The organism is Aliidiomarina maris, from assembly GCF_003987335.1.
GTDB classification, from domain to species: domain Bacteria; phylum Pseudomonadota; class Gammaproteobacteria; order Enterobacterales; family Alteromonadaceae; genus Aliidiomarina; species Aliidiomarina maris.
Genome location: NZ_PIPK01000001.1, coordinates 343,841 through 401,511, shown reverse-complemented (window position 1 = coordinate 401,511; position 57,671 = coordinate 343,841). Strand labels below are relative to the sequence as shown.

General features: G+C 50.8%; 55 protein-coding genes and 3 tRNA genes (2 of these 58 running past the window's edge). 36 read left to right on the top strand and 22 right to left on the bottom strand.

The genetic code is table 11. The features are described from left to right. A protein-coding gene (locus CWE07_RS01945; RefSeq protein ID WP_111568246.1) for an arylesterase crosses the window boundary here: on the bottom strand, positions 1–33 show its beginning. Its footprint begins 600 nt before the window's first position; the window shows 33 of its 633 coding nt (coding positions 1–33); it begins with the start codon at positions 31–33; its stop codon lies off the left edge, out of view. Here CWE07_RS01945 and CWE07_RS01940 point away from each other — a divergent pair, their 5' ends adjacent. After that, positions 34–714, top strand: a complete 681-nt coding sequence (locus CWE07_RS01940; protein WP_111568245.1) for an ABC transporter ATP-binding protein — start codon at positions 34–36, stop codon at positions 712–714. After that, positions 704–3,208 carry an ABC transporter permease gene (locus CWE07_RS01935; RefSeq protein ID WP_111568244.1) on the top strand — a complete coding sequence of 835 codons (2,505 nt, stop codon included), beginning with the start codon at positions 704–706 and terminating at the stop codon, positions 3,206–3,208. Before CWE07_RS01940 ends, CWE07_RS01935 begins: the two co-directional genes overlap by 11 nt. A 58-nt stretch (positions 3,209–3,266) precedes the next feature. On the opposite strand, the gene CWE07_RS01930 is transcribed toward CWE07_RS01935, so the two are convergent. Then, a complete protein-coding gene (locus tag CWE07_RS01930) occupies positions 3,267–4,172 on the bottom strand; it encodes a TIGR01777 family oxidoreductase (RefSeq protein WP_111568243.1) in 906 nt (301 codons plus the stop codon). A gap of 92 nt (positions 4,173–4,264) precedes the next feature. Between CWE07_RS01930 and CWE07_RS01925 the strand changes: the two genes are divergently transcribed. Beyond that, positions 4,265–5,419, top strand: coding sequence for an AI-2E family transporter (locus CWE07_RS01925; protein ID WP_111568242.1), 1,155 nt, complete (start codon positions 4,265–4,267; stop codon positions 5,417–5,419). After that, a complete protein-coding gene (locus CWE07_RS01920; protein WP_111568241.1) occupies positions 5,409–5,708 on the top strand; it encodes a hypothetical protein in 300 nt (99 codons plus the stop codon). The genes CWE07_RS01925 and CWE07_RS01920 overlap by 11 nt, the downstream gene beginning before the upstream one ends. Here CWE07_RS01920 and trpA read toward each other — a convergent pair. Genes trpA through CWE07_RS01890 form a run of 6 tightly spaced genes read right to left on the bottom strand, consistent with a single transcriptional unit; the run spans position 5,705 to position 12,448 of the window. Continuing rightward, positions 5,705–6,517: a tryptophan synthase subunit alpha gene (trpA, locus tag CWE07_RS01915; protein ID WP_111568240.1), complete on the bottom strand. Its 813-nt coding sequence runs from the start codon at positions 6,515–6,517 to the stop codon at positions 5,705–5,707. The two genes, CWE07_RS01920 and trpA, sit on opposite strands and share 4 nt — an antisense overlap. 2 nt (positions 6,518–6,519) lie before the next feature. Continuing rightward, entirely contained in the window at positions 6,520–7,737 is a 1,218-nt protein-coding gene (gene trpB / locus CWE07_RS01910; protein ID WP_111568239.1) for a tryptophan synthase subunit beta, read from the bottom strand. Further along, positions 7,734–9,248, bottom strand: coding sequence for a bifunctional indole-3-glycerol-phosphate synthase TrpC/phosphoribosylanthranilate isomerase TrpF (gene trpCF, locus CWE07_RS01905; RefSeq protein WP_111568238.1), 1,515 nt, complete (start codon positions 9,246–9,248; stop codon positions 7,734–7,736). The genes trpB and trpCF overlap by 4 nt, the downstream gene beginning before the upstream one ends. Further along, entirely contained in the window at positions 9,245–10,249 is a 1,005-nt protein-coding gene (gene trpD / locus CWE07_RS01900) for an anthranilate phosphoribosyltransferase (protein ID WP_111568237.1), read from the bottom strand. Before trpD ends, trpCF begins: the two co-directional genes overlap by 4 nt. Continuing rightward, the gene (locus tag CWE07_RS01895; RefSeq protein ID WP_111568236.1) at positions 10,237–10,875 is read right to left on the bottom strand and encodes a glutamine amidotransferase-related protein; all 639 of its coding nucleotides are present in this window, start codon (positions 10,873–10,875) and stop codon (positions 10,237–10,239) included. The genes trpD and CWE07_RS01895 overlap by 13 nt, the downstream gene beginning before the upstream one ends. Continuing rightward, positions 10,868–12,448, bottom strand: coding sequence for an anthranilate synthase component 1 (locus CWE07_RS01890; protein WP_111568235.1), 1,581 nt, complete (start codon positions 12,446–12,448; stop codon positions 10,868–10,870). The genes CWE07_RS01895 and CWE07_RS01890 overlap by 8 nt, the downstream gene beginning before the upstream one ends. A 416-nt stretch (positions 12,449–12,864) precedes the next feature. Between CWE07_RS01890 and CWE07_RS01885 the strand changes: the two genes are divergently transcribed. The 6 genes from CWE07_RS01885 to CWE07_RS01860 are packed head-to-tail and all read left to right on the top strand — an operon-like array spanning position 12,865 to position 17,952. Next, entirely contained in the window at positions 12,865–13,731 is an 867-nt protein-coding gene (locus CWE07_RS01885) for a PHP domain-containing protein (RefSeq protein ID WP_111568234.1), read from the top strand. A gap of 20 nt (positions 13,732–13,751) precedes the next feature. Further along, positions 13,752–14,375, top strand: a complete 624-nt coding sequence (locus tag CWE07_RS01880) for an L-threonylcarbamoyladenylate synthase (protein WP_111568233.1) — start codon at positions 13,752–13,754, stop codon at positions 14,373–14,375. A gap of 27 nt (positions 14,376–14,402) precedes the next feature. Continuing rightward, on the top strand, positions 14,403–15,245 hold the full coding sequence (locus tag CWE07_RS01875) for a segregation and condensation protein A (RefSeq protein WP_111568232.1): 843 nt from the start codon (positions 14,403–14,405) through the stop codon (positions 15,243–15,245). Then, positions 15,238–15,861: an SMC-Scp complex subunit ScpB gene (scpB, locus tag CWE07_RS01870; protein ID WP_111568231.1), complete on the top strand. Its 624-nt coding sequence runs from the start codon at positions 15,238–15,240 to the stop codon at positions 15,859–15,861. Before CWE07_RS01875 ends, scpB begins: the two co-directional genes overlap by 8 nt. A 2-nt stretch (positions 15,862–15,863) precedes the next feature. Next, on the top strand, positions 15,864–16,925 hold the full coding sequence (gene rluB / locus CWE07_RS01865) for a 23S rRNA pseudouridine(2605) synthase RluB (protein ID WP_111568230.1): 1,062 nt from the start codon (positions 15,864–15,866) through the stop codon (positions 16,923–16,925). Then, positions 16,906–17,952, top strand: a complete 1,047-nt coding sequence (locus CWE07_RS01860) for an agmatine deiminase family protein (protein WP_111568229.1) — start codon at positions 16,906–16,908, stop codon at positions 17,950–17,952. The genes rluB and CWE07_RS01860 overlap by 20 nt, the downstream gene beginning before the upstream one ends. 7 nt (positions 17,953–17,959) lie before the next feature. Here CWE07_RS01860 and CWE07_RS01855 read toward each other — a convergent pair whose 3' ends face one another. Continuing rightward, positions 17,960–18,652 carry an SIMPL domain-containing protein gene (locus tag CWE07_RS01855; protein WP_111568228.1) on the bottom strand — a complete coding sequence of 231 codons (693 nt, stop codon included), beginning with the start codon at positions 18,650–18,652 and terminating at the stop codon, positions 17,960–17,962. A gap of 122 nt (positions 18,653–18,774) precedes the next feature. Between CWE07_RS01855 and CWE07_RS01850 the strand changes: the two genes are divergently transcribed. The 9 genes from CWE07_RS01850 (at position 18,775) to CWE07_RS01810 (ending at position 26,477) form a co-directional block, all read left to right on the top strand. Continuing rightward, complete coding sequence (locus CWE07_RS01850) at positions 18,775–19,263, top strand: regulatory protein RecX (RefSeq protein ID WP_111568227.1); 489 nt, start codon at positions 18,775–18,777, stop codon at positions 19,261–19,263. Between the two features lie 82 nt (positions 19,264–19,345). After that, positions 19,346–21,946 (top strand): alanine--tRNA ligase, encoded by a 2,601-nt coding sequence (gene alaS, locus CWE07_RS01845; RefSeq protein ID WP_111568226.1) that lies wholly within the window; start codon positions 19,346–19,348, stop codon positions 21,944–21,946. 272 nt (positions 21,947–22,218) lie between these two features. Next, positions 22,219–22,413 (top strand): carbon storage regulator CsrA, encoded by a 195-nt coding sequence (gene csrA / locus CWE07_RS01840; protein WP_111568225.1) that lies wholly within the window; start codon positions 22,219–22,221, stop codon positions 22,411–22,413. 151 nt (positions 22,414–22,564) lie between these two features. Further along, a tRNA-Ser gene (locus CWE07_RS01835) sits at positions 22,565–22,657 on the top strand. 32 nt (positions 22,658–22,689) lie between these two features. After that, positions 22,690–22,766: transfer RNA gene (locus CWE07_RS01830), tRNA-Arg, on the top strand. A 50-nt stretch (positions 22,767–22,816) separates the two neighbouring features. Then, a tRNA-Arg gene (locus CWE07_RS01825) sits at positions 22,817–22,893 on the top strand. 325 nt (positions 22,894–23,218) lie between these two features. After that, on the top strand, positions 23,219–23,491 hold the full coding sequence (locus tag CWE07_RS01820; protein WP_111568224.1) for an OadG family transporter subunit: 273 nt from the start codon (positions 23,219–23,221) through the stop codon (positions 23,489–23,491). Between the two features lie 27 nt (positions 23,492–23,518). Next, positions 23,519–25,345: a sodium-extruding oxaloacetate decarboxylase subunit alpha gene (gene oadA / locus CWE07_RS01815; RefSeq protein WP_111568223.1), complete on the top strand. Its 1,827-nt coding sequence runs from the start codon at positions 23,519–23,521 to the stop codon at positions 25,343–25,345. 1 nt (position 25,346) lies between these two features. After that, positions 25,347–26,477: a sodium ion-translocating decarboxylase subunit beta gene (locus CWE07_RS01810; RefSeq protein WP_111568222.1), complete on the top strand. Its 1,131-nt coding sequence runs from the start codon at positions 25,347–25,349 to the stop codon at positions 26,475–26,477. A gap of 32 nt (positions 26,478–26,509) precedes the next feature. On the opposite strand, the gene CWE07_RS14365 is transcribed toward CWE07_RS01810, so the two are convergent. Beyond that, on the bottom strand, positions 26,510–26,677 hold the full coding sequence (locus CWE07_RS14365) for a hypothetical protein (RefSeq protein ID WP_181452244.1): 168 nt from the start codon (positions 26,675–26,677) through the stop codon (positions 26,510–26,512). Beyond that, a complete protein-coding gene (locus CWE07_RS01805) occupies positions 26,674–29,316 on the bottom strand; it encodes a response regulator (protein WP_241973988.1) in 2,643 nt (880 codons plus the stop codon). The genes CWE07_RS14365 and CWE07_RS01805 overlap by 4 nt, the downstream gene beginning before the upstream one ends. Positions 29,317–29,401: 85 nt before the next feature. Here CWE07_RS01805 and gshA point away from each other — a divergent pair, with 85 nt between their 5' ends. Both gshA and CWE07_RS01795 read left to right on the top strand, forming a co-directional pair. Further along, a complete protein-coding gene (gene gshA, locus CWE07_RS01800; RefSeq protein ID WP_111568220.1) occupies positions 29,402–30,994 on the top strand; it encodes a glutamate--cysteine ligase in 1,593 nt (530 codons plus the stop codon). A 37-nt stretch (positions 30,995–31,031) separates the two neighbouring features. Then, entirely contained in the window at positions 31,032–31,718 is a 687-nt protein-coding gene (locus CWE07_RS01795) for a transglycosylase SLT domain-containing protein (RefSeq protein ID WP_220084684.1), read from the top strand. Between the two features lie 43 nt (positions 31,719–31,761). Here CWE07_RS01795 and ffh read toward each other — a convergent pair whose 3' ends face one another. Beyond that, positions 31,762–33,132: a signal recognition particle protein gene (gene ffh / locus CWE07_RS01790; protein WP_111568219.1), complete on the bottom strand. Its 1,371-nt coding sequence runs from the start codon at positions 33,130–33,132 to the stop codon at positions 31,762–31,764. 171 nt (positions 33,133–33,303) lie between these two features. Here ffh and CWE07_RS01785 point away from each other — a divergent pair, with 171 nt between their 5' ends. From CWE07_RS01785 to tyrA, 8 genes are all read left to right on the top strand, one after another. Further along, a complete protein-coding gene (locus CWE07_RS01785; protein ID WP_111568218.1) occupies positions 33,304–34,098 on the top strand; it encodes a cytochrome C assembly family protein in 795 nt (264 codons plus the stop codon). 62 nt (positions 34,099–34,160) lie between these two features. Then, complete coding sequence (locus tag CWE07_RS01780; RefSeq protein ID WP_111568217.1) at positions 34,161–35,447, top strand: HlyC/CorC family transporter; 1,287 nt, start codon at positions 34,161–34,163, stop codon at positions 35,445–35,447. A 149-nt stretch (positions 35,448–35,596) separates the two neighbouring features. Next, complete coding sequence (gene rpsP, locus CWE07_RS01775; RefSeq protein WP_111568216.1) at positions 35,597–35,845, top strand: 30S ribosomal protein S16; 249 nt, start codon at positions 35,597–35,599, stop codon at positions 35,843–35,845. Between the two features lie 30 nt (positions 35,846–35,875). Next, positions 35,876–36,403 carry a ribosome maturation factor RimM gene (gene rimM, locus CWE07_RS01770; protein ID WP_111568215.1) on the top strand — a complete coding sequence of 176 codons (528 nt, stop codon included), beginning with the start codon at positions 35,876–35,878 and terminating at the stop codon, positions 36,401–36,403. Next, positions 36,403–37,164 carry a tRNA (guanosine(37)-N1)-methyltransferase TrmD gene (trmD, locus tag CWE07_RS01765; protein ID WP_111568214.1) on the top strand — a complete coding sequence of 254 codons (762 nt, stop codon included), beginning with the start codon at positions 36,403–36,405 and terminating at the stop codon, positions 37,162–37,164. The genes rimM and trmD overlap by 1 nt, the downstream gene beginning before the upstream one ends. Positions 37,165–37,195: 31 nt before the next feature. Further along, complete coding sequence (gene rplS / locus CWE07_RS01760) at positions 37,196–37,561, top strand: 50S ribosomal protein L19 (RefSeq protein ID WP_111568213.1); 366 nt, start codon at positions 37,196–37,198, stop codon at positions 37,559–37,561. A 69-nt stretch (positions 37,562–37,630) separates the two neighbouring features. Further along, positions 37,631–38,266, top strand: a complete 636-nt coding sequence (locus CWE07_RS01755) for a DNA-J related domain-containing protein (RefSeq protein WP_111568212.1) — start codon at positions 37,631–37,633, stop codon at positions 38,264–38,266. 89 nt (positions 38,267–38,355) lie between these two features. Next, positions 38,356–39,489: a bifunctional chorismate mutase/prephenate dehydrogenase gene (tyrA, locus tag CWE07_RS01750; RefSeq protein WP_111568211.1), complete on the top strand. Its 1,134-nt coding sequence runs from the start codon at positions 38,356–38,358 to the stop codon at positions 39,487–39,489. Between the two features lie 22 nt (positions 39,490–39,511). Here the strand turns inward: tyrA and CWE07_RS01745 are convergent, their stop codons facing one another. From CWE07_RS01745 to CWE07_RS01735, 3 genes are read right to left on the bottom strand one after another with little or no spacing between them, the layout of a single operon-like run. Continuing rightward, positions 39,512–39,877 (bottom strand): response regulator, encoded by a 366-nt coding sequence (locus tag CWE07_RS01745; protein WP_111568210.1) that lies wholly within the window; start codon positions 39,875–39,877, stop codon positions 39,512–39,514. A 42-nt stretch (positions 39,878–39,919) separates the two neighbouring features. Beyond that, positions 39,920–40,588, bottom strand: coding sequence for a cytochrome b/b6 domain-containing protein (locus CWE07_RS01740; protein WP_111568209.1), 669 nt, complete (start codon positions 40,586–40,588; stop codon positions 39,920–39,922). Positions 40,589–40,619: 31 nt separating this feature from the next. Continuing rightward, positions 40,620–41,102, bottom strand: a complete 483-nt coding sequence (locus tag CWE07_RS01735) for a c-type cytochrome (RefSeq protein ID WP_111568208.1) — start codon at positions 41,100–41,102, stop codon at positions 40,620–40,622. 295 nt (positions 41,103–41,397) lie between these two features. Here CWE07_RS01735 and CWE07_RS01730 point away from each other — a divergent pair, with 295 nt between their 5' ends. Then, complete coding sequence (locus CWE07_RS01730; protein ID WP_111568207.1) at positions 41,398–44,526, top strand: amidohydrolase family protein; 3,129 nt, start codon at positions 41,398–41,400, stop codon at positions 44,524–44,526. Further along, entirely contained in the window at positions 44,526–45,815 is a 1,290-nt protein-coding gene (locus CWE07_RS01725; protein ID WP_111568206.1) for an amidohydrolase family protein, read from the top strand. The genes CWE07_RS01730 and CWE07_RS01725 overlap by 1 nt, the downstream gene beginning before the upstream one ends. A 44-nt stretch (positions 45,816–45,859) precedes the next feature. Here CWE07_RS01725 and CWE07_RS01720 read toward each other — a convergent pair whose 3' ends face one another. Further along, entirely contained in the window at positions 45,860–46,672 is an 813-nt protein-coding gene (locus tag CWE07_RS01720) for a response regulator (RefSeq protein ID WP_111568205.1), read from the bottom strand. Positions 46,673–46,775: 103 nt separating this feature from the next. On the opposite strand from CWE07_RS01720, the gene CWE07_RS01715 reads away from it, so the two are divergent. Both CWE07_RS01715 and CWE07_RS01710 read left to right on the top strand, forming a co-directional pair. Continuing rightward, positions 46,776–47,081, top strand: a complete 306-nt coding sequence (locus CWE07_RS01715; protein ID WP_111568204.1) for an STAS domain-containing protein — start codon at positions 46,776–46,778, stop codon at positions 47,079–47,081. A gap of 3 nt (positions 47,082–47,084) precedes the next feature. Then, on the top strand, positions 47,085–48,761 hold the full coding sequence (locus tag CWE07_RS01710) for a fused response regulator/phosphatase (RefSeq protein WP_111568203.1): 1,677 nt from the start codon (positions 47,085–47,087) through the stop codon (positions 48,759–48,761). Positions 48,762–48,768: 7 nt separating this feature from the next. Here CWE07_RS01710 and yciH read toward each other — a convergent pair whose 3' ends face one another. The 3 genes from yciH to CWE07_RS01695 form a co-directional block, all read right to left on the bottom strand. Next, positions 48,769–49,101, bottom strand: a complete 333-nt coding sequence (yciH, locus tag CWE07_RS01705) for a stress response translation initiation inhibitor YciH (protein ID WP_111568202.1) — start codon at positions 49,099–49,101, stop codon at positions 48,769–48,771. Further along, on the bottom strand, positions 49,101–49,862 hold the full coding sequence (locus CWE07_RS01700) for a hypothetical protein (protein WP_241973986.1): 762 nt from the start codon (positions 49,860–49,862) through the stop codon (positions 49,101–49,103). The genes yciH and CWE07_RS01700 overlap by 1 nt, the downstream gene beginning before the upstream one ends. Before the next feature lie 63 nt (positions 49,863–49,925). After that, positions 49,926–50,651 carry a sensor histidine kinase gene (locus tag CWE07_RS01695; protein WP_111568201.1) on the bottom strand — a complete coding sequence of 242 codons (726 nt, stop codon included), beginning with the start codon at positions 50,649–50,651 and terminating at the stop codon, positions 49,926–49,928. A 223-nt stretch (positions 50,652–50,874) separates the two neighbouring features. Here CWE07_RS01695 and cysB point away from each other — a divergent pair, with 223 nt between their 5' ends. Continuing rightward, on the top strand, positions 50,875–51,849 hold the full coding sequence (cysB, locus tag CWE07_RS01690; protein WP_111568200.1) for an HTH-type transcriptional regulator CysB: 975 nt from the start codon (positions 50,875–50,877) through the stop codon (positions 51,847–51,849). 83 nt (positions 51,850–51,932) lie between these two features. Here cysB and CWE07_RS01685 read toward each other — a convergent pair whose 3' ends face one another. The 3 genes from CWE07_RS01685 to pabB form a co-directional block, all read right to left on the bottom strand. Beyond that, on the bottom strand, positions 51,933–53,306 hold the full coding sequence (locus CWE07_RS01685; protein WP_111568199.1) for an L-serine ammonia-lyase: 1,374 nt from the start codon (positions 53,304–53,306) through the stop codon (positions 51,933–51,935). 70 nt (positions 53,307–53,376) lie between these two features. Further along, a complete protein-coding gene (locus tag CWE07_RS01680) occupies positions 53,377–53,979 on the bottom strand; it encodes a CoA pyrophosphatase (protein ID WP_111568198.1) in 603 nt (200 codons plus the stop codon). After that, positions 53,969–55,489, bottom strand: coding sequence for an aminodeoxychorismate synthase component I (pabB, locus tag CWE07_RS01675; RefSeq protein WP_241973985.1), 1,521 nt, complete (start codon positions 55,487–55,489; stop codon positions 53,969–53,971). Before pabB ends, CWE07_RS01680 begins: the two co-directional genes overlap by 11 nt. A gap of 171 nt (positions 55,490–55,660) precedes the next feature. Here pabB and CWE07_RS01670 point away from each other — a divergent pair, with 171 nt between their 5' ends. Both CWE07_RS01670 and rmuC read left to right on the top strand, forming a co-directional pair. Beyond that, positions 55,661–57,217, top strand: a complete 1,557-nt coding sequence (locus CWE07_RS01670; protein ID WP_111568197.1) for a fumarate hydratase — start codon at positions 55,661–55,663, stop codon at positions 57,215–57,217. An 84-nt stretch (positions 57,218–57,301) separates the two neighbouring features. Next, a protein-coding gene (gene rmuC / locus CWE07_RS01665) for a DNA recombination protein RmuC (protein ID WP_111568196.1) crosses the window boundary here: on the top strand, positions 57,302–57,671 show its 5' end (the start). It continues 932 nt past the right edge of the window; 370 of the gene's 1,302 nt are visible here — the first part of the coding sequence; its start codon is at positions 57,302–57,304; its stop codon lies off the right edge, out of view.

Sequence of the window (57,671 nt, the reverse complement as noted above, 5' to 3'; positions counted from 1 at the left end):
CAGAAAGCTGTTACTAAGGATTTTGTTAAACATATGATGATTCAAACCTCCGCTGTTACTAAACATGTTGAAACGACCGCTGGCCGACTCACTATCTTACATGCAATCGACCTGGCAATTAAAGCCGGTGAGAGCGTTGCTATTGTCGGCGCGTCGGGCTCAGGCAAATCAACCTTGCTTTCGTTATTAGCTGGTTTAGACACAGCTAGTAGTGGCCAAGTACTTATAGAAAACGAAAATTTAGGTGATTTGGATGAGGAACAACGTGCGAAAGTTCGCGCTGACAAGGTTGGCTTCATTTTTCAGTCGTTCTTATTAATTCCAAGTTTAACCGCACTAGAAAATGTGATGCTGCCGGCAGAACTAGCGGGGCGTAGTGACGCCGAGGCGCAAGCAAGGGAGCTCCTTGAAAAAGTGGGTTTGTCAGAGCGTTTAGATCATTACCCGAATCAACTCTCGGGTGGTGAGCAGCAGCGAGTGGCGATTGCGCGTGCTTTCATTGGAAAGCCGAAAATTCTATTCGCCGACGAGCCGACTGGTAATTTAGACAGCACCACAGGTGCAACGGTCGAGGCACTGCTCTTTGCAATGAATCAAGATTATGGCACTACTTTAGTGATGGTGACCCATGACAATACGTTAGCGCAAAAATGCGATCGCGTTTTAGTGATGAATGCGGGCGAGTTAAAGGAGCAACGCGCTGATGTGGCATAAAATTTCCTGGCGTTTATTACGCCATGAACTGCGCCGTGGCGAGCTCACGATTATGGCGGCGGCCGTGGCGCTTTCGGTGTGTGCAGTGCTGTCACTGTCCTTGTTTTCTGAACGCTTGCAAGCAGGCTTGCTGGAGCGTAGTGCTGAATTTTTGGCCGCGGATCGGGTGTTGCGCAGTCGCGATGAAATTGACACCCAGTGGTTAGAGCGCGCCCAGGATGAAGGCCTACAGTGGGCGCGGCGCACGACATTTAATTCAATGGCGTTTGCCGCTGAGCAGCTGGCATTGGTAGACATTAAAGCGGTCAGCCCTGGCTACCCGTTACGTGGACAATTAGAAGTAGCACAAACACCGTTTGTGGACGGCGAACCGACAGATGCTTTACCTCAAAGTGGAGAAGCTTGGGTGGCATCGCAATTATTTCAACGACTTGAGCTGAATATCGGAGACAGCTTAGAAATTGGTAACAGTGAGTTCGTGGTCACTCAAGTACTGACCCATGAACCAGATTCTGGGCTGAATGTGTTTACCGACAGCCCGAATGTACTGATTGCGTATGCCGACCTTGAGGGGACGGGCTTGATTCAACCCGGCAGCAGGGTCAACTTCAATTACCTATTCGCAGGCAGCCCAGGTGACATTGCACGCTATGAAGCATGGTTGCTGCCACAATTGGACGATGTCACCCAACGCTGGCGCGGAATTACCGATGATGAGACGCCATTAGCCAGTTCATTACGCCGTGCCGAGCAATTTATGTTATTGGCCAGCTTGCTGGGAGTGGTACTTGCGGCCACTGCAGTTGCAGTAGCCGCCCAGCGCTATTGTCAGCGCAATTACGATGCCGTCGCGATTATGAAAACCTTAGGCGGCGCGCGTGGCCAAATTCAGCGTATTTTTACCCTGCACCTGTTGCTACTGACCGCGTTTTCCATAGCGATTGGTGTACTGCTGGGGTATTCGTTGCAAGCAGCAGTTATTTTTTACGTGCAGACCCAGCTAGGCCAAAGCTTGCCTTCAGCGGGCGCTGGGCCCTACGCGCTGGCGATAGGCACTGGCTTACTGTGTGCGCTGATGTTTAGCCTGTACCCATTGCTGCGTTTAATTAAAGTGCCTCCGCTGCGGGTATTACAGCGTGACTTGGGCGACTCGGCGGTGCGTGTTTGGCTGCAATGGTTGATTGGGGGCGGCACTATCTATGCACTTATGGTGCTGTATTCGTCAAGCTGGATACTATCCCTTGCGCTATTCGTTGGTGGTAGCGTAGCGGTGCTGATATTGCTGGGCATATCGCGTTTATTTATTCGTGCGAGTCGCCAAGCGGGGATGCAGGCGGGGAGTAGCTGGCGATTAGCGATGGCCGGGATGCAGCGCCGGGCGAAGCAAAATTCGGTACAAATGATCAGCTTTGCTACCGCACTGATGCTGTTGTTGTTAGTACTGGCACTGCGTAACGAACTGCTGGCCGACTGGCAGTCGCAATTACCTGACGATGCGCCCAATTATTTCGTGGTGAATGTCGCACAGGATCAAGTGCAGCCGCTAGAGCAAATGTTTGAGCGTGAAAACTTGGTGGCAACGGATTTATACCCCATTGTTCCAGGGCGCTTGATGGCGATTAACGATGAACTGGTGCGCGATGCCGTGACCAAGGAAGAGCGAGACGAAAGTCAGTTTAGGGAAGGCTTTGGGCGTGAATTACAGCTTACATGGCGTGACTCACTGCCACCTAACAATATCCTACGCCGTGGTCAGTGGTTTGATAGTGCTCAGCATCCGAACGGGGAAGTATCAGTAGAAAGTCAGGTAGCGGAGCGCTTGGGGTTAAGCTTAGGTGATGAGTTACGTTTTCTGGTTGGCGGTAATGAATTCACCGTGCCTATCACCAGTATCCGCGATGTAGATTGGAATACCATGCAGCCAAATTTCTTTATGATATTTGACCCTGCATCATTGCAAACCAGCGGCGCGACCTACATTGCCAGCTTCTACTTGCCGACGGAGCGTAAAAACGAGCTTTATAGCTTGTTTAGGGACTTCCCACAAGCGTCCTTGGTCGACGTGGATACCATTATCGCGCAGTTACGCGAAGTAATCGGTCAAGTGTCGCTGGCGATTACGTTTGTACTGGTGCTGGTGGTGTTAGCGGGTGGTTTGGTGCTGGTTGCCCAAGTACAAGCCACTATGGAAGAGCGTGAGAAAGAACTGGTGATCCTGCGTACTCTTGGTGCGAAAGGCTCATTACTGTCACGGGCGGTTAGCTATGAGTTCATTATACTCGGGGCATTAGCAGGCTTAATTGCGGCGATAGCCATGGAGCTATCGGTGTACTTGCTGCAAACCCAAGTGTTTTCAATGCAACCTAGTATTCATTGGCGCTTTTGGTTGCTGGGGCCAGGTTTAGGCGCTCTGGTGGTTGGTAGCTTGGGGCGTTTAACCTGCGCGCGCATGCTGAAGCAAAACACCTCGCAACTGATTCGCCAGTTGAGTTAGTAGTAAGGGGTTAAAAAAACGTCGGCTATGGCCGACGTTTTTTGTGCCTTCCACACGCTTATGCTTGGGGGTGAAAGCACTGTTGCAGAGCCTCCATTAAGGTGGGGTGGCGAAATTGAAAGCCACTTTGAATAAGCTTCTCTGGCAGTACAGCCTGCCCAGTTAAAATCATATCCGACATTTCGCCAAGCAAAATCCGCATCACGGGCGCAGGGACACGAAACAGGCACGGGCGCTTCAGTACTTTGGCCAGGGTTTGACTAAATACTTGGTTACTGACGGGTTCTGGGGCGGTGGCATTAAACGCGCCGCTGGCATTGTCATGGTGAAGTAGGAAAATAATTAAATCCACCATGTCATCAAGGTGAATCCAGGACATCATTTGCTGCCCGTCCCCGATGGGCCCACCCACGCCAAGCTTAAAAGGCAGTGCCATCTTACTTAATGCACCACCGTTGGCAGCCAGAACAATACCGGTGCGTAGGGTGCATACGCGCGTGTGCTCCGATGCGGCTTGCTCCGCCAATTGTTCCCAATGTGCGCATAAACGATGGGTGAACTCGTCATGGGCTTGATAGTCATTTTCGGTCACGGGCGTCTGTCCTTGGCGCCCGTAATAGCCAATCGCAGAGCCAGAAATAAATACCTTAGGTGGCTTGGTTGATTGTTTGAAGCGGGAAACCAATTGCTCGGTCGTTTCGAATCGACTCTGTTCAATGCGCTTTTTTTGCTGGTCGCTCCAGCGTTTGTCTGCGATCGGTTCACCTGCTAGATTGATCACCGCATCAAAGTCGTCCAAATGGCGGAGAGGTTCAAGGCTAGTCAGTGCCTGAATATCATGGCCTAACGTGCGGTATGCGCGTTCGGCATTACGTGTCAGTACGGTAATCTGATGCTGATTACGTAATTTTTTATACAGCGCGCTGCCGATTAAGCCAGTACCGCCGGTAATTAAGATATGCATGATTCAGTGACCTTCCTTTGGATTACGGTATGATATAGATAGTAAAGCAAACAAATGACTGCTTTGCAGTGCTTAAGGTATAAGGATCTACGATGACAGAGCAAAATCAGATGAATTCAGTTGGCCAAGTTATGTTAGTGATGGCCGCTGTGGTCGTTGTATTAGCAGGCGTGAAGGCCGCCAGTGTTGTTGTCGTGCCAGTGCTTTTAGCACTTTTTATCGCGATTATTAGCCACCCCCTGATTGAATGGTTTCATCGCTTGGGTTTGCCGCGTTTCTTGGCGTTGCTACCTGTGGTATTAGTCATTTCAGTAATGGTCGTGTTGTTAACGGGGCTGGTGGTGCAGTCGGCCAATGAGTTTATGCAGAATATGCCGCAATATCGCGTACAAAGTGCAGCGCAACTGGATTGGTTGGCGGAGCGTGCCGAAGCATACAACATTCCCTTTAACTGGGACATGTTGCAAACCCAACTCGACCCGTCGCGGGCGATTAATTTGACCATGAACATGCTCAGCGGTGTGGGTAATTTTCTAACCAGCTTCGTGATTGTGCTATTAATTATGGTGTTTATGCTCGGAGAAGCGCGCTTGGCACCAAGCAAAATTAAACTGGCATTTAAAAGCCCAGAACGTACCACCACTAACGTTGCAACTATTCTGATCGCAATCAACAAATATCTGGCGTTGAAAACCTTAATTAGCTTTATCACCGGCGTCATTGTCGGGGTCGGATTATGGTTGATGGGGGTCGATCACTTCTTGTTATGGGGCGTCATTGCATTCCTATTTAATTATATCCCTAATATTGGGTCTATTTTAGCCTCGGTACCCGCCATTATTATGGCGTTGATTCAGCATAGTCCGCTGATGGCAGGCGCAGTCGCGCTGTTATACCTGGCCGTTAACGTGGTGATGGGGAACTTGATTGAACCGCGGGTGATGGGACGTGGCTTAGGTCTATCCACTTTAGTGGTGTTTTTGTCATTATTATTCTGGGGATGGATGTTAGGCCCGGTGGGGATGCTGTTGTCCGTGCCGTTAACCATGGTGGTCAAGATAGCTTTGGGGGAAAATTCAAGTACTCGTTGGCTCGCGGTGCTACTTTCAGGTGATGAAATTGCGCGCATTGCCGATAACCCTAAAGAGGCCGAATATTACGCCCGTGACGCTGCCCCAGAGCAGGAAAGCGAGGTATCGGCCGACGTAGTGAACCCAAATCTACAAGGGACAACGCGTGTCGAGTAACTTGGTATCAGACAATTCCACGTCTCAAGGGCGTAGCGCACAAAATAGCCGGGTCAAAACTGGCCCTGCCATGTTCCGTGAACGCCAGTCGTATGCGGCTAATGAGCAGCGCTTGGCGAACTTGCGCGAATCGCCGCGCGAAGAAATGTATCGGGTCAACCGCGACCAAATTCAGCGCATTGGACCGCCGCCCCCCAAGATAAACGCCACCAGTGCGGCTGACCAAAATGGTGTGAATCAGCCGCGCGGGGTTGGTCCAGTGGGTAACTTAATCGACGCCTGGGCTTAGACCGTGGCAGCCTTCATGCTGCGCACAAAGTCACTCAACGCTGTTAACATTGCAGTGCTATCGGCTAAGTTATCTTCAATCCGTTGTACCACAGCAGAGCCGCTAATTGCCCCTGCTGCACCGGCTTGAATGGCATGCTGAACATGTTCAGGCTTGGATATACCAAAACCAAGCACAGCTGGCGCACCTTGCTGGGCATTTAAATAGTCAACCAATTGGGTGGCAGGGGCACTGACTTCCACATTCGCACCCGTCACACCTGCGCGACTTAATAAGTAAATGTAGCCTTGGCTGTGCTTAGCAATGCGGGTTAAGGTCTCTGGGCTCGCGTCCGGTGGGGCAATAAAGACCTGTGCGACGCCAGCTTGATTCGCCGCTTGCTGAAAAGTAGCACCCTCACGGACCGGCACATCGGCCACTAACACCGAGTCGACGCCGACTTCGGCGCAGCGCTGATAAAAGCGCTCGCGGCCTTGGGCCATTACCAGGTTGCCATACACCAACAATCCAATTGGCGTGTCAGGGCTGTATGCGCGCACACGAGCAAGTAGCTCAAAGCAATGCTGAATCGACACTTTACTTTGCAACGCACGAATTGATGCACGCTGAATGGTTGGCCCATCCGCAACTGGGTCCGAAAACGGGAAGCCAAGTTCCAGCGCATCGGCACCTGCGTCAATCATGGCTTTGATAATTGCTTCACTTTGGGCTAAGTCAGGATCGCCTAAGGTTACAAATGGAATAAAAGCGCCTTGCTGTTTGGCTTTTAACGCAGCAAACATAGGCTCATAGCGAGTGGTCACTGACATGCTTAAGACTCCTTTGCATCATTGGCTTGGGCAGCAAATATTTTGCGGACGTGGTCGATATCTTTATCACCGCGACCAGATAAATTAACCAATAAAATCAGCTCTTCGTCACTATCTTCAGCACGTTTCACTGCGTAGGCCAGGGCGTGAGCGCTCTCTAACGCTGGAATGATGCCCTCATGGGCGCTGAGTAGTTTAAATGCTGCGAGCGCCTCATCATCGGTCACGGAAACATAATTGGCACGCCCCGATGCATGCAAATGGGCGTGCTGTGGACCGACACCAGGATAATCAAGTCCGGCAGATACGGAGTACGATTCCTCAATTTGGCCTTCGTCGGTTTGCATTAGAAACGAATAGCAGCCATGTAATAACCCTGGCTTGCCTGCATTAATCGTCGCACCGTGCTCAAGGGAGCTCAGTCCTTTGCCGCCTGGCTCAACACCAATTAACGCGACGTCCGTGTTATCAATGAAATCTGCGAACATGCCGATGGCGTTGGAGCCACCGCCAACACAGGCAATGACTTCGTCGGGTAAACGCCCGGCTTGAGCCAGAATTTGTTGCTTCGATTCTTCGCCTATCATGCGGTGGAACTCACGTACGATAGTAGGGAACGGGTGCGGGCCTGCGGCAGTGCCTAACAAGTAATGAGTGGTGGCATAGCTGGCGGTCCAGTCACGTAGCGCTTCATTGACTGCGTCTTTCAAGGTGCCGCTACCGGTATCGACCGGCACGACTTTGGCACCCATCAATTCCATCCGAAACACATTCGGTTGCTGGCGCTCGACATCTTTTTTACCCATGTAGATAATGCATTCAAGGTCGAGTAAAGCGCAAGCCAGGGCTGTCGCAGTGCCGTGTTGGCCCGCGCCAGTTTCGGCGATAATGCGGCGTTTACCCATGCGCTTTGCAAGCAATGCCTGGGCTAATACCTGGTTGGTTTTGTGTGCACCACCGTGTAATAAATCTTCACGCTTCAAGTAAATTTTGCTGCGCCCTTTGCGCGGCAGATTGCGACATAAACTAAGCGGTGTGGGACGGCCAAGATAATTTTTCAGTAAATCACTCAGTTCGCTACGAAACGCTTCATCGTTTTGTGCATCAATGAATGCTTTTTCTAGCTGGTCGAGGGCTGGTAGCAAAATTTCTGGTACGTACTGACCGCCGAATTCGCCAAAATATGGGTTTAATCGAGTGTTGCCGGAGTAATCGCTCATACTACTTCTCCATTAAGTGGCGCGCTTGGCGCTGCACTAGTTACGTCAGAATGCTTATCTGTCATCGCTTGATGGTCGTGTTGTTGATTTTCTCGGAAATAGCGTGTCAGTTGGTTAAATGCACGACCTACTTTGGCAGGGTCTTTCACCCCGGGCGCGCTTTCAAGTCCAGAGTTCATATCTAAGCCAAAGCAACCCACGCTAGCGGCTTGCTGCACGTTATCAGGGGTCAAGCCACCGGCAAGCAGGCAGTGCTGGCGCTGAGTTAGACTGAGTTCATTCAGCAGCGACCAATCGAAAGTCTTTCCACTCCCCCCTTGGCCTTGGTCCAATACCACTTTATCAATGCCCAGCGTGCGCAATTGCGCAATGGTTGCACCAAGGGGCTGCGCAAGATTTGCCATATTCAGTGCATACCACAGGCGTTGGCCTGGGCCGAGTTTAGCCTTTAACGCGCGCACGAGTTCGTCGCTTTGCTGTGCGTGCAATTGCACCACCTGCACATCAAGTTGCTGAGCTAATTCAGTCAATTGATCGAGCGCATGACTGGTGGTCACTGCAACGAACTGTAAACCTTGGGTTTGGCGAATAATTTGTTGGGCTTGGGCAATGTCCACATGGCGTGGTGACTGCGGGGCAAAGACTAAGCCACCGAATTTCGCGCCAGCGCTGCGAGCCTGCAATGCAGCAGCTGCGCTGGTAAGCCCGCAAACCTTATGCTGGCCATAAATTAAAGCGCGACACGCTTGGTCTATGTCAGCCTGTGCAGTTAAATGACTCCCCACTAAGAAGCCATCGACGAAGCGCCCAATATCGCGTACTTGCTGATTGTCACTAATGCCTGATTCGGCGACCAAAACTGCATGTGCAGGTGCCAACGGCGCTAACTGCTGACTCCGCGTAAGGTCAATGCTGAGGTCATGTAGGTTACGGTGATTAATACCAATAATCGCTGCATCAAGTTTAGCCGCGCGGCGCATTTCATCTTCATTACTGACTTCGGTTAATACTTCCATGCCCAAGCTGTGGGCGAGTGTTGCAAGCTCAGTGTATGCTTCATCCGTCAGTACTGAGAGCATCAACAAAATCGCATCGGCTGCATATAAACGCGCTAGATAGACATGCACCGGCTCGACGATAAAGTCTTTGCAAATCACAGGTACATGCACGCGTTGGCTGACAGCCTGCAGATAGGCAAAGTCGCCTTGAAAATAATCTGGCTCTGTCAGTACCGAAATCGCCGCAGCATATTGTTGATACACGGCGGCAATCGCCACTGGATCAAACGGGTCACGAATCAGGCCTTTCGACGGTGACGCTTTTTTACACTCTAAAATGAAGCCTTTGTCAGCTTGCTTGAGTGCTTGGCGCAGGCTTCGCTGCGGCCGGCTGGGTAGGGCGTTAATCGCATCTTGCAGTCGCGCAATTGAGTACTCAGGGCGGCTCGCAAGCTGCTGCATCGACGCTCTACGTGAGTCCGTAATCCGGGTTAAGATACTTGCTTGACTCATACCTTAACCCCTTGCTGCATGCGGGCTAAATGCGCCACGGTATCGCCACTGTGAATATGCGCAAGGGCATGCTCAGTGGCTTCGCGCAAACTTGGGCTGCGACCTTGCATGTACAACAGAGCAGCCACGTTCATCGCAATCGCGGCACATTGGGCGGGGGCACCTTGGCCTGCAAAAATAGTCCGCAAAATGCGAGCGTTCATATCGGCATCCCCGCCACGTAAGGCACTGACAGGCGCGCTCTCGACACCAAAATCACTCGGGGTGAGTTGATATTCTTCAATCTGGTCGCCGTTTACTTCCACCACATGGGTTGGGCCGTGCAATGCAAGTTCGTCTAAGCCACTGCCATGCACTACCATAGCGCGCTCACAACCGAGTAATTGCAAGGTTTCAGCCACTGGGCGACACAGCTCGCTCTTATACACTCCAAGTAGTTGGGTTTGCGGCCTAGCCGGGTTAATCAGAGGCCCCAGTAAGTTAAAAACGGTGCGGGTTTTAAGTTCTTGGCGCGCTGGCATGGCGTGACGAAAGCCAGGGTGGTAATGCGGGGCAAATAAGAAACAAAAATTATAGCTGTCGAGCATGCCACGCGCTTGGTCTGGCGTGCCATCTAACGGGATCTGCAAGCTTTCAAGTACATCGGCGGAGCCTGAACGCGACGACACGCTGCGGTTACCATGTTTAGCAACCGCAATCCCCATACTTGAAGCAACCAGTGCTGCTGCGGTGGAAATATTGATGGTATTTGAACCATCACCGCCGGTGCCGCACGTATCTGCAATTGGGTAGTCAGGGCGTGGAAACGGCTTCGCTGCGCGGCGCAGTGCTTGCGCAGCGCCGGCTATTTCGGTGGGCGTTTCACCGCGAATTTTCATCGCTACCAGCATGCCGGCAATTTGTGCGTTGGTGAGTTGGCCTTGAATCAAATGAGTAAACAACTTGTCCGTTGCAGCCAAATCTAATACATCGCCATTTAATACTTGGGCTAGTGGTTGCATGTGAGTTGTGCTCCTTGAGTCAGTAAAAATTCTACACTTTGTTGTAACAGCTGGGTGCCGTGGGTGGTCATCACCGATTCGGGGTGAAACTGGAACCCTAAGCATACGTTGGCAGCGTCATAACCGACCATTGGAATGCCATCGACGTCGCCAATAATCTCAATATCAGCTGGCACGTCTAAGCCTTGCAATGAATGGTAGCGCGCAATCCGCAGCGGGTTAGGTAATCCCGGCGTCGTTGCGTCGGGATAGAAAATCGGGTGGTTCTTGAGTGTCATCGCGCTGGTTTTGCCATGCATAACCTGAGCGCAACGCCCAACCTGACCGCCAGCCTGATGAATCAACGCCTGAAAGCCAAGGCAAATGCCTAAAATCGGGAATTTGCCTTTGCAAAGCGTCAATAATTCAATTAAGCAGCCTGCTTGGCTGGGGTGGCCGGGGCCTGGCGATAGGCAGAGCATCACAGGTTCGTGTTCAGCAGCCTGTTGCATATGAGTAAAAATGGTGCTGGCGCTGACTTGATTACGATACACATCAAGGGCAAAGCCCAACTGCGCAAGCTCATCCACCAGGTTATAGGCAAAGCTATCTTGGTTATCGAGCATAAAGATGCGTCCTTTACCCATGTGACACCTCCTGCTGTGACTTAATGATGGCTTGAATAACCGCGCGCGCCTTGTTCTCAGTTTCTTCTACTTCGGCCTGAGGATCTGAGTCGTAGACCACACCGGCCCCCGCTTGCACCACCGCAATACCGTCACGCACCAGTGCTGAACGAATCACAATACAGGTGTCCATGTCGCCTTGCCCGGTCAGGTAGCCCACGGCGCCACCATAGCTGCCACGACGTTGCTGTTCGACCTCGCGAATAAGTCGGCTCGCGCTGATTTTGGGTGCGCCAGTTAAGGTGCCCATGTTCATACACGCACGGTATGCATCCAGAGCGTCAAGCTCCGGGCGCAGTTGAGCCACGACACGCGACACTAAATGCATGACGTGGGAATAACGATCAACTTTTAGCAAGTCCGCGACATGGCGACTACCGGTCACGGCGATGCGTGCTAAATCGTTACGCGCCAAATCGACCAGCATCATATGCTCGGCAAGTTCTTTAGTGTCGCTGCGTAGTTCTAATTCGATACGAGAATCTAAGTCAGCGCGCACACGCCCTTGTGAGTCTTTGCCGCGAATACGGGTGCCGGCGATCGGATAGAGTTCGACCTGATTACTGGCGCTTGAGTATTTGAGCGCCGACTCAGGTGACGCGCCAAACACTTCAAATGCCTCGTTACGCAAGTAAAACATGTACGGACTCGGGTTATCCGATTTAAGCTGCTGATAGGCAGCTAACGCATTGGCACAAGGCAGGCTGAATTGACGCGACGGCACCACTTGAAAAATATCGCCTGCGTAAATTGATTCTTTGAGCGTAAGTACATGCTGCTTGAATTCCGCTTGGCTCGGGCTCGCACTGACTTCAACTGTCCCCGCGTTCACGTTAGGTTTCACTTGTTGAGGGCGTTGTAGTCGCGCACTTAGCTCACCCATGCGGCGAAAGAGTTGATCCGCGCGCGCATCGAGCGCATCGCCACCAATCAGATGCCCGATGAGTTCGGTGCGTTTGGCTTGGTGGTCCATGACAACCAAGGTTTCGGCCAGATAAAACACGTAATCGGGGCAGTTATTGTGGCCCGTCGGTACTTCAGGCAGTTGCTCAAAACTCGCAATTAAGTCGTAGCCGAAAATACCGCCTAAAAATACCGCGAACGGGTGCGGGCGGGTGGCTTTCATGCGCTGCACAATGCGCAGTGGCGTTAAGTTAGAATCGGCGCGTAAGCGCGCGTCCTCTGGCAACTCAGGGTCAGTGATTGGGCATTCGATACGTAGTTGCTGGCGTGTCTGTTGTTGTTGAAAACTGGCCGGTAACTGGGAGCGAATGTAGGGTAGTAATGCTTCGCCACTTGGGCTGAGTGCGTCGATTTCGACGAATTGACCGCGGCAGGTTAGACGTAACGCGGCATCCACCATCAATAGGCTCTTCAAGTTTGCCTTTGAGTCAATCTCCGCAGATTCGAGCAGCATGTGTTCGCCGCCATCACGTTGTAACGTATTGAGCACACACAGGGGGTCTGCCTGATAGGTCAGACTCATGGTGATAGGCTCAATTTCACCAAGTTGTATAGTTTTATCGGGCTGCATGCCGCGGTTTCCTTTTTACTTGTCTGTTTCTTCGTGCCTACAAGCGTTGTATGCGAGCCAGATACAACAAAGCCCGCAACAGTTGCGGGCTTTGCTTAAATGTCTTATCCGGCTGTGCTGAGTTAGCGAGCCGGGTGATGAATAAAGACGTTCAATAGCACCCGCATGTTTGCGCGATGCCACCACCAAGATTGATGTAGACGCTGAGAGGCGTCCAGACCTGAGCCCACGCTCACATGCGCCATGACTGGATTAACCAGCTTACAGCGAACATGTGCGAAAAGGTTTTTCAGGACCATGTTGGTGAACATGAAATATCTCTTGGTTGTATACTTTCGCTTAACACTACCGTTGCATTGCTACGCTGTCAATAGGATTTGGGTGAAGATCCATGGATAAAAGCGTATGATAACCCCATGAAAATAGATATACATTGTCATAGCACCGCATCGGATGGCTGCTTAAGCCCTGAAGAATTAGTGCAGCGGGCGCATAATTTACAAGTCAACGTGCTGGCGCTGACTGATCACGATACCTTGGCGGGTATTGTGCCAGCAAAACAGGCGGCTGAGGGCTTGCAAGGTGGCGTGCCTTTGAGCATCGTCTCAGGTATTGAGCTGAGTTGTCGCTGGCATAGCTTTGAAATTCATATTCTGGGCTGGCATTTTGACCCAGAACATCCGCAATTAGTGAATTTAGTTGCGCAACAAACTGCTGCGCGGCGCGAGCGTGCAGCCCAAATATTAAAGCGTCTTGACGCCCGGGGTGTTAAAGCGGAACACTTGCAAGGTGTGTGGGTACAGCAACAAGACCCAAATAAGCTGGTCACTCGCAAGCACATTGCCGATGCATTGTTAGCGGGTGGCTATGTGAAAAATTTAGACGAAGCATTTGCGCGCTATTTAGGGAAAGGGCAGTCGGCTTACGTGCAACCGGCTTGGTGCACAATAGAGCAAGCGGTTGACGCGATTCAAGCGGCTGGTGGCGAGGCCGGTATTGCACACCCTTTAGCGTACGCAATGAGCAGTAAATGGTTGAAGCGCTTAGTCACCGATTTTCAACTGGCTGGCGGCCACGCCATTGAAGTCAGTAGCGGTCAGCAAGCGCCGCAACAGCGTGCGCAATTGGCACAATTGGCGAATGACTTCGAGTTGATGGCCAGTGCGGGATCGGATTTTCATAGTCCCGGACGTTGGCGAGAGCTTGGGCATAACCTAAAATTACCACCACAAGCTCGCCCAGTATGGCAACACTGGAGCGAGGTTAATGGACAGTCGATTTAGCGGAGCATTTAGAGCTAATTATGAGTGAATACATTTATATTCATCCGGAAGATCCGCAGCCACGCTTGATCAGTCAAGTTGTGCGTTTAATCAAGCAGGGGGCTGTGGTGGTGTATCCCACGGAGTCCGGCTATGCCATTGGTTGCCAGATTGGGGATAAAGATTCGTTGGCCCAGATATGTCGCATTCGAGATATCGGTAAAGACCATAACTTTACCCTAATGGTACGCGACTTATCGGAATTGTCAGTTTATGCTCGGGTGGAAAACCAGGATTTTCGGCTGTTAAAAAATAATACCCCCGGACCTTATACCTTCGTGTTGAAAGGCACCAAAGAGGTGCCCAAGCGGCTATTGAACCCGAAGCGTAAAACCATTGGTTTGCGTGTGCCTGAGCATCCCATTGCGCAAGCATTGCTGGCAGAATTAAATGAGCCGATGATGTCGACCAGTTTGATTTTACCCGGCAATGAAGTGGCGGAATCAGACCCCTATGAAATTGAACAAAAGCTGGGTAATCAGGTGGGCGTGATTATTGATGGTGGGCATTTAGGCGAAGAGCCGACCACTGTGATCGATTTAGCCGATGGTCATGTGGTGATTTTACGACGTGGGCAAGGTGATACCAGCCCCTTTGAGGCATAACTTAATGCCAGGTCTACGGAGTCTGTAATGCAACAGCAACAGTCCTTACCGCTTGGGTTTGTGCGTGGCGAGCCGGTGCTTGAGAAGCCGGAGAACTTGTACATTCCGCCTGATGCGTTGGAATTATTGCTTGATGCATTTAGCGGTCCGATGGACTTACTGTTGTATCTAATTCGGCGTGAAAAGCTCGATATTCTTGATTTGCCAATCCTAGCGATTATTCGCCAGTACATGGCGTATGTCGAAATGATGCGCGAGCTTAAATTAGAGCTTGCGGCGGATTATCTGGTCATGGCTGCGATGCTGGCAGAAATTAAAAGTCGGTTATTGCTACCCCGACCACCGAGTGACGAAACAGACGAAGACGACCCGCGCGCAGAGTTAGTCAGACGTTTACAAGAGTATGAAATCGTTCGTCAAGGTGCTTACGAGCTGGATCAACAGCCCCAGCAGGAACGTGATTTCTTTGTTGCCAATGCACTTGCTCAGGTGCAGGCCTCTCAGGCTGCGCCGGTTGAAGTGGGATTAGATGAACTGGTAGTCGCCCTGCGTGCGGTGATGCAGCAAATTGACGTCAGTCAGCACCATCAGGTCAGCCGCGAAGTGTTATCTACCCGCGAGCGGATGAGCCAAATTCTTGACCGCTTGCAGCAGACGCCAAAGCTTGAGTTTACCCAGCTATTCGTGCAACAAGAAGGACGGGCAGGGGCTGTGGTTAGCTTTCTGGCGATTCTTGAGTTGAATAAAGAAGGCATGCTGCGGCTGATTCAAGCAGAAAACTTCAGCACTATCTATGTGCATGTAGGCTATGTGCATGAAGGGGCTGCGACTAGTGACGGCGAAACCCACGAGGCGATTGCAGATGAATGAGCAACAACTCAAGCAATTAGTTGAAGCGGCTATTTTTGCAGCGACAGAAGCTGTCACCGTTGATAACCTGCTGCAGGGGGCGCTAGCCGGTTATAAGCTGAACCGGCCTCGAGTGCGTCAGATCATTGATGAATTAATGGCAGACTATAGCGATCGTGGGGTACAATTGGTCGAGGTTGCGTCTGGCTATCGGTTTCAAACGCGCGCGGAGCTAGGGCCCGCGTTAGCCAATATGTGGCAAGAGCGGGCGCCCAAGTATTCAGCTGCATTGCTGGAAACTTTGGCATTAATTGCTTGGCGCCAACCGATTACCCGCGGCGAAATTGAAGCCGTGCGCGGGGTGTCGGTGAGCACCAATATCATTCGAACCTTGCAAGAGCGCGACTGGGTGAAAGTGGTTGGGCATAAAGAAGTGCCTGGCCGGCCGGCGCTGTATGCAACCACCAAAGCATTTTTAGATTATTTTTCGTTACAGTCGGTGGCGGATTTACCCGCATTGGCTGTAACCCGACCTGAACTTAGCAGTGATCCTGCAGCGCCAAGCGCGCAGCCAGATGACACTGATAACGACGGAGACACGCGAGAGCGTGACGCAGATAAGGCGATATTGCATTGACAATGACTGAGAAGTTACAAAAAGTTTTAGCCCGTTCCGGGCATGGTTCACGCCGCGAGATCGAGCAAATGATCGCGAACGGGCGGATTCGAGTCAACGGCCACGTGGCGCAATTGGGTGAGCGCATCGACGCTGATGCCGATGTGCGTATTGATGGCCATCGGGTCTCGGTGAAGGACGAGCAGGCATTGGTATGCCGCGTATTGATGTACCATAAGCCTGAAGGCGAGTTGGTAACCCGTAAGGACCCGGAAGGACGCCCTACGGTGTATGACCGCTTACCAAAATTAAATGGCGCGCGCTGGATAGCGGTGGGTCGTTTAGACGTCAATACCTCGGGTTTGCTGATTTTTACCACCGACGGCGAATTAGCCAATCGTTTAATGCACCCTAGCCGTGAAATTGAGCGTGAGTACGCGGTCCGTGTGTTTGGTGAGGTGACCCAGCAACATTTAAACACCTTACGTAAAGGCGTCAAGCTCGACGACGGCCCCGCGCGTTTTAAGAAAATTCAAGCTACGGGTGGCGAAGGCATGAACCAGTGGTTTCATGTCACCTTGACCGAAGGTCGTAACCGCGAAGTACGTCGCTTGTGGGAATCACAAGGCATGCAAGTCAGCCGTCTGATTCGGGTTCGTTACGGTGACGTCTTGCTGGAAAAAGGCCTGGTACAGGGCGCTTGGATGGAGCTTGAGCTGGAACGTGTGAACTACCTGCGTCGTTTAGTCGAAATGGACAAGGAAACCGAAAGTTTCGTCAATAGTGTCGATAAAAAGGACAACGAGCGCCAGTTAAAACGCGCTCGCCGTGCGGTTCGGCGTAGTAAGCACACGCGCCCAGGCAGTGCGCGCAATCAAACTAGTGCGCGCAACCAGAGCAGTAAAGCAGGTGCAGCCAACAAACCCAACCTTAAAGCAGGCGGCAAGCCAGCCGCGAAGCCGGGCGACAAAACACCAGCCAAGCCGAGAGCGAAGTCACCGACTAAGCCAGTGAGCAAAAGACAGCCACGCCAAGCCCCTAAAGGCGGTCAGCGCACGCGCAATCATGGACGTTCTTCTTCCTGAATGGTCGCCACGCAGAGCTTTAGTTCTGCGTTGGCCCACGCGCAATGATATCTGGCCCTATCAAGCACAAGCAGCGCAAGCCGCGACGCTCACGTTATTAAGCAGCTTAGCGCCGCTGATGGCTGCGCGTGATATTCAGCTCCAACTTGAAGTAGTGCCCGAGCCAACTGAGCGGTTCGCGGCGCTGCGCCAACAACTACCGTCAAGTATTGACATGGTGCCGTCCGGATATGCCGATATTTGGATCCGCGACTGTGCACCTTTTTACCTCGGCGACCCGACATCCGGCGATGCTAGCGCGACTATCGTCACTGATTTTAACGGGTGGGCAGGCTTAGATACAGACTTCCAGTACGACATTCAAGCTCGTACCGAATTATGTCGCCGCTTTCAACTCAACCCCCAGCACTTGCCGATAGTACTCGAGGGCGGTAGCCTGCACACCAATGGTCAGGGATTAATCGTGTATGTAGCCAGTAGTGTTTTAGACAGACGGCGTAACCCAGAGTTAACGACTGCTGAATTCGAATCAGTCTTGCGTGAATACTTTGGCGCTAAGACGATTATTCGGCTGCCTCAAGGTTTGCAAAGTGACGAAACTGGCGGCCACGCGGACAATCTGCTGGCGTTTTTAAGCCCAACCCAGTGTGTTTTGAGTATGCCTGCGTCAGGCCATATTGATTACGCCCAAGCCGTCTCATATCAACGTATGCTTGAACAGGCGGGCATGGATGTGATGCCTGTCGCGCAACCGGCGTTAAATCTGTCTGCTGAAGAGGCTGACAGCATAGTGCGGCGTGAAGGTGTCATGTCGCGTGAAGCCGGAATGCCGCTAACGGCGAGCTATACCAACGGGATTCGTATTGCAGATATATACGTAGTCCCTCAGTTCGGTGTACCTGAGGACGCTCAAGTGCTGGCGCAGTTGCGCGCAAGGTGCCCAGATTTAACCTTGGTGCCTGCCCCAGCGCGGGATATTCTTGTGGGCGGCGGTGGCTGGCACTGTGCCAGCCACGCGGTGGTTTAACCCCGATTTATTCGAGTCTAAATGTCACCTCAACCTGCGCCTGCACTGTTTGCTGACCAGGTTCAGATACATCCATCGACATCGCTTCTGCCGCCATGCGGTACATAGGCGCATAGTGACCGCCCGAATTTTCACGAATTGACAGCACCTGACCGAGTTCGCGCTGACTATGTTCAGCCATCAATTTAGCTTTGCGGTGGGCGTCTTCAATTGCATTGAGTAGCGCTTGTTGCGCCGCTTCGGTTGGGTCACCAATCCGATATTGAATACCACCTACCCGGGTGACGCCTTGGGCGAGGGCAAAGTCAATTAAGCGGTCGAAGTTATCGGTTTGACGTAAAGTCACGTCAACTTGGCGACTGACTCGAAAGCCGTCTTGTACGGTGGTATCACCTTCGCGTTTATATTGCGGCTGTACCGAAACCTGAAACGAACGAATATCTTCGCGCGGCACGTCACGCTGCTGAAAATCACGTAGCAAGGTCGCGGTAATTTGGTCGACCCGCGTTTTAAGCGGCGATAGCTGATTGCCCGTCGCTTCCACCCACATACTAAATTGAATAGTATCCGGGGTAACTTGGGTAACACCTTGACCACTGACGACCACATGGTCCGGCTGGGTATTGGCTAAGCTTGGCATCGCTAGTACCATCGCACTGAATACGCTGGCCTGAATAGATGTTTTCAACCATGAATGCATAGTGTGTTCCTTAACTAAGGGTAGAATTAAAGCTTCGAACTGAGTTAACGATAAATGGTTCCCATCTAATTAGGGTAAGTTATGCTAATTTACATAACTAGCACGGAAATAAGTGGCTTTCTATGTTTCAACGTAAACGTGAAGTAAAAGACCCTCATGACACCCAAGCGATTGAGCAAGCGGTTGTGTTTTTGTTGGGGCGGCGTGAACAAAGTGCGGCTGAATTGCAGCGTAAAATGCGCGCCAAAGGATTTCACCCAGATGCAGTCGACGAGGTGTTAGCAAGCCTGCAGCAACGAGGCTGGCAGAGCGATGAACGCTTTGCTGAAAGCTTGATTCGGCAACGTACAGAAAGCTGCTATGGGCCGTTAAAAATTTATGCGGATATGCAGCAAAAAGGCATTGACCGTGGCCTCACGGAGGCGATACTTGAGCGCATCAATATCAATTGGCAACAACTCGCAGTGGCACGTTATCAGCGCAGGTTCGGTACTGAGCCACCCGCCGACGACAAAGAAGCGGCGCGTCGACAGCGCCATTTAGCGGCACGCGGTTTTTATCCCGCTGACGTCTATGCGGCATGCAAAATAGCCGTGCAAGCACCTGATTGATAAGTGCCAAGTGATGCTTGATATGGTAGGCTAACGCGCATCTTGTTATCTTCTAATGAACCGATAAGTTAGGACATTTTCCATGAGTATGAGTAGCGCTGAAATCCGTTCTGCGTTTTTGAATTTTTTCGCTGAGCGCGGTCACGAAGTGGTACCAAGTGGCTCGCTAATTCCACACAACGATGACACCTTGTTGTTTACCAACGCAGGCATGGTGCCATTTAAAGACGTTTTTTTAGGCACAGATAAACGTGCGTATCAACGTGCGACCAGTTCACAGCGCTGTGTGCGTGCCGGTGGTAAACATAACGATTTGGAAAATGTCGGCTACACCGCGCGTCACCATACGTTTTTTGAAATGCTGGGTAACTTTAGTTTCGGTGACTACTTTAAACGTGAAGCTATTCAATATTCATGGCAGTTCCTCACCGAAGAATTGAAATTGCCAGCCGAAAAACTGTGGATCACGGTATTCGAAAGCGACGATGAGGCCTTTGATATTTGGGCTCAGGAAATTGGCGTACCGACAGATCGTATTAGCCGTATCGGTGAGAAAGATAACTTTTGGTCGATGGGTGATACTGGCCCTTGTGGCCCATGCTCTGAAATCTTTTATGACCACGGCGAAGACGTGTGGGGTGGACCACCCGGTACCCCGGAAGAAGACGGCGACCGTTATATTGAAATTTGGAACCTGGTATTCATGCAGTACAACCGTCAAGCAGACGGCAGCATGCAGCCTCTCGCCAAGCAATCTATTGATACTGGTATGGGCCTGGAGCGGATTGCAGCGATTATGCAGGGTGTGCATTCGAATTACGAAACGGACACATTTGTAGCCTTGATTGCGGCCGCGGCCCAAGCTGTTGGGTGTAACGACCTGAAAGAGCAGTCACTGCGTGTTATCGCTGACCACATTCGCTCATGTTCGTTTCTAATTGCCGATGGTGTATTGCCCTCAAATGAAGGGCGCGGTTATGTGTTACGTCGGATTATCCGCCGCGCGGTACGCCATGGCACCAAATTGGGCGCCAACGGTGCGTTTTTCTACAAATTGGTTGATGCGCTGATTGCGCAAATGGGTGCGGCCTATCCTGAGCTGGTGAAGCATCAGCAACGTATTGAGCAGGCATTACTGCAAGAAGAAGAGCAGTTTGCACGCACCTTACAACGCGGTCTAGGCATTCTTGACGATGCGTTGGCAGAGCTTAAAGGTGACACCATTGATGGTGAGCTCGCATTCAAGTTGTATGACACTTACGGCTTCCCCCTTGATTTAACCGCCGATGTGGCGCGTGAGCGCGGTTATAAAGTCGATGAGGCTGGCTTTGCCGCAGCGATGGATGCGCAGCGTAAACGTGCGCAACAAGCGTCGCAATTCACCACCGATTACACCAAGTTGATGCAGTCGCAGCATGAAACCGAGTTCAGTGGCTATGAGCGGGTGCAGGAAGAAAGTCAAATCGTCGAGCTATTTTATGAAGGAAAATCTGTTGATAGCTTAGCCCCAGGCCAAAGTGGTGTGGTGGTGTTGGCGAAAACCCCATTTTACGCTGAAAGTGGTGGTCAGGTAGGAGATACCGGCACGTTAAGCCTTGCGGGTGAAGCGGCATTTAATGTCACAGACACACAGCACATTGGTAAAGCGGTCGGTCACCATGGTGAAGTCACGATTGGGTTATCTGTTGGCATGACTGTGCTGGCACAGATAGATGCCCAGCGCCGCGAGGCGATTAAAGCGAACCATTCGGCAACCCACTTATTGCACGCTGCTTTGCGAAATATTTTAGGCGACCATGTCAGTCAAAAAGGCTCGTTAGTCGATGCTGAGCGTTTGCGCTTTGACTTCGCCCACCCCAAAGCGGTGAGCTACCGTGAGTTGCAAGAGATTGAGGCTCAGGTTAACGCCGAAATACGTCGCAACAGTGAATTGAGCACTGCCTTGATGCCGATTGAGGATGCGAAAGCCAAGGGCGCGATGGCGTTATTTGGTGAAAAATATGACGATGAAGTTCGGGTTGTTCAAATGGGAGCTTACTCTCTTGAACTTTGTGGTGGTACCCATGTCAATCGCACCGGTGATATTGGCAGCCTGCGTATCATGCAGGAAAGTGGTATTGCGTCTGGAGTGCGTCGGATCGAGGCGACTACAGCGGAGCATGCTGTTGCGTATACTCAGCAGCAGCAAAGTGCGCTACATAAGCTCGCAGAACTGACCAAAGTTGATCAAACTGCACTGGTGTCACGTATTGAACAGTTACTTGACAAGCAAAAGCAGCAAGAGAAGCAGCTCGCTGAGCTACAAAGCAAATTAAGCCAACAGGCTGGTGCCAGCTTAATTGATCAAGTAACTGACGTAGCTGGGGTGAAAACCATTATTGCAGAATTGCAGGGCACGGAAGCGAAAGCGTTGCGAGGCATGGTGGATGACCTGAAGAACCAGCTTGGTGAAGGTATTGTGGTGTTAGCTGCGGTACAAGGTGAAAAAGTTGCGCTGATTGCAGGGGTAACTGATTCATTAACTGCTAAGGTTAAAGCGGGTGAGTTAATTAACCACGTTGCAAGCCAAGTAGGAGGCAAAGGCGGTGGTCGTGCAGATATGGCGCAGGCAGGGGGAACCCAACCTGAGAATGTCGCGGATGCACTGGGCTCAGTCACCGACTGGTTGTTACAAAAATTGTAAGTAATTCATAACGTTTGCAATTTTTGGATATGTCCAGTTTAAGCACTGATCCGCCCATGCAGTAGCGAAACTTGTGTTATGCTTAGTGTGCTATCCAAGGCTGGTAACCGAATGTGTAGCACGTCATAGTACTATCATTAACATTGTATCCGAGTTGGATATGAGTTTCTGTATAGTGCTATTCAAAGTAAGGCTGGTAGTATGCATGTTCACCCAGCGAGTCTCGCTAGTGGGTATGTATACTGGGAATAAGGTATTGAAGGAGCAGACGAATGTTGATCTTAACCCGCCGTGTAGGTGAGACCCTAATGATTGGCGACGACGTCACAGTGACTGTGTTAGGGGTTAAAGGTAATCAGGTTCGAATTGGTGTAAATGCGCCCAAAGATGTGTCGGTGCATCGCGAAGAAATTTACATGAGAATCCAGGCAGAGAAGGGTGAGACGTCTGGCGAGTCGAACGAATAAACGCGAAAAAGCTGGCTTAGGCCAGCTTTTTTGTTGTTTATTGCAGTATTATTCATCGAATTGCGCAAATATACCGCAATCAAATCTTTTCGGGCTAAAAAGCGTTTGACATATTTTCTCAAGTCGCTATTATTCTGCCCCATCAAGACGCGGTGAGGTGGCCGAGCGGCTGAAGGCGCTCCCCTGCTAAGGGAGTATGGGGTTTATAGCCTCATCGAGGGTTCGAATCCCTCCCTCACCGCCATTTTGATAACAAGCATAGTAAGACTGATATGCGCGCTCGTAGCTCAGCTGGATAGAGTACCTGGCTACGAACCAGGCGGTCGGAGGTTCGAATCCTCCCGAGCGCGCCATTTCTTCTTACGACTGCAAGCAATACAACTCAAGTAGTTGTTCAGACAGCGCGCTCGTAGCTCAGCTGGATAGAGTACCTGGCTACGAACCAGGCGGTCGGAGGTTCGAATCCTCCCGAGCGCGCCATTTCTGAACACTGTCAATGCCTAACTCCAGGCAGCCTAAAACTAAGCACATCCAACCAATTAAAAGACGTTGTCGATATCCTCAGCGACGCATTAGGCGTTGACGATTAAGCTCCCTTTATCGCTCAGTAATGCTGTTTGATATTGCTTAAAGCATGAACAAAATCTATCCCACTTATGCTTGCTATTCATTTATTTACCCTTCACTCCCTGCAATCTTACGCTATAGTTAACCTAAGTTAACATTCTGATAACTTGCGACTTACTGCGCCATGCAATGAGATGGTGCAGCTGTGACGTGGAGTTAATTGCTAGAGAGTCAATCCATGCAACCAACTATGAGCTCGATGCTGACAGACGCCGCCACGTTAATGGCGATCGGTATGTTGAGTGTTTTCTTGTTTTTAGTCGTGTTGACCTTGCTGGTTAGCGCACTGACTAAGCTTGCACCCATGCCTGCAAGCGCAGGTAACGAAAAGCGTTCTTCCAGCCAAGGTACCCAGTCCGAGGCGGGGCAGCCTAACGCAGCACAAATGGCTGCGATTGCTACCGCAGTTACACAATACCGCGCCGCACACGAGTCGCCTGCGCGCGACTAACGAATTTATTTTCAGGAGCCTTTACCGATGAGTAAACCGCTATATCTTACCGATGTTGTTTTGCGTGATGCGCATCAATCACTCCTAGCAACCCGCTTTCGTATTGACGACATGTTACCGATTGCTGAAAAACTTGACCAAGTTGGATTTTGGTCACTTGAATCTTGGGGTGGTGCGACCTTTGACAGTTGTATTCGCTACTTGGGCGAAGACCCATGGGATCGTATTCGTGCATTTAAACAAGCGATGCCAAACACCCCGCAACAAATGTTGTTACGGGGGCAAAACTTACTTGGCTACCGGCACTATGCCGATGACGTGGTAGAGCGTTTTGTTGAGCGAGCAAAGACCAATGGCGTGGATGTATTTCGTATTTTCGATGCGATGAACGATGTGCGTAATTTACGCACTGCGATTAAAGCCACTATCGCGAATGAAGGACATGCCCAAGGGACTTTGTCATATACCGTCAGTCCCGTGCATACGATTCAAACCTGGGTCGATATGGCGCGCGAACTTGAAGATCTTGGCTGTCACTCGATTTGTATCAAAGATATGGCGGGCCTGTTACGACCCTACGAGTGCGAGGCGTTAATTAAGGCGTTACGCGAGGCCGTAGAGCTACCTATCGCGATGCAGTGCCATGCAACCACAGGGTTAAGCACTGCAACCTACCAGAAGGCGATAGACGCCGGTATCGATATGCTGGATACCGCAATTTCTTCGATGAGTATGACCTATGGCCATTCCGCGACGGAAACTTTGGTGGCGATGGTGCAAGATACGCCGCGTGACACCGGCTTAGATTTAGAGTTACTTGAAGAGATTGCAACGTACTTTCGAGGCGTGCGTAAAAAATATGCCCAGTTTGAAGGGTCATTGAAAGGGGTTGATGCGCGTATTTTATTGGCGCAAGTGCCCGGCGGCATGTTGACCAATATGGAGAACCAGCTGAAAGAGCAGGGCGCGCTGGATAAATTTGATCAAGTGCTGAAAGAAATCCCGGCCGTTCGCAAAGACCTAGGGTATATACCTCTGGTCACGCCAACCTCACAGATAGTTGGTACTCAGGCTGTGTTAAACGTCATTACAGGTCAGCGTTATAAAACAATTTCGCGTGAAACTGCGGCGGTATTGAAAGGCGAATATGGCAAAACCGCCGCGCCGGTTGACGAGGCGTTGCAAAAGCGCGTGCTCAAAGGTGAGGCACCGGTAACATGCCGGCCAGCAGATAACCTAAGTGACGAGATGGATAATTTAACCGCGGAGCTGAATGCAAAAGCTAAAGAGCATTCGATTAAGCTTGCTAAAGACAGTGTGGATGACGTGCTGACCTATGCACTATTTCCGCAAGTGGGCTTAAAGTATTTGCAGCATCGTGGTGATGCCTCAGCCTTTGAACCTGCACCGAGTGATGCAGCTGCAACGGATGCCAATGACACCACACAACCTGCTGCCAAGCCAGCGGGTCAAACCAAGGTTGAGCGTTATGACGTCAACGTCGATGGCAAGGTGTTCTCTGTGCAAGTGGGCCCTGATGGCAGCTTAGCGGCTAGCGAGAAGGCAGCGGCATCCAACTCGGACGCGTCAAGCACAGAAAGCTCCAGTCAAAGTGACAGCAGTGCGGGCGGCGCAGAGCAGGTGGTGACCGCGCCGCTTGCGGGTAATATGTGGAAACACAAAGTTAAAGCCGGTGATAAAGTGGCTGAAGGCGATGTATTAGTCATTTTGGAAGCGATGAAGATGGAAACCGAAGTGCGCGCAGAGCACGCTGGGGTGGTCTCTCGTTTAATCGCCAAAGAGGGTGACAGCGTACAAGTCGGCGATGAATTGGTTGCGTTAAAAGGAGCCTAAGGTGGAAGACTTACGTACCCTCTGGCTGAATACCGGTGTCGCCAATTTAGAGTGGGGCATGGTGCTGATGGTTGTCGTCGGCGCCGTGCTAATCTACTTAGCGATTCGGCATAAATTTGAGCCTCTGTTGCTATTGCCAATCGGTTTTGGTGCGATACTCGCAAATATCCCCTTGGCAGGTTTAGCTGAGCCCGGTGGTTTGCTTTACTACATTTACCAGATTGGGATTAGCACCGGGATATTCCCGTTGTTAATCTTCCTGGGTGTTGGCGCGATGACGGATTTTAGTGCCGTGCTTGCGAATCCGAAGATGTTCATTCTGGGGGCCGCCGCGCAATTTGGAATTTTTGCGACCTTAATTGGTGCGGTCGCGCTGAATTGGGTACCTGGCATGGAGTTTACCCTTGAGCAAGCGGCAGCGATTGCCATTATCGGTGGCGCGGACGGGCCAACGGCAATTTACTTATCGTCGCAAATTGCACCAGAGTTGTTAGGCGCCATTGCTGTGGCTGCCTATTCTTACATGGCATTAGTGCCTGTGATTCAGCCGCCAGTGATGCGTTTGTTAACCAGTAAGAAAGAACGCCAAATTAAAATGCAGCAATTGAAGCCCGTATCGAAGCGCGCGAAAATATTGTTCCCGCTGATGGTATTAATTATCACTGCATTTTTATTGCCAACGGCAGCGCCTTTGGTGGGTATGCTGTGCTTAGGTAATTTATTACGCGAATCTGGCGTAGTGGACCGTCTTAGCAATGCTGCGCAGAACGAAATTATTAACGTCGTGACCATATTTTTAGGGCTTGCGGTAGGTGCTCAGTTGTCGGCCAGTGCGTTCCTTAATGTGCAGACGTTAGGTATTTTGTTGCTCGGCGCGGTCGCTTTTGTGATTGGTACGGCGGCGGGTGTACTGATGGCGAAGCTCATGAATGTGTTTAGCAAAGACCCCATCAACCCATTGATTGGTGCCGCTGGTGTATCGGCGGTTCCGATGTCAGCGCGGGTAGTGAATAAAGAAGGTCTTGCAGCCAACCCACAGAACTTCTTACTGATGCATGCCATGGGGCCGAATGTGGCGGGTGTGCTTGGTTCGGCGGTCGCTGCGGGTATCTTACTTGCGCTTGTCAGTTAACCAACAGCACTCTAGGTGCTTAGGTGGCTCACTTAGGTGAGCCACCACATCAATGTATAAAAAGCGGCTATCACGCTGCTAATCACCAAGATATATACAAATCCTTGCTTACCGTCTCTGATGCGATAGCCGCGTGCGGTTAAGTACAGCATCCAGAGTAGGCAGAGCACCAACGGAATTAAAAATAACAGGCGTATCATGCGTCCTCCTTCTGAGCATTTGCTTTTTGCATAGCGGCAAAGTCATCCGCTGCTTGCTCAACTTGTCGTAATAACTTATCTAGTCCACTAATAAGGTCTGCAACGGTGGCAATATCGCCACTTTTCATTGCCTCTTCCAGCGCGCTGGCTTTCTTTTCTAAGGTGATTAGGCCCAAGTTTGCAGACGCGCCTTTCAATGAATGGAAATAACGCCGCGCTTCGTCATGCTTACCTTTGGTGATAAAGTCTGACACCTTAAGTGCGCTATGCTGATAACTTTCTACGAGTTTACCCAGCAATTTTAAGTATAGAGGCACATTATGATTTAAACGCGCGAGCGCTTGGGCAAAGTCAATCCCTTTAATTTGAGGGTATTTATGCGTACTGATGCTCTGAGGTTTTGGCTCTTCGGCTACAGGGGGCTTCGCATGGTATGGGCCTGGCACCGCCCATTTCGCGATTTGGCTGAGTAACAAGTCTTCGTCAATCGGCTTTGGAATATGGCCTTGCATGCCAGCCGCGAGTGAGCGTTCCGCATCGCCTGACATCGCATTGGCGGTCATCGCGACGATCGGTAAGCGTTGATAGCTAAAGGTTTGGCGAATGGCCTCTGCGGCGCGGTAACCGTCCATCACTGGCATCTGAATGTCCATCAGCACCAACGCATAAGCTTTTTCTTGCACTTTTTGCACTGCAATTTGACCATTTTCGGCGATATCGACATCAAAGCCAAAGCCACGCAGTAGCTCGAGCGCGACTTGCTGGTTAATTTCGTTGTCCTCAACCACCAACAAAGGTGCGTTTTTAAGCGCTAACGGTACTTTATCGGCACTCGCACTTTTCGCAGGCGAGTCAACTGCATCAGAACTCGATGCAGCCGGTGTGTCCGTTGCATTTGCGCCATATGCCGCAGTGTGTAGCACCCGCGCTAAAGTGGCCGTGGTATAAGGCTTAGTGATAAAGTCGCAAGCACCGACTGTTTTAGCTTTTTCCGCCAGTTCTTCAGCGTAGTAACCCGTTGCAAGAATGGCTTTAGGCCGCTTGGTAGCGTCTAAATGCTGGTTCATGGCTTGCACTAATTGCAACCCATCCATTCCTGGTAGGCGCCAATCAATGAGAGCGATCTGGTACGGCTGACCATCGCGCTCGGCTTGCTGCATAATGTCGAGTGCTTGCTCGCCACTACGCGCAACTTTTGCCTGCATGTCGTAGGAGCGCAGTAACTCATACAGCATTTCACGGGTCGATAAATTGTCGTCTACGGCTAAAATGCGCACCCCTTTTAAACGCTCCAGCAACACTTGGTGGTGGCTGGCGTCTTGGTGCGGTTGCAGCGGCAACGCAATTTCCACATAGAATGTCGAGCCCTGACCTGCGGCACTGATCACCCCAAGGTCGCCCTGCATCAGTTTGATTAAGCGCTGGGATATGGTTAAGCCCAATCCGGTGCCACCAAACTTGCGTGTGGTAGAGGTGTCGGCTTGCGTAAACGCCTGAAAAAGATTCGCGCGCTGCTCTTCATCCATGCCAATGCCGGTGTCGGTCACTGAAATACGTAACCACACTTTCTCTTCACTTTGTTCCAGCAAGGTACAAGAAACGTTAATTTCCCCTTCGTCAGTAAACTTAATCGCGTTACTGACTAAATTGACTAACACCTGATTTAAGCGCATCGGATCACCCAGCAGCATGGTCGGGATATTGCTTGGCAAATTGATAATAAATTCAAGGTCTTTGTCGTACGCTTTATAAGCGAACATATCGGCTAAAGTGCTCAGCACTTCGCTCAAATCAAAAGGAATGCTTTCAATGGTTAACTTGTTCGCTTCAATTTTAGAAAAATCTAAAATGTCATTAATAACCCCGAGCAGCGCGTTTGACGACGAATTGATCACTTTTAAATAGCGTTGCTGCTTCGGGCTTAACTCTGTTTTCAATGCTAAGTTAGCCATGCCCACAATCGCATTAATTGGGGTGCGAATTTCGTGGCTCATATTGGCTAAAAAGTCGCTTTTCGATTGGTTCGCTTGTTCTGCAGCTTCTTTGGCTGCCGCCATGTCTGCGGTAGCTGCCTTGATACTCGAAATATCGTAATAACTACCGAGTACGCCAATCAACTCATTCGCGTCGTTATACAACGGCGCACTGGCGTGTTCGACCCAGCGCTGTTGACTACTGTCATCACCCAAGCACAGTTCCAATTCAATACTGGTGCAGGCACGCTGACCATTCAAGGTGGCGCGGTCGCGTTCTAATAGTTGTGGGTTGGCGGCTAAACCAGCCGCAGTTTCATGGCTCATATCAATGTCAGACGCGGTACGATCGTGGCCGGCGAAATCGTCGATAAATGCGCGGTTAGCGCCAACCAATTGCAGGTCGGTATCGCGCCAGTAGACTCGGTTAGGCAGGTCATTGAATACTTGGCGCAGTACTTCAGAGCTATCGGTGCTGAGGGGGCGAGCATCGGCGGTCTCGGTGGTGGCGTAGCGTAGGGCAAAGGTGAGGGCTATCAACACGGCAATGGGCACGCCGACCCAAACACCGGGTAGCAAAAGAATCAAAATAACCAAGAGTACAGTCATCCACCAGAGGTGAGATTGCAGTATACTCAGTCGGTTGGGCTTGAATAAAACCTTCAAGATAAACACCCCACGCTGTAATTTATAGTTGAATATGGCAAACTAGCCGCATCATAGCAGGAATTGTATAGGAATTGCTTTGTCGATGAACTTAACTGCACGACTCGACGCGTTAAATCAACGCCAACATTACTCCGCTTTGGCCGCGATTAACCGAGGTGTCGAACGTGAAGCTTTGCGCATTACTCCACAAGGGCAGCTGGCCCAGAGTATGCACCCCGAAGCTTTAGGTGCGACCTTAACACATCCGCTGATTACTACTGATTATGCAGAATCGTTACTGGAATTCATTACCCCAGTGGCGCGCTCTGTGCGTGATACCTTAACTCAGTTGCGTGACTTACATCGCTTCACGTATCGTCATTTGGGTGACGAGCTACTTTGGCCGCTGAGCATGCCGTGCTATGTCAATGAGCCCCAGGATATCCAGATTGCCGATTTTGGTAGCTCGCACGTTGGGCGCATGAAGATGACCTACCGTATGGGATTGACCAAACGCTACGGCGCGGTGATGCAAACCATTGCTGGCGTGCATTACAACTTTTCCGTACCTGACGCATTGTGGCCGATTTTAGCGGCGCAAGACGGCGTCGACGACACCACCGCATATCGGTCTGAACGCTATTTCGGACTGATCAGAAACTTCTTACAGAAAGCCTGGGTGGTGCCATTCTTCTTTGGTGCCTCTCCTGTGGTGTGTAGTTCGTTCGTGCGCTACAGCCCTGGCGACGTCGACCTGTCAGATTTCGGTGGCGGCATGCTGTACAGGCCTTACGCGACCTCGCTGCGTATGAGCGATTTAGGCTACACCAACAAAGAGCAGGCGGCGTTAAAGATTTCCTATAACTCAACCCAAGCCTATATTGACGGCTTACGCCGCGCGGTGTCGACGCCTTCAGAGCGCTTTGCTGCAATCGGCGTGCAGGACGATAGCGGTGAGTACCTGCAATTAAATAGCAATATTTTGCAAATTGAGAACGAGTTCTACTCGTCAATTCGACCTAAACGGACTGCCCGTTCTGGCGAAACCCCAACCCAAGCGTTAGAGCGTGGTGGGGTCGAGTATATTGAAGTGCGTGCCCTGGATGTGAACCCGTTCAGCCCGGTGGGCATTAGTGCCGAGCAAATGCTGTTCCTTGATTTGTTATTAATGCATTGCTTGCTGGACGAGAGCCCTGAGTTAGATTGGGAACAGCAGCAGCAAGCGGTGAAGAACTTGAACCAAGTGGTATTGAATGGGCGTGACCCGAAGTTGCGCCTACAAAGCCAAGGCCAACAAGGTTTAGTCAGCGAACTACTTAAAGATTTCTTCAAGGCCCTCGCATCAATCGCAGAACTGTTGGACAATGCTTACGGCGGTGACGCCTATGCCTGCGTATTGGAGACCCTGAGTAAGCAAATTGACCATCCTGATTTAACCTTATCAGGGCAGCTGTTACGCGATATGCGCCAAGCCCAGCAAAGCGGTCAGGGTCTAGCCATGCAATTAGCTCAGACGTACCGCAACCAGCTCAGTACTGAGCCGTTAGAGTTTTACAGCGATGCGCAACTAGAGCAGATGGCGCGTCAGTCGTTAGCCGATAAAGCAGAGATAGAGGGTGAACAGGCGGGAAGCTTTGATGCGTTCTTGTCAGCATACTTTGCCGCTGCATTAGAGAAAAAAAACGCGCCTAATTAGGCGCGTGAATTGGATGTAGTCCAGGGGAAGACCAATCATGTTCAAATCTCTCGTAGTATCAGAGCCCAGGCGTGGCAATAAGTTCAAAAAATTGCCAGAAAATCGCAGAAATTTTGCAATTGTTAGCTTAGTTCTTGTTTCTACTCTGTTTTTAAGTGGCTGTTCAACGTCACCACCAAAGGACCCAGAGAACATCTGCAATATTTTTGAAGAGCGTCGGGATTGGTGGCGTGCATCGAAAGATATGCGTGACGAATGGGGCGTACCCGTTCATGTTCCCATGGCAATGATGTACCAAGAGAGTTCGTTCCGTGCCCGTGCGTTACCGCCGCGTCGCTATGTGCTTGGCTTCATTCCTTGGGGCCGGGTGTCTGATGCGTATGGCTACGCCCAAGCCAAAACCATGACCTGGGATGACTACATTCGCGAAACCGGCAATCGCCGTGCGCGGCGTGACAATTTCGCTGACGCGATTGACTTTATGGGTTGGTTTATTACCAAGAGTCAGCAAATCAATGGCGTGTCGAAATGGGACGCTTACGCGCAATACCTCAATTACCACGAAGGGTGGGGTGGCTATCAACGCCGCACTTACCTGCAAAAGCAGTGGCTAGTGGATGTATCGCGCCGCGTTGACCAGCGTTCGAATGTGTATGCCCAGCAATTGCGTAGCTGTGAGGAACGTTTAAATCGCGGTTGGTTCAGACGCTTGTTCTTTGGCTAAACCGCCTGCGGTTACGCTCCATACAATAAGCCCTTGGGGCGGCCTAGCGGCCGCCACCTGGGAACATACCTGGGGGCATCTTACCGCCCATCTGGCGTAGCATTTTTTGCATGCCGCCGCCTTTCATCTTCTTCATCATTTTCTGCATTTGAGTAAACTGCTTGAGCAGCTTATTGACGTCCTGAACTTGAGTGCCAGAACCTGCTGCAATGCGACGTTTGCGCGAGCCTTTAATCAGGTCGGGGTGCTGGCGCTCGTGGGGTGTCATTGAATTGATGATAGCTTCCATCCGCACCGTGACTTTATCGTCCATCTGGCCTTGTAATTGGCCCTTCATTGCGCCCATGCCCGGTAATTTGTCCAGCATACCCATCATGCCGCCCATATTTTTCATCTGTTGCAGCTGCTCGCGAAAATCCTCTAAACTGAACTTGCCGCTTTTCATCACTTTTTTCGCGACTTTCTCGGCTTTTTGGCGATCAACTTTACTTTCTACTTCTTCAATCAGCGACAGCATGTCGCCCATACCAAGAATACGTGACGCGACTCGGTCGGGGTGGAAAGGCTCTAACGCATCGTTCTTTTCACCAACCCCTAAAAACTTAATCGGCTTGCCGGTGATATGGCGAATTGACAACGCGGCACCACCACGGGCGTCACCATCGGTCTTGGTCAAGATGACACCGGTAAGCGGCAGGGCCTGATTAAATGCTTTGGCGGTATTGGCTGCGTCTTGACCTGTCATAGCATCGACGACGAACAGCGTTTCAATCGGCTTAATGGCGCTGTGTAAGCGACCGATTTCGTCCATCATCGCTTCGTCAACGGCCAAACGACCGGCGGTATCGACCAATACCACGTCAATGAACTGCTTGCGCGCCTGTGCAATAGCGCCATTCGCGATATCAATTGGGTCTTGATCGACGCTGGATGGGAAGAAGGTGACATCTACTTCTTGGGCTAGCGTTTCGAGCTGCTTAATCGCCGCTGGGCGGTAGATATCTGCGCTCACCACCATGACTTTTTTCTTTTGCTTTTCTTTCAAGTGGCGCGCGAGTTTACCCACGCTGGTGGTTTTACCGGCACCTTGCAAACCTGCCATCATGATCACTGCAGGTGGTTGCGTAGCAAGGTTTAATGGCACATTGGCTTCGCCCATGGCCGCTTCAAGCTCTTCCCGTACAATTTTGATAAATACTTGGCCAGGGTTGAGGTTTTTGTTCACCTCGGTGCCAATCGCGCGCTCTTTTACACGCCCGATAAAGTCTTTAACGACGGGCAGCGCCACATCCGCCTCAAGCAATGCCATGCGCACTTCGCGCAGTGTGTCCTTAATATTGTCTTCGGTGAGGCGTCCACGACCGCCAATATTGCGTAGCGTTTGCGAGAGGCGTTCACTTAAATTGTCAAACATAGGGGCTTCCTGTGGCAAAAGTTTGGGCTATCATAGCGTAAAAAGTTTCGGCTATGATACCGTATTACGGTTGGGTTTGGCGATGTTGCACAGTATACTCAAGCCAAGTTTATCGCATGGTTCTGGTTTCCTAACCGTTTACCGCTATTCAGTCTAAGGTGTATTTGCATCATGATAACCATTTTGCTGGTATTAAGTTTGCTCGGCTACGCTGCAGCGGCAGCCTTTACCGGCCAACGCTTTGCCAACCGTGAACCTTGGGGCCAGCGTCGGATTATGCTCTCAGGTGGTTTCGCAATACTGGCACAATTTGCCGCTGCGATACTGATCCTCGATAGCACGGGTTATGCACGTTTTAATATGGCATCTACCTTACTTATCATTGCGGTGCTGTTAGCGGTTTTCAACTATTTGCGTGGTTCGCGACCAGAAGCCATGCTGCTGCGCCCAGTCATTTACACCTTTGCCATGCTGAGCTCTTTGATTGCACTGCTGACGCCTTTAGATGCGGGGCACCCAATCACGGTAAACCCGGGTGTCACGGTACACGTTGGTTTGTCATTGTTGGCGTTCAGCATTTTAGCTTTAGCGGCGTTGTATTCAATCCAGTTGCTGTATGTCAATCGTTTGCTCAAGCAACGCAAGGCCAAGGCGCTAAGCGCTAATTTGCCCCCGTTAATGACGGTAGAAAATTACTTCTTCAAGCTACTCACGATAGGCACTGCGGTGCTGACCTTAGCTATCGCGTCAGGATTCTTATTTTTAGAAAATATGTTCGCCTCCGGCCAGCTGCATAAAACGATTTTAAGCATTGCCGCCTGGTTGACCTTTAATGGCATCTTAATTGTTCATTACTGGCGTGGTGTGCGTGGCAAACCCGCGGTGATTATTACGCTGATAGCCAGCTTCATTCTTATCTTAGCTTACTACGGTAGCCGCTTCGTGCGTGATGTAATCCTTAGCTAGCGCTTGACTTTCACAGTTGAGACCGTACATTTAACCTTCTTGCAACAATATAGGAATCCCTCTTGGACGACATAGCTACGAGTACGCTGTTTATTATTTTGGGCGTGCTGATTTTCATTTCTGCTTACTTTTCGGGCACTGAGACTGGCATGGTCTCGGTCAATCGCTACAAGCTTCGTCACCTTGCCCAAAGTGGTGATCGCGGTGCCAAGCGCGTCAGTAAACTGCTCGACCGCCCGGACCGTCTGATTGGTTTGATTCTGATTGGCAATAACTTAGTCAATATTTTAGCCTCAGCGATTGCGACTATTATCGGTTTGCGTCTATATGGCGACGCTGGTATTGCGGTGGCGACCGTAGTGCTGACCTTAGTGATTTTAATTTTCGCTGAAGTGACCCCAAAAACCATTGCTGCGCTCAACCCAGAGCGAATCGCAATGCCCAGCTCCATTATTATTTCGTTGCTGATGAAAGTCATGTTGCCGTTTGTGATTGCAATTAATTTCATCACCAACAACATGATGCGGCTATTCGGTGTAAACCCGACTGAGCAACAAAAAGATGCGTTAAGCGCCGATGAATTGCGCACCATAGTGAATGAAGCAGGTTCATTGATACCTTCGCGCCACCAAGACATGCTGGTCAGTGTGCTTGACCTTGAAAAGGTGACGGTGGATGACATCATGGTGCCGCGCAACGAGATAGTTGCAGTGGATATCAACGAAGACTGGTCATTGATTATGAAACAACTGATGACCATGCAACACACCCGAATCTTGCTGTATCGCAACCAAATTGATGATGCGATTGGATTTTTACATGCACGCGATATGATGCGTCTGGTGACGCGTTACCAAGCTGAGCCAGACAAAGCCTCATTAGTTCGTGCCGCGCGCGATATTTACTTCATACCCGAGGGAACGCCGCTGAATGTGCAGTTGGTGAAGTTTCAGCGCAATAAAGAGCGCGTAGGGTTAGTGGTGGATGAGTATGGTGACATTCAAGGTTTGGTGACTTTGGAAGATATTCTGGAAGAAATCGTCGGTGACTTCACCACCACGATTACCGGCACCACCAGTGACCATGTCGCGCTACAAGCTGACGGCAGTTATATTATCGATGGCACTACCAATTTACGTGAACTGAACAAAGACCTTAATTGGAGCTTTCCAACCGATGGCCCAAAAACCATTAATGGCCTGATTATTGAGACCTTTGGCGATATTCCTGAGGCACCGATGTGTCTGGTGGTGGGCAAGTATCGAATTGAAGTCACCGATGTGGATAACAACATGGTGAAGGCCGTACGTGTCCATGCTGCTAAGCGCAAGCGCAAGAAAACAGCCTAAGTGCCTGTTCCAGGTGCTATCAAACCGCCATTAAGCGCGGTTAAACCTTGCATTTTGTTTCCAAATGCGTACAATTGGCGCGCTTCCTGACTTAGGTCGGGAGGCTTTCTTTATCCTTAAAAACATTCATTAACATTGTAGAGGACGGTATGGTAACCATTCGTTTACAACGTGGTGGCGCGAAAAAGCGTCCATTCTACCAAATGGTTGTAACCGACAGCCGCAACGCCCGTGACGGTCGTTTCATTGAGAATGTCGGTTTCTTTAACCCGGTAGCACGTGGTCAAGAAGAAAAATTACGCGTAGATTTAGGTCGTGTGGAGCATTGGGTTGGCCAAGGCGCACAGTTATCTGATCGCGTAGCAAAATTAGTCAAAGACGCGCACAAAGCTGCGTAACTTAACTGATTCTAGGGTAGTGGAGTAAGCATGAGCGACAACAACCCCGTCATTTTAGGCACCATAGGTGCGGTTTATGGCATTAAGGGCTGGTTGAAGATCAATAGCTTTACTGACCAACCCGAAGGTATTTTCGAATACCAACCCTGGCTCGTGGGCCAGGAAGGCAATTGGCAACCGATGGAAGTCGCGCAATGGCGCTGGCATAACAAAGGTCTGATTGCCAAGTTTGCGAACATGGACGACCGCGATGCAGCGCAGCTGCTGGTGGGTCGTAAGCTCGCGATTGCAGCAGATCAACTGCCGCAGTTACCAGACGATGAGTTTTACTGGCGTGACCTGATTGGTTTGCAGGTGGTAAACACCGAAAACTATGACATGGGCACGGTTAGCCAGATGTTACCAACGGTATCTAACGATGTGTTGGTGGTGACGGCAAACAGCAATGATGCCTTTGGCAAGCGGGAGCGTTTAATTCCGTTCATCCAATCACAATATGTGGTAGCGGTGGATCGTGATGCTAAACGTATTACCGTGGACTGGCCTGCGGACTTTTAATGGCCGCGGCATTACAGGTTGGGGTAGTCAGCTTATTCCCTGACATGTTCAAGGCAGTGACAGAATTCGGCGTGACGCGCCGTGCGGTAGAGCAAGGTTTGCTCAGCTTAGAGACGTGGAATCCGCGTGATTTCACAACGGATAAGCATCGGACGGTGGACGACAGACCCTACGGGGGCGGTCCAGGCATGTTGATGATGGTCGAACCGCTACGTGCGGCGATTGCAGCAGCAAAGCAAGGTTTGGGTGAACAAGCACGGGTGATTTATTTGTCACCACAAGGTCGAAAGTTAGACCAGCGTGGCGTTTTAGAACTAAGCCAATACAGTAAGTTGGTGTTAGTGGCAGGGCGTTACGAAGGCATTGATGAGCGGGTGATTGAATCTGACATTGATGAAGAATGGTCAATTGGCGACTTTGTGTTAAGTGGCGGTGAATTACCAGCAATGGTGATGATAGACGCGCTCGCACGACAAGTGCCAGGTGTGTTGGGTCATCAAGCATCAGCAGTGGAAGATTCATTTGTTGATGGTTTGCTGGACTGCCCGCACTACACCCGACCCGAAGTGTTAGATGGTAAACAAGTGCCTTCAGTGTTACTGAGTGGCAACCACGAAAAAATACGTCAATGGCGTTTGCAACAAGGTCTAGGTAGAACTTGGCTGCGGCGACCAGAACTTTTAAACAACCTAGCTCTGACTGACGAGCAGCAGCGCCTGTTGGATGCCTTTATCCAAGCGCATCAAGACGGCGTCGAGTGACGGGCAGTGCAACCTAGGAAGAGAGATTATCATGGCTAAAGTTAATCAAAATATTATTAAGCAGCTTGAAGACGAGCAGCTGAAGCAAGATTTACCGGAATTTGCTCCGGGCGACACCGTTGTGGTGAATGTTAAGGTTAAAGAAGGAAACCGCGAGCGTGTGCAGGCCTTCGAAGGCGTTGTCATTCGTAAGCGTAACCGTGGTTTGCACAGTGCATTCACGGTTCGTAAAATCTCTAACGGCGAAGGTGTTGAGCGTACTTTCCAGACGCACAGCCCATTAATCGACAGCATCAATGTTAAGCGCCGTGGTGCAGTACGTCGTGCTAAGCTTTACTACTTACGTGAGCGTTCAGGTAAATCTGCGCGTATCCGCGAGAAGTTGGCAACCAAGTAATATTGGTAATGCACGAGAAAAAGCCCGCAGTAGCGGGCTTTTTTGTATCTGGGGTGCTATCTTCAAGCGATGAATGACACACTGACGCAAAATCTTATCCCTTTAAAGCGCGCACTCAGCGATATCCTGCTGGCGCGTGTCGAACCGATTAGTGAATTTGAACTCATCCGGTTACTTCAAAATCCACCCTATGAGCTGCTTGGCGAGCACGCATTACGTGGCCAACTCGACCTGTTTCAAACCCATTTTTTGGTCTTTCATTGCCTGTATGTTTTACGGCATGAGTGGGGGCAGGAAGGGCTCGGGCGTCTGCGTATAGAGCCATTAGCGATAGCCTTAGAGCCAGTGGCACAAGCGTGCCGTGATACCTCTGAAGTAACTAAAGCAGACCCACTGGCCAGCTATTACCTTGACCTGGACCATCTCGCCCAAACTAAAGAGCAAGACGTAGCGAGCTTGTTGGGGCAATTTTGGCAGCGCTTTGGTCAGCGCCAGGAGGTGACCGCTGACCAACGTAGTCAAGCCTTGGTGGTAATGAACTTAACCGCAATGCCAAGCTGCCAGGCACAACTTAAGCGTCGCTTTCGTCATTTAATTCACCAACGCCACCCTGACAAAGGCGGTAGCCATGAAGCCATGCAAGAGCTGCAGTGGGCGTATAAAATTCTACGTCAAACATTGTCTTATGGTATCCATTCAAGTTAACTTAACCACATACTCCCAACCGCATACACGAGCGCCGTTCAGCGCTAATAACAGCCAATAAAAGCTAATAACAGATAGAGAAGTCATTCATGAGCACACCTTCCTTAGACGATTTACGCCGCCAGATAGACGAGTTAGACAGCCAGTTGGTTGCCCTGATGGCGCAGCGCTTACAGCTCACCGGTCAGGTCGGCCAATTAAAAAGTCGTTTAGGACAACCGCTGTATGTACCTAGTCGCGAGCAAGCGCTGATTGCCGCGCGCCGTGAAGAGGCTCAGCGGTTAGGGGTTAATCCTGATTTAGCGGAAGATGTTTTGCGTCGATTGATGCGCGAGTCGTACTTGTCACAAAAAGGCAGGGGCTTTAAAAAGTCCCGCACCGATCAGCGCAGCGTCGTGGTGGTGGGAGGTCGTGGTCAACTGGGTAGCTTGTTTGTGCAGTGGTTTGAGCTGTCAGACTATGCGGTGCATGTGATTGACCAAGATAACTCCCATCAGTTGCATGACGCGCTCGCCGATAACCCTGCGCTGGTTCTGATTAGTGTACCGATAGCCGTCACCGCTGAGGTGATTGCTAACTTACCGAAACTGCCGAACGACTGTATTTTGGCTGACTTGACGTCAGTCAAAGAAAGTCCATTGCAGGCCATGCTGTCAGTCCATGAGGGCCCTGTGGTTGGTTTGCACCCGATGTTTGGACCCAATGTATCGACCTTGGCCAAACAGCTTATTGTGGTCACTCCGGGGCGTGATAGCCAAGGCACCGAGTGGCTGATGCAGCAACTGCAAACCTGGGGTGTCCATTTGGAGCATTTAGATGCCGTTGAACATGACCAAGCAATGAGTCTGATTCAGGTGATGCGCCACATCAGTACCTTCGCCTATGGTGTGCACTTAATGCAGGAACAGGCAAATTTGGACCAACTGCAGCGTTTAAGCTCACCGATTTATCGTTTGGAGTTGATGATGGTCGGGCGTTTGTTCGCGCAGTCGCCGAGTCTGTATGCCGATATTATCCTCGCAGAGCCAGATAATTTCAGCATGATCCGTCGCTACTTAGCGCGCTTTAATCAACTATTGGATAGCTTAGAAAGCCAAGGGAAAGACGCCTTTGTGACGACCTTTAATGACGTTGCGGCGTGGTTTGGTGCGGATGCAGAGATATTTTTAAAAGAATCGACCGCGTTGCTGCAACAAGCTGATGATGCACGCGCCCGCGTTTAAGGGCGCCGTGCAGGCTTGTCCATTAAAGGCTCAAATACTCGCGTAACAACACTGCGAGGGTGTCAGGCGAGACCGGTTTATGAATCGTTTCGTTCATCCCCGCAGTGCGGCAAGCATTAAGCTCTGATACGCTTTGATGGCCCGTTAATGCAACAATCGGCGTATCTGCGAAGGCAGAATTTTGACGCAGGGTGCGACACACTTCCGCTCCAGTGAGATCGGGCATGTCATAGTCGAGAATGAGCAGCTCTGGTTCATGGGCAAGACACAAGTCGAGAGCTTCCTGACCGTTATTGGCCACCAATAAGTCGAGTGGAAACTCTTCGAGCATGGCTTTTAATACTTCGAGACTGATGAAATCGTCATCGGCAATTAAGACAGTGTGCATAGTGGCCTTACAGCTGTGGAACCTTCATGCATACTAGCATAACTACCCGAGCCACCAAAATACCCAACCTAGATTGACAAGGAATATCACTATGCCGATGCCGCCATGGACAATTTTCGGAGGTGTTTGTACCGGACCTTGCGCAGTCGGTTTGCTGGCGGCTTTTTTATTGCCACTGAACATTGGGGTGAGTAAGTCTTTGCCACGCATGAGGTAGATAAAAATCACCACGACATGGACAATAACCGCTACCAACAGCCAGTCAAAGTGGTTGCGATGAAAGCGGGTCAAGGCCCGCTGGGTATCGTAATCGACCCAACTTGCTAACGGCCCCATAAAAAACAGGTCATCGTTGGTGAATAGCCCGCTCAGTGCTTGCAGCATGACTAAGGCCAACAGTAAAAGAATCATCCAGGCACCTGCTGGATTGTGGCCCAGAGGTTCGCGTGCGGTTTGCCTGATTTCATCGCGTAAGTAACGCAAGCCAGCCCAAGGTGTACTGACAAAGCGGCTGAACCTGGCGCTATGGCTACCGACAATACCCCACATCAAGCGGCTGATTAATAAGGCTATGACCACTAGCCCCAGATTCTTGTGCCAATCAATGTAGTTGATATTCCCGCCAGTCAGCCACAGGCCAACCAGCAGCAATACCAATACCCAATGGTAACTGCGAATGAAACCGTCCCACACACGCACTAAATGCTGCATATTGACCTACCTGGATGACGTATTTAGCCGCTTAATCGCGGTAGCGCTCGTGGCATTGCTGGCAGTTGCGCGCAGTGGTCATAAATGCGCTACGCACATCGCCAATGCTATGGCTAGCTGAGGCTTCTGCTAGATTCTTAGTGTCTTCCTGCAGTTGCGCCACACGCGCAGTGAAGTCGTCCCAGTTATCCCACAGCTCAGTTTTGGCATCGCCGCTGCCGCGATGGTTCTCGCCGGCGTAGCGAAAGCCGTCCCAAGGTACGTGACTTAAATGGTGCAGGGACTGTGCACGGGCTTCAAACATGGCGCCGTCGAAAGGCACTTCACCGCGCACCATAGCTGCCATATAGGCAAAATTTTCTCGTATCAGTTGAAAGCCTTGCTGGCGATACTTGACGGCGTCATCGGCGTCAGCAAATGCACTCGCAGTAGCGGTTTGAATCGGTGCAAGGCTGGCAGATAGGGTAATTGTAGCCGCTGTAATGGCGCTTAATAGATACTTCGACGTGGACATTTTAATACCTCTTAACCCGACAGTTGTGCGCTTTGTCGAGCAAAGCGGTGATTTTGCCGTGGTTGCTATGTTGATTTTGTGACGTACTTGTTATCGTACCCTTGGCAATCGTTAATACTCTAAGTATTTGAAGCAACAGTGGCAAATAAGATAACTGATTCAACCAGACTGTTACAACACATTATAGTGAGCGCCTAACATTACGCCAATATTATAACAGGTGCATACACGACCATAACGAATTGCTAACCTGTAGCAAAGTAAAAGCACAATAACATCATAAAGGGGAAGACACATGATCGGGAACTGGCGCATCGCAAGTTGCGTACTAGCGGCCCTTGGTACAGTTGCTGTGGGACACTCCCATGCCAGCCAGACCACGCCCGTACGCGGTTTGCACGACAATAGTCCAAGTTTGGTGGCGTTACAAAACGCGACCGTAGTCGCCCAACCGGGTGAGCAACTCGAGAACGCGACCATTGTGATTGAAAATGGCAAGATCACGGCCGTCAATCGCAATAATAGCGCGCCTGCAGGCGCACGCATCGTGGATGCGGCTGGGTATACGATTTACCCAGGTTTTATTGACCCGTATTCAAATTACGGTGTGCCTCAGCCAGGGCAGGCCGAACGTTACCGCCGTGACCGCCCAGCCCAGTACGATAACCCCAGAAGCGGCGGCAACGCCAGCAATGCTGCGATTCACTCGCAAACTAATTGGGTTGATCACTTAAGCCATCAAGGTGATGCAGCAAAAGCTTATCTCGAGCAAGGTTTTACCACGGTGCAATCGGCTCGCATGGACGGCATTTTTCGTGGCCGCGCGACCACGATTTCGTTAGCCAATGACATTCCAAACCAGCTGGTTTATAGACCTCGAGCGGCTCAATTTGCTTCCTTTGACAAGGGCAGCTCGGAACAGCAATACCCCGCGTCACTGATGGGCAGTATCGCATTAATTCGCCAAACGTTAAGCGATGCGCGCTGGTATAACGAAGCGCAAGGCCGCACCCTGGGCGATGGTTCTGTACTTGAATACAATGCAGCCCTTGCTGGCTTGCAGAACTTAGCGGATCAGGGTGTTATTTTTGAAACCAGTGATGAGCACGATGTATTGCGTGCCCATCAGGTATTCCAGGAATTCGATATTCCAGTCACCTTTGTTGGTTCAGGCTACGAATATGCGCGCATAGACGACATGCGCGCGACTTCGAGCCGTTTTGTTGTGCCACTTAATTTCCCTGCCGCGCCGGATGTGAGTGCTGAATTTGCAGAATTGGATGTCGATTTAGGCCACTTACGGCATTGGGAACGTGCGCCGGGTAACCCCGCGCAATTAGCCGCGGCTGGAATTGACTTCGCCTTTACGTTGCATGGCCTGGAGAGTCGCAAAGACTTTTTACCGAACCTGCGTAAAGCGGTCGCCCATGGTTTAGGTCGTGATACGGCGTTAGCTGCGTTAACCACGCAGGCAGCGCGTATTGCTGGGGTAGAGGAGACTTCCGGTCGTATTAGCGCCGGATATCATGCTGATCTTGTGATCACGCGCGGAGATTTATTTGCCGATGGCGAGATAGTCTCAGTGTGGACGCAGGGTCGCGAGCATGTCATTCAGCCTATGCATCCGACCCAATTTGCGGGTGAGTACGAGCTCAATGTTGGCGGGCAAAGTCTAAACCTGCAGATTAACACCGGTGCACGGGACCGCGGGCAATTAAGCCAAGCAGACACGCGGGTTGATCTCGCCCATGTGCGCCGCGATGCCGACACACTTAGCTTCGCAGCTCAGCTTGAGGAATTTGGTCTTGCGGGTGTATATCGCTTCACTGTGCGTGCAGGCAGTCGTGAATACCTGCGTGGAAGTTACACCGACCCAGAGGGTCGCAGCCACGCAATTCGCGCGATACGTCAACAGCAGGAAGAAAGCAGTGCAACTGCGCAAGAACCGGCACAAATTGAGTATGTATCACGCTTGAGTTTTCCAAATATTGGTCTTGGGGTGGACGCGCCAGCACAGGCTCGCAACCTAATTATCAAGAATGCCACTATTTGGACCTCAAGCGATGCGGGTATCATTGAAAATGCGGACATGATCGTGCGCGATGGTCGTATTGTGCGCGTCGGGCAGGGGTTATCAACACCACGCGGTTATACGGAAATCGACGCCACCGGTATGCATGTGACCCCAGGTATTGTCGATGAGCATTCGCACATTGCGATTGCACGCGGTGTGAATGAGGGCACCGAAGCGATTACTTCGGAAGTGCGGATTGGCGACGTCGTAAACCCGGATGATGTGCATATCTATCGTTCGTTAGCGGGGGGTACGACAGTTGCGCACCTATTGCACGGTTCTGCCAATCCTATTGGGGGGCAGGGGCAAAATATTAAACTGCGCTGGGGGCAAAACGCGGAAGGTTTGAAATTTACCGAAACACCGCCGACGATAAAAATGGCACTGGGTGAGAACGTCAAGCAAAGTAACTGGGGTATTACCAATAACCGTTATCCGCAAACGCGCATGGGGGTCGATGCGATTATTCACGACTTCTTCCGCACCGCTCGCGAGTACCAACAAGCCCATGACGATTATGCCAATTTGAACCGTCGTGAGCGTAACCGCACCGCGCCACCAAGACGTGATTATCGCCTTGAAGCCTTGGCTGAAATTTTAGCCGAGCAACGCCATATTCACGCGCACTCGTATGTTGCTTCTGAGGTGGTGGCTTTGATGCAAACCGCGGAAGAGCTAGGTTTTAACATCCATACTTTCACGCACATTTTAGAAGGCTACAAAGTGGCGCCAGAAATGGCGGCTCACGGCGCGCGTGCTTCGACATTTGCGGATTGGTGGGCATTTAAAATTGAAGCCTTTGACGCGATTCCTTACAACGCGTGTGCCATGATGGACCAAGGCGTATTGACGAGCTTGAACTCTGATAGTAACGACTTACAACGTCGGATGAATATCGAAGCGGCTAAATCAGTGCGTTATTGCGGCATGGATGAGCAAGAAGCGTTGAAAATGATCACTTTGTACCCGGCAATGCAGCTAGAAATAGCAGATTTAGTGGGTAGCTTGGAAGCGGGCAAGCACGCAGACTTTGTGCTGTGGAATGCGCATCCGTTGTCTGCCTACGCCCAAGTGCAACAAACCTGGATTGAAGGCGCGAAGTACTTTGACCGCGAGCAAGATTTAGCCCGCCGTGCCGAGATTGAAAGTGAGCGCCAACAGCTAGTCCAGCGTGTACTTGACGCAGGCAGTGATGCATTGCGTGGTAGCCGTGCGAATTACCGTGAGCAACAGCCAAGCTGGCATTGTGACACCGACCACGATGTGTGGCGCGATCACGCGCTGCATTCGGAGCACTTTGGTCAGCATTTAATGCATAGTCATTCTCACAGCCACGGAGGTCACCACTAATGAAATATTCACTCAGTTTACTCAGTGCGGCTTTACTGGCTGCGAGCGCGGCCTTACCTGCCCACGCGAATAATATCGTGCCAGGTAGCGCACAAGAACGTCCTATCGTGTTGCAAGGCGGAACCTTAATGACCGTCAGTCACGGTCAGGTTGAAGGTGATTTGCTGTTTGAAGACGGCCGGATTACTGCTATCGGTGCTCAGATAGAACGCCCAGACAATGCGCAGGTGATTGATATCACGGGGCACCATGTTTACCCAGGCTTAATCGCATTGGACACGACCTTAGGCATTCTGGAAATTAGTGCAGTACGCGCTACCGTGGATACCAATGAAGTGGGGCTTGTTACCCCAGAGGTAAGCACCCACACCGCCTACAATGCTGATTCACAGATTATTCCGACCATTCGGTATAACGGCATTACCCATGCTCAAGTGGTACCACAAGGTAACTTGGTGCGGGGTAGTTCGAGTTTGTTGAATCTTGATGCGTGGAATCACAGCGACGCCTTGACACGCGCCGATGTGGCCATGCATGTGACCTGGCCTGCGGTCGGCTTGAGCCGCTCACCTTGGGAGCGCCGCAGTGCCGAAGAGCAACGCCGCGCCCAACAAGAAATGCGCGATGCGCTGACCCAGACATTTACCACAGCACGTGCTTACCATACCGCCAAACAAGCTGGCAGCGTAAGCCGTGAAGATGTGCGCTGGGAAGCCATGCTAGGGCTGTTTGACGGCACCAAAGCGTTGCATGTGCATGCCGATGACCGTCGTCAAATATCTCAGGCGCTCGAGTTTGCCGATGAGCAGGGTGTTGATGTAGTCATTGTCGGTGGCCGCGATGCATGGATGCTGGCTGATGAATTAGCGGCGCGCGATGTCGCCGTGGTATTTGGTGACGCTTATGGTCTACCTGCGCGTGTGGATGAAGCCTACGATACAGCTTTCGCGACACCTGCTAAGTTAGCCGCTGCAGGCGTCGATTTCGCGATTGCGTATCCGGGTAACTGGGACACTCGTAACCTGGCATTTGCTGCAGGTCATGCCGTTGCCTTTGGCCTTGATCATGCCACTGCGTTGTATTCAGTGACCTTGGGCCCCGCCAAAATTATGGGCGTAGAGCAGGACTTAGGTTCGCTGGAAGTGGGTAAGAGTGCCAGTTTAGTGGTGTCCAGAGGGGATATTCTGGACCCGCTGACCCACTCGGTTGAGTATATGTTTATTGATGGCCGTTTGGTCGAAATGGACAATAAGCAACGTCAGTTATGGCATAAGTACCAGCAACGCTAATAGTTGCACAGATAAAAAGGGTTGCCATGGGGCAACCCTTTTTTTTAAATGTCTAAAATACGGCTTAGCAGCGCCCGCAGGGTGGCAGGCTCAAAGGGTTTGTCACTCAAAGCATTCACGCCAGCCTGCTCAATTTGCTCTAAAGTAAGCTCATCAGCGCGGGCTGAAACCATTAAAATAGGAACGTGGGCATCATTTAACTGCGCCCGCACGCGGCTCGCGAACTCATCCCCATTCATGTTGGGCATGTGATAATCGGTGACAATCAAATCCACACTATGCTCGCTTAAGTAAGCAATCGCTTGGTCGCCAGATTCCGCTTCGGCCACCGCTTCAACACCGATACTATTTAGCACTCGGGTGAGATAATGTCGCGATGTCGTGCTGTCATCGACCACAAGTACATGCAAGTCTTCGGTTTCAAAGTTCTTAAGTTGCATGGTTTGCGGTTCTATCAAGTCGATAGTTGCGTTGAGCGCACGTTGTAAATGGTCAATAGTGAAAGGTTTCGGCAGAATTGCAACCACACCCGCCTGCTTATATTGTTCCAGGTAATTGCGTTTATGTTCGCTCGACACCAACATAAAAGGGATGTCACGTAAATGATTGTGCGAGAACATAAAATCAAGTAAATCATCAGCAGTGCCGTCGCTGAAGTACATGGCACTTGCGACTAGATCTGGATTGGCATAGGCTAGTTTTTGTTTGGCTTCGGCAATGCTACCGACCCCTTCAATTTGTTCAACCCCTGCATTTTTTAAATGGCGGGTGATAACTTTACGTTGTACCTCAGAAGGCTCAATGAGTAGAATCGAGAGGTGGCTGGCAGATGAACTGTCCGAAGCATTCGCCGACATGAATAATATTCCTGATATATAATGTGGTCACAGGTTAAAAAAATGCGCGGGCTTTGACAAGTGAAGTCATTCAATCAGTTATAAATAAAATTAGAAGGTTTTCATGACACTCTCGACAGAATACTCCAATGATGGAAAGCAATTTATTATTCATGTCAAAGGCAAGTTCGATTTTGGCTTGGTGCAACAGTTTCGTCAGTCTTACGGTGACTTGAACGCGAGCACTGACAGTGTAGTGGTAGACTTTCGGGAAACAGAATATATCGACAGCTGCGCCCTGGGCATGTTGCTGAATATGCGTAAGTCACTGGGCGCAGGGGATAAGCCCATTCACTTGGTCAATTGCCGACCAGAAATTCGTAACATTTTAGAAATTGCGCGTTTCGATAAATTATTCCATATCGACTAAGGCATGCGAGTTCTCATTGTAGATGACCTTGATAGTAATCGTTTGCTATTAAGTGACATGGTCAGTGGTTTTGGTTACCAGTGTTTATCGGTTGACGATGGCGAGTCCGCAATTGCCGCGATGCCCATATTTCAGCCCGATATTGTCCTGCTTGACGTGTTGATGCCCGGTCGCAATGGCCTGGATACCGCACCTATCTTAAAAGACTTGGCAGCTGGGGTGCACCTGCCAATTATTTTTATTACCGCATTAGACGATCAACAAACACTCATTAACTGCTTAGCGGCAGGTGGTGACGATTTTATCAGTAAACCGTTTGCGTCTGTGGTGCTAGAAGCCAAATTGCGCGCGCATTATCGTAATCGCGAATTAAACATGTCGCTGGCTGAAAAAAATAAAGCATTGGCGTACCATTCCAGCCGTGTTGAACGTGAGCACCAAATCGTTGAGCATATTTTTCAAAATTCATTAGCGCGTAATTATCTCGACTACCCAAATTTGCACACCTATTTGTCGCCTATGTCGATGTTTAACGGCGATGTGCTACTTGCGGCGCCTGGGCCGCTTGGCAATATGTACATTTTTCTTGGCGACTTTACCGGGCACGGCTTGTCAGCCGCGGTGGGTGCATTGCCGATTTCACAAACTTTTTTTCGCATGGCCGATGAAGGTGCAGCTGTGGGTGATATGGTTCGCGAAATGAACCGTCGTTTACACGAGCTGCTGCCGACGGATATGTTTTTAGCCGGCTTACTCCTTGAAATTTCTGCCTCAGGCGAACGTGTCACCTACTGGAATGGCGGAATTCCGCCTGCACAGCTGATCCGCGGCAATGGCAAGGTCAGCACTGCGCTGGCGCCCGACCATTTGGCCCTTGGCATCATGTCTGATAGCGAATTCGATAGCCGGGTTGCCAGCTTACGCGTGGAGCATGACGATAGCTTGCTGCTATACACCGATGGGCTAATTGAACTACCGACTGCCAAAGGTTGGTTGGGCATTGCGGGATTGCAAGACATACTCACGCAAGTCACCAATATGGGCGAGCTTAGCCAACTAGTACGCCAACGCTTGCGCCATAAGCCGCAACGGGACGACGTGTCGATGGCGTGGTTACGCTGTAAACCTACTGGGCTGCAACGTGACTCGCGGCCTGTTGATCTTTCGCCGCTTGGTTTTGAGGCGACCTTTGAGTTGCAGGCTGCGGAGTTGAAAAGCGTTAATCCAGTCAATCGGATTGTCTCTACACTGGCCAATATTGAGGGTTTGGGCGCGTATAAATCGCAGATATTCATCGTGTTACAGGAAATCTATAATAACGCGGTTGAACACGGCATTTTACATTTAGACTCAAGCTTAAAGCAGTCAAGTGAAGGGTTTGAAGCCTATTATCAGTTGTATCAGCAACGCTTGGAGGCGCTGCAAGATGGCTGGGTACGCATGAAATTACAGTTTCAACCCAAGCAACGCAGGTTGTGTATTGAAGTCACAGACTCAGGACAAGGTTTCTGCCCGATACGCTCTGCGACTGCAGCCCTGGATGCCGACACGGCTGATACTGAGTACGGACGTGGACTTAACTTGGTTAGAGAGCTGTCAAGCCATTTGAGTTGGCGTGATAATGGCCGCACAGTGCGCTGTGAAATGCCTCTGCAACGAATCGATAGGCGTGGGGACTAGGGCCTGCTTAGCCCCCCGCAAGTTTGACGTGGTGGCCTTGGCGCTCAAGCCAGGCTTTGCAGGTGTCGCGCTGGTCGCCTTGTATTTCAATATCAAAGCCTTTGACGCTGCCACCGACACCGCAGTGTTTTTTTAACTGCTTCGCCACCTGCTTGAGCTCCTCAGGCGTCAACGCTAGGCCACGGATAATCGTAACCCCTTTGCCTTTACGGCCTTTGGTTTCACGCTGAATGCGCACAATACCGTCACTCGGCCCGCGCTCGGGTTCGGCGGGCGCTGGGTCAATTCGCCCGGCGTCAGTGCTGTACACCAACTGGGATAATTGGTCTTTTAAACTCATTACCACTTCTTCTTCGGTTGAAATAGTTCGTCTAATTCATCAACTTGTTTCGCGCGTTCCGCGGCATCGCGGGAATTAGTTTCGCGCAATGAGCTAGTGATTTCCTCAAGGGTTTGTTCGACTTGGCGCTTATGCTCGACAATATACTCGTTGCTGTAGCTTTGGTTATTCAGTGTCGACAGCGCTTTTTCGTAGTACTGGCGTGCAGAACCCGTCAAGTTCGATTGCAACGCTGACTGCCCACGGCGCTTTAAGCTTTCGACGGTAATGCGTAATTGACAGAACTCTAAGCGACGGTCCTCTTCATTAAACGTTTTTGCATCAACACGGCCACGGGCATGCTCTTTTTTAAGCACCGCACGCAATTTCTTCAGCGACTGAATCATGGTGATAATCTGTTTGTCGCTATCCGGTAGGGTGAACTGCTCGTTGACCAGAGTCGTGTCATCGGCTTTCATCGTACGCATCACGTCTTCATATTCTTGTAACCGGTCTTTGTAGCGCTGGTTCTTGGGATCAACTTCAACTAACTGTTTAAGCGAGTCGCGAGCACGCGCGTGCAGGGTATACACTAAACCGCGACCCACCGGAAAAGCACCGGCATTGGCAATTAAGGTTTCTGACTCGTCATAGGTATGGCGATGACGCGCGATCTTTTGTCTGCGCTCAAGCTCTTGACGCTGTCGATGTTGTTGGTAGGCATTCACACCAACCGCCAACAAGATAAGGCTGATAATGAGCAAAATAATGATATAAAGCATGCGTGAGCGAATCCTTATTAATTTGTTTTGCGTCGCGAACTAATACTAACTGACTTTTCTAAGTTACGGTAGATACAAGGTGAAAATGCCACCATTATCATTGGTTAACGTGATCTCGCCCAATTGTTGCTGGCGCTGATGCGATTGCGCAATTCGTTGGGCGAAGTAAAGCCCGAGACCTGTGCGCCCGCTCGCTAGGTTGGTTGGGCTTGGTTGTGACTGTGAAGGCGTGTAACGCGTAATCACGTGTTCCGGGTATCCCTCACCATCATCGGCGACTTGAATAGTGACGCCCTGCTGCAGTGCTTTGGCAGTGATAACGACCCGGCTGCTGGCGTAGCGAATCGCGTTTGCAACCACATCTTGCAGTAACACAGCAACCACCTGTTGGTCGATAAACCCCTCAAGCCCATCGTCCACCTCAGCGTGGACTGTAATCTGGTGGTGGCGCGCGTAAAACTCGGTGTCGGCGACAATATCTTCAATTAATTCCTCAATTATGCAGCGCTCTAAGCTGAGCACAATCGTGGTTGCTTCTTGCCGATATAAATTGAGCAATTGGGTTAAGCTGACGTTCAAGCGTAGAGTTTCATAGTACATGTCGGCGAGAGTAAGCGCCTGCTCACTGCCTTCAAGCTGGTTCGCCAAGGTTTGCATTTGTTGCAGCTGCAGTTGCAATGAATTCTTCATGTCATGGGCAGCAGCACTTAATATGGTAGCGAAATCGATACCTTGTTGCTGCGCATCACTGCTGTGAACGGCACGGCTTGTGGCTTCCTGATTCAGCATGCTTGATAGTTCCTGTCGCTAACGCGGTGTCTATGATGGTGTATCGGCTGACAATGAAACAACCTAAATATAGTTTAGATCAAACGATTGCCATGGATTAAATTTGACACTTTGCATAGATATTGACAATCTTATACTTGATGGGAATAACGGTGCCATTCTCGGCACAGAGTAGACAGATGTTAGCTGGGCGCTTGCCGAGCTTAACTAAGGCAATCGAGCTATGAAATTGCAACAACTGCGTTATATCGTAGAAGTTCTCAACAACAACTTGAACGTGTCTGCAACAGCAGAGAACTTGTACACATCGCAACCTGGTATTAGTAAGCAAGTACGCATGCTGGAAGATGAACTAGGGGTGCAAATTTTTGGTCGCAGCGGTAAACACTTGACCCATGTGACACCCGCTGGCCAAGAGGTGATTGAGATCGCGCAGCACATTTTATCTAAAGTGGATGCGATTAAATCAGTGGCTGCGGAGCACACCAAGCCGAATCAAGGCAAGCTGAATATCGCGACCACCCATACCCAAGCTCGATACGCGTTACCGCCTGTTATTCGCCGTTTTATCGATAAATATCCGCAGGTGTCATTGCATATGCACCAAGGCTCACCGCAACAAATCAGCGAAGCGGCCGCCAAGGGTAAGGCGGACTTCGCAATTGCCACCGAAGCGCTGCATTTATATAACGATTTGGTGATGCTGCCTTGTTATCACTGGAATCGCAGTATTTTGGTGCCCAAAGGACACCCGCTGACACAAATAAGTAAGGTCAGTATTGAAGACGTTGCCAGTTTCCCATTGGTTACTTATGTGTATGGCTTTACCGGGCGCTCACAACTTGATAAAGCATTTTCGCGAGCAGGCTTAGAGCCACAGATCGTATTTACCGCCACCGATGCTGATGTGATTAAAACCTATGTACGCATGGGTCTGGGTATTGGTGTGGTCGCGACCATGGCCTATGAACCTGGCAAGGACAGTGATTTAGTTGCAATTCCAGCCGGGCATTTGTTTGAACACTCAACCACCAAGATTGGGTTCCGTAAAGGCACCTTCTTACGTAGCTATATGTATGACTTCATCGAGGGTTTTGCACCACACTTAACCAAAGACGTGGTAGAAAAGGCGATGACGATGCGCAGTTACGATGAACTTGAAGAAATGTTTAAAACCTTCGATTTACCGAGTTATTAAATCGATATATTGGTGCAGCCTTACTCGCCAAGAGGCCCGCAATGTGCGGGCCTCTCTGGTTTTTTGCATGCTAAACGTTGGTGTTAACACTCAATAATATTGACCGCCAGGCCACCGCGTGCGGTTTCCTTATATTTGCTTTTCATATCATTACCTGTGTCCCACATGGTCTTAATGACTTTGTCCAGGGACACTTTATGGTCACCACTGCCACGCAATGCTAAACGCGCGGCATTGATAGCTTTAACTGAGCCCATTGCATTACGCTCAATACAAGGCACTTGCACTAAACCACCGACAGGGTCACAGGTCAGGCCTAAGTTATGCTCCATACCAATTTCGGCGGCACATTCTACCTGACCAGGTTTGCCACCCATGACTTCAGCCAGTGCTCCAGCTGCCATTGAACAGGCCACACCGACTTCGCCTTGGCAGCCCACCTCGGCACCAGAAATGGACGCATTCTTTTTATATAAAATGCCGATAGCCGCAGAGGTTAGCAGGAAGTTAATCACGTCATCGTCGCTAAGTTTGCGAACAAAGGTGTCGGCGTACTTCATCACCGCAGGAATAATGCCTGCAGCGCCGTTAGTCGGTGCGGTAACAATGCGGCCGCCAGCAGCATTCTCTTCATTCACAGCAAGGGCATATAAGTTCACCCAGTCCATCGCCCCCATCGGGTCTTGCGTGGTTTCGGTGCTCAGGCAACGGTATAGACCCGGTGCGCGACGTTTAACTTTCAGCCCCCCTGGCAAGATACCTTCAGTCGCAATGCCGTTATCAATGCAATCTTGCATGGTTTGCCAAATATGCAGTAAACCACTGCGAATATCCTGCTCACTGCGCACTACACGCTCATTGGCCATCATCAATTGGCTAATACTTATGCCATGTTGCTGACACTGCGCCAGTAAGTCCGCCGCCGAATCAAACGGGTGGGGGATCGGTTGGCTGCTTTGCTCAATCGCTTCTTCTAAGGTGTCATCAAAGTCTTTGTCTTTGACAATAAAGCCACCACCAATTGAGTAGTAGAGGTCTTTGTAAAGTAGCTCTTCGCCTGCGTAGGCGCGTAATTCCATCGCGTTGGCATGCTTGGGCATAGATTTACGGCGATGAAAAGTAATGGCGCCTTGGCGCGGGAACTTCACCGCATGGGTGCCAATTAACGGCAGCCGTTGGCTACTTTCTACCGTAGCTAGAAAGTCATCAATTTTGCTGGTGTCGACGCTTTCTGGTAACTCGCCGGCCAAACCCAGAATCACGGCTTTGCCAGTACCATGACCTTTACCGGTTTGCCCCAGTGAGCCGAATAATTCGGCTTTAACGTGGGTGACACGTTGAATACCAAACTGCTGGTCTACTTCACGAATAAAGTCATGCGCCGCGCGCATAGGCCCCACGGTGTGGGAACTCGAAGGGCCGATACCTACCTTATACATGTCGAACACGCTAATCATGCGTTCACTCCAATTCATCCTATCGTGATTTGCCCGTTAGTGTGGGGGCGAAAGTGGTTGCTTGCAAGTGCTAGTTAAGTGGTCGGTACAGCGCTTTATATTCGGGCCGTAGCTGTTCGCTTAAACTACGCACTATGCCTGCAGTAGCGCCCCAGATTATGCGTTGTTGCCACGGAATAAACCAGATGCGCTGCATGTCTAAGCGTTCCGCCGTGAACGCAAAATGTTGCTGATGCTGCAATAATTCGTGTAAAGGCACGCTAAATACATCGCCAACTTCATTGGCGTCGGGTTGCCACTGCGGTTGCGCGGCAAGAAAACCGACATATGGGCGAATTAAAAAACGACTCACCACCGGCATATCAGGGAGTTGCCCCAAGAGCTCGACTTGCGCTCTGTCAACGCCCAGCTCTTCCTCAAATTCACGTAGCGCAGTGTCCGCAAGGCTGTTGTCATGATGTTCACTGCGCCCGCCAGGAAAGCAAATTTGGCCTGCATGATGGCGCAGGTGCTGGCTACGCGTGGTAAATACCACTTCTAAGCCGCGCTCACTTTCATACATAGGGATCAGCACCGCCGACGCCGCTAATGACTGTTGTGTCGAAAAGCGCGTGGGGCTCGGTGGCGCGAGCATAAATCGGGTCAGGAAGTCAGTTCGCGTTTTAATCGGCACGCTGACCTCCTAAGGGCTGGCCATCAGCGGTATTGGCCAGAGGCTTATCTCTGTGGCCGCGATTGAGTGCGGTCAGCAGTGGTACAATTCGTTTCACTTTATCAAAGGTTTCCTGATACTCAGCAGCGGCATCTGAATCGAGTACAATACCGCCACCCGCCCAACAATACAGGTGTTGCTGACACGCCACTAGCGTACGAATCGCAATATTCGTGTCGCAACTACCGTCCTGATTGATATAACCAATGCTGCCGCAATACACACTGCGCCGATGCGGCTCTAACGACTCAATGATCTGCATCGCACTGACTTTGGGGGCGCCGGTGATTGAGCCACCGGGGAAAGCGGCTTGTAATAAGGCTACGGAATCAAGGGGATCGGCAAGCTGGCCTTCAATGGTGCTGACTAAGTGATGAACCGCGGCGAAACTTTCGATACTGAATAATTTGGGTACTCGCACGCTATTGGGCAGGCAAGTTCGCGACAGATCATTTCTCAGCAGATCCACTATCATCAAGTTCTCAGCTTGGTCTTTGCCCGATTGCTGCAATTGCGCCAAATTTAGCTCATCTTGCACAGGGTCGGCAGCTCGAGGTCGGGTGCCTTTGATCGGTTTGGTTTGCACCTTGCCCGTGCTTGAACTTTGAATAAAGCGCTCAGGTGACAGACTCAAAACCTGTCCGTCGGGTACATTCAAGTAGGCCGAAAACGGCGCGCGATTGGCTTCACGCAACGCCTGATAGGCTTGCCATGTGCTACCTGTATAAGGCGCGCAAAAGCGCTGTGCAAGGTTAATTTGGTAACAGTCACCAGCATTTAAATGGGCTTTAATCTGCCCAATCCGGGTGTGGTAATCCGCCTCACTCATGTTGCTCTGCCATGCCGCAGTAAGATAGAAATCCGCCTCGCCAAGACGATGGATAGGTTGCCAAAAGTCGGCTACCTGTTGTTCCCAATCGCCAGTTTGCAACTGGGTTTCTGGGCCCAAGATAAAGCTGCGTTTTGCGTGGTGGTCAATGACAATGGCGTGTTGATAAAAACCGAGCGCGATGTCCGCAAGTGCAATATCGGCTTCGGCGGCGTGCACCTGACTACTGTCATGTCGTGGGCTGGATGCCGCATCAACAGGCAATGCGCGTGCAGCGGGGGTAATGGTTTCGCACCAGCGCCCCGCGTCGTAACCTAAATAGCCCAAAGCGCCACCGGTAAATGGTAACGCATGTGTACCGCGATAGGCTGGCACCTTGGCTAAGCATTGACTAAGTTCAGCAAATGGCGAGGCGTCGGGGGTCTGCGCATGTCGATACGTCAGAGTCATCAGTGGCTGGCGCACAATGATATCGTAACGACTGTTCTGGTGCTCACTAGCTGCGGAATCAAGCAGCATGGCCCAAGGCTCATCAGCAAATGGGGTAAAAATAGCGAGCGCGTCGCTCCACTTTGAATAGTCAACTTCGCGACTGGTCAGATACATGGGGTCGCGAGTTGATGCTTGAGGGGCTGCATGCATATAAAACCTGTCTCCAACTGGCAGCGCAATGGCAAACAGAGTATCATAATCAACGATTTCGGGACACGCTATCCCGGCCTGCACTCGCATGCGGGTGTATCAAATACCAGACAACCAGAACCGTGTTGGCTGCCGCAAGGTTGCTGCACATCGACTGACATGAGGTAAGCTATGTCTGCTGCAAAAGGTGCTGTTACGGGCGGCGCACAAACCATTAAACAACAAGATTTCATTGATAGTATTGCTGATGCTTTGCAATTTATCTCCTACTATCACCCACTTGATTTCGTTGAAGCCTTGGCCGATGCCTACGAGCGCGAGCAGAGTGAGGCAGCCAAGCACGCGATCGCACAAATGCTGCAAAATTCGCGGATGTCTGCACAAGGTCACCGGCCGATTTGCCAAGACACTGGTATTGTAACGTGTTTTGTCAAGGTCGGGATGGACGTGAAGTGGGACAAAACCGACATGACAGTGCAGCAGATGGTTGATGAAGGCACCCGCCGTGCATACAACAACCCAGACAACCCTTTACGTGCATCCATCGTGGCCGACCCGGCCGGGGCGCGCAAAAACACCGGTGACAACACACCAGCCGTGGTTCACATTGACATGGTGCACGGTGGCTGTGTTGAGGTCATGATTGCGGCCAAAGGTGGCGGGTCCGAAAACAAATCGAAGATGGTGATGTTAAACCCAAGCGACTCAATTGCTGATTGGGTGGTGGAAACCTTGCCGAAGATGGGCGCTGGTTGGTGCCCGCCTGGGATGATTGGTTTAGGCATTGGCGGCACTGCGGAAAAGTCTGCGGTACTCGCAAAAGAGTCATTGATGGACCCAGTCGATATTCAGGAGCTGATAGCACGTGGTCCAAACAACGCAGAGGAAGCGTTGCGCCTGGAAATCTATGAGCGCGTCAACAAGCTGGGTATTGGTGCCCAAGGCTTAGGCGGTTTGACCACTGTGGTTGATGTGAAAATCAAGTCATTACCGACCCATGCGGCGTCGAAGCCTGTCACCTTGATACCAAACTGCGCGGCAACTCGCCACGTACACTTTACCCTTGATGGCAGCGGTGCAGCCGACTTACAGCCGCCTAAGTTGGAAGACTGGCCAGATATCACCTTTGAAGTTGGCGAGAATGTACGTCGAGTGAATTTAGACACGCTGAAAAAAGACGACGTACTGGAATGGCAAATGGGTGAAACCGTGTTGCTGAGCGGTAAGCTGTTAACTGGACGCGATGCAGCACATAAACGTATTGCGGATATGCTCAGCAAAGGCGAGAAGCTACCGGTCGATTTCACCAATAAATTTATTTATTACGTCGGCCCAGTTGACCCTGTTGGCAATGAGGCAGTAGGCCCAGCCGGTCCTACCACCGCAACGCGGATGGATAAATTTACCGATACCATGCTGGAGCAAACTGGCATTATTGGCATGATTGGTAAGGCTGAACGCGGCCAGAAAACCGTTGAAAGTATCGCTCAGCATAAAGCGGTGTATTTGATGGCGGTTGGCGGCGCCGCTTACTTAGTGGCAAAAGCAATTAAGAAAGCTGAGGTGGTGGCATTTGACGACTTGGGTATGGAAGCTATTTACGAATTTGAAGTAGAAGACATGCCAGTGACTGTTGCGGTAGACTCCCAAGGTAACAATGCGCACCAAGCAGGGCCTGCAACATGGGCGGTGAAGATTGCCGAAGCGGATGCTGCACTGAGTAAATAACGCAAAGTCGTTAGCGTAACGCATTATGAAGCCTGCCTAGTTTATCTACGCAGGCTTTTTTTAAATTTAAGTTGGGAGTTCAACATGCAATGGACCTTTGAGTGGTGGCAAGCACTTGCTGCGGGCGCTGGTGTGCTGTTAGTGGGTGGGTTGCTAGGGTATGGGTGGCAGCGTCAGCCGCAGCGTTTGTTGGCGCAACAGCTGTCCGAGCAACAAAGTCAGTTGCAGCAATTACAGCAACAACTCAGAGAGGCGCAGCATGACAGCCAGCAACTCCAGGTTAAATTGGCGAGTACGCGCACGGCAGCCGAACAACAACGCGCCCATGCAGATGAGAAAATCGAATTATTGAAGAAAAGTGAAGCGCGCTTAGAAAAAGAATTTGAGCGTTTAGCCGCGCGTATTTTAGAACAGACATCGGCACAATTTGCCAAGCGCAATCAAGATGATCTAC

Bases quoted from the DNA above. Each gene is read 5' to 3' on its own strand.
- CWE07_RS01940 (WP_111568245.1), top strand. From the start codon at position 34: ATGATGATTCAAACCTCCGCTGTTACTAAACATGTTGAAACGACCGCT.
- CWE07_RS01935 (WP_111568244.1), top strand. From the start codon at position 704: ATGTGGCATAAAATTTCCTGGCGTTTATTACGCCATGAACTGCGCCGT.
- CWE07_RS01930 (WP_111568243.1), bottom strand. From the start codon at position 4,172: ATGCATATCTTAATTACCGGCGGTACTGGCTTAATCGGCAGCGCGCTG.
- CWE07_RS01925 (WP_111568242.1), top strand. From the start codon at position 4,265: ATGACAGAGCAAAATCAGATGAATTCAGTTGGCCAAGTTATGTTAGTG.
- trpA (WP_111568240.1), bottom strand. From the start codon at position 6,517: ATGTCAGTGACCACTCGCTATGAGCCTATGTTTGCTGCGTTAAAAGCC.
- trpB (WP_111568239.1), bottom strand. From the start codon at position 7,737: ATGAGCGATTACTCCGGCAACACTCGATTAAACCCATATTTTGGCGAA.
- trpCF (WP_111568238.1), bottom strand. From the start codon at position 9,248: ATGAGTCAAGCAAGTATCTTAACCCGGATTACGGACTCACGTAGAGCG.
- trpD (WP_111568237.1), bottom strand. From the start codon at position 10,249: ATGCAACCACTAGCCCAAGTATTAAATGGCGATGTATTAGATTTGGCT.
- CWE07_RS01895 (WP_111568236.1), bottom strand. From the start codon at position 10,875: ATGGGTAAAGGACGCATCTTTATGCTCGATAACCAAGATAGCTTTGCC.
- CWE07_RS01890 (WP_111568235.1), bottom strand. From the start codon at position 12,448: ATGCAGCCCGATAAAACTATACAACTTGGTGAAATTGAGCCTATCACC.
- CWE07_RS01885 (WP_111568234.1), top strand. From the start codon at position 12,865: ATGAAAATAGATATACATTGTCATAGCACCGCATCGGATGGCTGCTTA.
- CWE07_RS01880 (WP_111568233.1), top strand. From the start codon at position 13,752: ATGAGTGAATACATTTATATTCATCCGGAAGATCCGCAGCCACGCTTG.
- CWE07_RS01875 (WP_111568232.1), top strand. From the start codon at position 14,403: ATGCAACAGCAACAGTCCTTACCGCTTGGGTTTGTGCGTGGCGAGCCG.
- scpB (WP_111568231.1), top strand. From the start codon at position 15,238: ATGAATGAGCAACAACTCAAGCAATTAGTTGAAGCGGCTATTTTTGCA.
- rluB (WP_111568230.1), top strand. From the start codon at position 15,864: ATGACTGAGAAGTTACAAAAAGTTTTAGCCCGTTCCGGGCATGGTTCA.
- CWE07_RS01860 (WP_111568229.1), top strand. From the start codon at position 16,906: ATGGACGTTCTTCTTCCTGAATGGTCGCCACGCAGAGCTTTAGTTCTG.
- CWE07_RS01855 (WP_111568228.1), bottom strand. From the start codon at position 18,652: ATGCATTCATGGTTGAAAACATCTATTCAGGCCAGCGTATTCAGTGCG.
- CWE07_RS01850 (WP_111568227.1), top strand. From the start codon at position 18,775: ATGTTTCAACGTAAACGTGAAGTAAAAGACCCTCATGACACCCAAGCG.
- alaS (WP_111568226.1), top strand. From the start codon at position 19,346: ATGAGTATGAGTAGCGCTGAAATCCGTTCTGCGTTTTTGAATTTTTTC.
- csrA (WP_111568225.1), top strand. From the start codon at position 22,219: ATGTTGATCTTAACCCGCCGTGTAGGTGAGACCCTAATGATTGGCGAC.
- CWE07_RS01820 (WP_111568224.1), top strand. From the start codon at position 23,219: ATGCAACCAACTATGAGCTCGATGCTGACAGACGCCGCCACGTTAATG.
- oadA (WP_111568223.1), top strand. From the start codon at position 23,519: ATGAGTAAACCGCTATATCTTACCGATGTTGTTTTGCGTGATGCGCAT.
- CWE07_RS14365 (WP_181452244.1), bottom strand. From the start codon at position 26,677: ATGATACGCCTGTTATTTTTAATTCCGTTGGTGCTCTGCCTACTCTGG.
- gshA (WP_111568220.1), top strand. From the start codon at position 29,402: ATGAACTTAACTGCACGACTCGACGCGTTAAATCAACGCCAACATTAC.
- CWE07_RS01795 (WP_220084684.1), top strand. From the start codon at position 31,032: ATGTTCAAATCTCTCGTAGTATCAGAGCCCAGGCGTGGCAATAAGTTC.
- ffh (WP_111568219.1), bottom strand. From the start codon at position 33,132: ATGTTTGACAATTTAAGTGAACGCCTCTCGCAAACGCTACGCAATATT.
- CWE07_RS01785 (WP_111568218.1), top strand. From the start codon at position 33,304: ATGATAACCATTTTGCTGGTATTAAGTTTGCTCGGCTACGCTGCAGCG.
- rpsP (WP_111568216.1), top strand. From the start codon at position 35,597: ATGGTAACCATTCGTTTACAACGTGGTGGCGCGAAAAAGCGTCCATTC.
- rimM (WP_111568215.1), top strand. From the start codon at position 35,876: ATGAGCGACAACAACCCCGTCATTTTAGGCACCATAGGTGCGGTTTAT.
- trmD (WP_111568214.1), top strand. From the start codon at position 36,403: ATGGCCGCGGCATTACAGGTTGGGGTAGTCAGCTTATTCCCTGACATG.
- rplS (WP_111568213.1), top strand. From the start codon at position 37,196: ATGGCTAAAGTTAATCAAAATATTATTAAGCAGCTTGAAGACGAGCAG.
- CWE07_RS01755 (WP_111568212.1), top strand. From the start codon at position 37,631: ATGAATGACACACTGACGCAAAATCTTATCCCTTTAAAGCGCGCACTC.
- tyrA (WP_111568211.1), top strand. From the start codon at position 38,356: ATGAGCACACCTTCCTTAGACGATTTACGCCGCCAGATAGACGAGTTA.
- CWE07_RS01745 (WP_111568210.1), bottom strand. From the start codon at position 39,877: ATGCACACTGTCTTAATTGCCGATGACGATTTCATCAGTCTCGAAGTA.
- CWE07_RS01740 (WP_111568209.1), bottom strand. From the start codon at position 40,588: ATGCAGCATTTAGTGCGTGTGTGGGACGGTTTCATTCGCAGTTACCAT.
- CWE07_RS01735 (WP_111568208.1), bottom strand. From the start codon at position 41,102: ATGTCCACGTCGAAGTATCTATTAAGCGCCATTACAGCGGCTACAATT.
- CWE07_RS01730 (WP_111568207.1), top strand. From the start codon at position 41,398: ATGATCGGGAACTGGCGCATCGCAAGTTGCGTACTAGCGGCCCTTGGT.
- CWE07_RS01725 (WP_111568206.1), top strand. From the start codon at position 44,526: ATGAAATATTCACTCAGTTTACTCAGTGCGGCTTTACTGGCTGCGAGC.
- CWE07_RS01720 (WP_111568205.1), bottom strand. From the start codon at position 46,672: ATGTCGGCGAATGCTTCGGACAGTTCATCTGCCAGCCACCTCTCGATT.
- CWE07_RS01715 (WP_111568204.1), top strand. From the start codon at position 46,776: ATGACACTCTCGACAGAATACTCCAATGATGGAAAGCAATTTATTATT.
- CWE07_RS01710 (WP_111568203.1), top strand. From the start codon at position 47,085: ATGCGAGTTCTCATTGTAGATGACCTTGATAGTAATCGTTTGCTATTA.
- yciH (WP_111568202.1), bottom strand. From the start codon at position 49,101: ATGAGTTTAAAAGACCAATTATCCCAGTTGGTGTACAGCACTGACGCC.
- CWE07_RS01700 (WP_241973986.1), bottom strand. From the start codon at position 49,862: ATGCTTTATATCATTATTTTGCTCATTATCAGCCTTATCTTGTTGGCG.
- CWE07_RS01695 (WP_111568201.1), bottom strand. From the start codon at position 50,651: ATGCTGAATCAGGAAGCCACAAGCCGTGCCGTTCACAGCAGTGATGCG.
- cysB (WP_111568200.1), top strand. From the start codon at position 50,875: ATGAAATTGCAACAACTGCGTTATATCGTAGAAGTTCTCAACAACAAC.
- CWE07_RS01685 (WP_111568199.1), bottom strand. From the start codon at position 53,306: ATGATTAGCGTGTTCGACATGTATAAGGTAGGTATCGGCCCTTCGAGT.
- pabB (WP_241973985.1), bottom strand. From the start codon at position 55,489: ATGCATGCAGCCCCTCAAGCATCAACTCGCGACCCCATGTATCTGACC.
- CWE07_RS01670 (WP_111568197.1), top strand. From the start codon at position 55,661: ATGTCTGCTGCAAAAGGTGCTGTTACGGGCGGCGCACAAACCATTAAA.